The sequence below is a fragment of the Pseudomonas sp. FP215 genome, assembly GCF_030687795.1.
Taxonomy (GTDB): Bacteria; Pseudomonadota; Gammaproteobacteria; order Pseudomonadales; family Pseudomonadaceae; genus Aquipseudomonas; species Aquipseudomonas salmasensis.
Genome location: NZ_CP117447.1, coordinates 2,637,102 through 2,692,096, shown reverse-complemented (window position 1 = coordinate 2,692,096; position 54,995 = coordinate 2,637,102). Strand labels below are relative to the sequence as shown.

Sequence of the window (54,995 nt, the reverse complement as noted above, 5' to 3'; positions counted from 1 at the left end):
ACGTTGTGCTTGGCCGCGTAGTCCAGGGCCTGGAGGCTGGCTTTGTACACGCCGTCGGTGGAGAAATGCGTGCCGGTGATCAACAGCGCCTTGCTGGAGGCAATAAAGGTTTCGCTGATGTCTTCGGCGCGCAGGGCCATGTCGGCGCAGTTTTCGCGGTAGAACACCAGAGGGAAGGTTTCGCGGTCCTTGAGGCCCAGCAAGACTAGGGCGGTGAGGCGCTCCGGGTCGACCTTGATGCCGCTGACATCACAGCCTTCGCGGGCCAGGGATTCCACCAGGAAACGGCCCATATGGTCATCGCCCACCCGGCTCAGCATTGCCGACTTGAGCCCAAGCCTGGCCGTGCCGAAAGCGATATTGGCGGAGGAACCGCCGAGGTACTTGGCGAAGCTGGACACATCCTCAAGCCGCGCACCGACTTGCTGCGCATAGAGGTCGACGCCCAGGCGCCCGAGGCAAATCAGATCCAATTGACGCCCACTGGCAAAACGAGTCTGGCCCATGCTGGCTCCTGTTATTTTTATCAGCCTGCGTTGTGCCGCCGTGGCGACGGCAAACGCTCTTGGTGGGAGCAGACTAGAACGTCCGGAGGCAGCAATCAATATTTATTCCATAATTATTTTATGTGGAATATTTTTTCCAATACTTCAGGATAGAGGCACGCCAGCGCCCGTGCATCGTTTCAGCAGGCCACGCGGGCCGTGATGCCGGGGTATTTTTTTGCGCCTACCCTGTAGACTTGCGCCACCTATCAGCGCATCAGACGAACACGCCAGAAGGATTGCCCATGTCCCGCACCGATCCCGAGACCACCCTGGAAGAAACAGTCGCCAGCCCTCCGGTCAATGCCGAACGCCTGTTGCAGCTGATCACCGACGAATACGAGAGCCTGCCGCGCCAGCTCAAGCGCATCGCCAGCTACATGAGCCAGCAGAGCGACCGGATCATGGTCGACCGCATCAGCGACATCGCCCGGGAATGCGAAGTGCACCCCTCGGCCATCGTGAGGTTTTCCCAGCGTTTCGGCTTCAGTGGGTTCAGTGAGATGCAGGCGCTGTTTCGCGAGGCGTATACCCACAAGACCACACCGGTGCAGAACTACCAGCAGCGCATCCGCAGCATGATCGCCAACAAGTCGCAGAAGGCCAGCGGCGGCGACCTGGCGCGCGAGTGCGTCAACGCTACCCTCTCGGGCATCGAACGCCTGGGGTTGGAGTTGGACGACGCGGCCTTCGAGAAAGCCGTGGACCTGGTGGTCAATGCCGACAACATCTACGTGGTTGGCGTGCGCCGCTCTTTTGCGGTGGCCGACTACCTGGTCTACAACCTGCAGCACACCAACAAGCGCATCCACTTGATCTCGGGGCTAGGTGGCAGTTATCGCGAGCAGATGCGCAGCGTGCGCGCCAATGACCTGGTGATCGCGATCAGTTTTACGCCCTACGGCAAAGAGACCCAGCACTGCCTGCGCATTGCGCAGCATCACCAGGCCAAGACCCTGATCATCACCGACAGCAACCTGTCGCCCCTGGCCAAGCGGGCGAACGCGGTGTTGTTGGTCAATGAAGGTTCTTCGTTTGCTTTCCGCTCGTTGAGCGCCACCCTGTGCCTATGCCAGGCGTTGTTTATTGCGGTGGCGTATCGGTTGGAATTGAAGGTGGATGAAATCCATGAGCAGGTAGGATTCGACGACTGATAAGGCTTGCCCTATCTGCCCTCTGTAGGAGCGAGCTTGCTCGCGAAAAACCACAACGATAACGCGTACTCCCTGAGGGAACGTGGCGCCTGTGAGTTCTTCGCGAGCAAGCTCGCTCCTACAAGGGGGAGCGAGCCAGGAGTGGGTTTAGTGCATGAAAATCGCGATCAGGATGATCACCGGAATCGGCACGCCGAGGAACCACAGCAGTAATGAGCGCATCATGTTCTCCTTGATTTAACGAACGTAGTTTTCGGTTTCGACGTACACCACGGCATCCCGGCGGCGACCGCCGAAGGTGGCGGCGAAGCTGGCGAAGAACGCCCCGATGAGCAGCGCTACAAAGGTCCACAGCGAGGTGTAGGCCGCCACTTTCGCCGCGGTCTCAGCGGCCTGCTTGGCCTTGAGCTTGGCGTCTTCAACGGCTTTGCGCGCATCGCCATACACCTTGTCGATACGGGCTTCGGCATCGGCCTGGCTCAGGTTGGTACGTTGGCTGATCAGTTGGGCCAGATAGGCGCGATCTTCCGCTGCCAGTTGGCCATCGTTGTTCAATGTACGCGCAAGGATGCGACCGACCACGGCATGCGCTGCATCATCGCTGACCGCCGCGGGGCGATCATCGCGAAACAGGCTGTCGACGTAATAACCGAAGTCACCACTGTCGGCACCCTTGGCCGCACTGCCCGCCGCCTGGGTGAGGCCGCTGGCCGCGCCCGAAGCCACACTCGCACCCGCTTTCACGCCGCCGCTGACCACACTGCTGACCGAACCGACCACCAGCATCGCCGTGATCAATGTGGCCACTGCCCACGCCAGGAAACCATGGGCGGTATCGCGAAAGTACACCTCGTCGCCGTGCATATTGGCCCACTTCACTCGCAGCCGACCGGCGATGTAACCGCCCAGGCCAGAAGCGACGATCTGGGTGAACGCCAGCCAGACAATCGTGGAAATGCCAAGGCCCTTGGCGCTGATACCGCTGTCCGCCCACGGCGACACCGCCGAAAAGCCCAGGCCGAAACCCAGCAACACCAGGATCAATGACAAGGCGGCCGCCGCAGCGGCCCCGGCAAAAATCGCCCCCCAGGAAACCCCGGAGAGCGCGCTTGACTCTTGCAGCGTGGATGAGGATGTGATCATTGTTGTTTTGCTCCAGGCACGAAAAATGATGTTACAAGTCTCAAAACGGACAGTGCAGGCAGCGTGCCAGTCGCCGATAAAATTAAATTCCTTTGATTTCAATTACTTATTTAAATTGAACTTAGCCACATCATGCAGGTTGCAATAAACGGCGCTATCAGGCGGGCGTAATGCACTCCCCTGTGGGCTGGCTTGCCTACTATAGCCATAGGTCTCTACACAACTTTGTAGCCTGTAGCAGCCACCGGTAACCACGATGCGAAGCGAGCCGCTCTTGCTCTTGATCTGCTTTTGATCTCAGGCGCCCCGTCAAACCACGCTGGCCGGAATTCGACAGGGATTTGGGGGGTAAACCGGCAGGGATGCCGGTTTAGCCGCCCCGCGCCATGGATGGCGCGTGGCGGCGGCCCCCCAAATCACTGGCGGATTACGGGCACACCGAGCCTAAGCGAGGTGCCGAGTGGTGGGGCAAGAGCCCTTTGGTTACTTTGGGGCTTTTCCAAAGTGACCCGCCGTCAGGGCCATCCCTTTCAAGGTCTTCGGTAAAATCCCCTGAAATTTCATTCAGGGATCCCAAACGATGTGGGCCGATGTTCTAGCGCGTTTCGAGAAAAAAGCACCTGCCAGCGTCATGGCCAAATTGGCGCTGGAGCAAGCTATTGCCCCTGAGTGGGTCGATCAGGTCTTCGAAGAACATCGGCAACGGCAGTATTCTCGTGAACTACTGTTCTCGACCATAATCAAGCTGATGTCCCTTGTTTCATTGGGCTTGAAGCCATCCCTGCACGCCGCTGCACGGCAACTGGAAGATCTCCCTGTCAGCTTGGCGGCGCTTTACGACAAGATCAGTCGTACCGAACCCGCGCTATTGCGTGCTCTGGTCACCGGTTGTGCGCAACGACTGACTCCAACCATCAAAGAACTGGGTTGCACGACGATGCTGCCGGACTGGCAGGTTCGCGTGGTAGACGGCAATCACCTGGCATCCACTGAGAAGCGTCTGGGGGCTTTACGCCAGGAGCGAGGTGCGGCTCGTCCCGGTTTTTCGGTAGTGGTCTACGATCCTGATCTCGATCAGGTCATCGACCTTCAGGCATGTGAGGATGCCTACGCCAGCGAGCGCGTTTGCGTGTTGCCTCTGTTGGCTAATGCTGAACCGGGCCAGGTGTGGCTGGCTGACCGACTCTACTGCACGCTTCCGGTAATGGAAGCTTGTGAGCAGGTCCAGACGTCCTTTGTCATTCGCCAGCAAGCCAAACATCCACGCCTGATTCAAGAGGGTGATTGGCAAGAATCCGTGCCTGTGGAAACAGGCTCTGTGCGTGAGCAGATCATCCAGGTCAGAGGCGGTTACCAATGTCGGCGCGTCGAACTGACGCTTCATTCGCCAACAGACTCGGGTGACAGCAGCTTGATGTTCTGGAGCAACCTGCCTGAAAGCGTCAGCGCTGAGCAGATCGCGCAACTCTATCGCCGCCGCTGGAGCATTGAAGGTATGTTCCAGCGACTGGAAGCGATCCTGGAAAGTGAAATCGAAACTCTCGGCAGCCCAAAGGCCGCCTTGCTCGGGTTCACTACGGCAGTGTTGGCCTACAACGTCCTGGCTGTACTCAAGCGAAGCGTGGAGCAAGCCCATCGGGAGACCCAGCCTGATGGCTGGGAAGCCTCGATCTATCACTTGGCGGTCCAGGTCAGGAGTGGTTATGAGGGAATGCAGATTGCACTGCCCTCGGAATATCTTCCCGCCATCCCTGTGGAAAAGTTGGCCCAGCGTTTGTTGGAGCTGGCCAGAAACATCCAACCCAAACAAGTTGCGAAAAGTCCCCGCGGCCTCAAGGTGCCTAAACCCAAGACATGGGTGCAAGGCAAGGCGGTGAATGCGCATGTTTCAACGGACAGGGTAATCAAGGCTGCCAAAACGAAAAGACCTTGAAAGGGCTGGCCGTCAGGGCGGAACCCTAAGTGGCCGTTACCTAAATAACGGACATGTACCCGGTCCAACTGTGTTGACTGCCAGGCCGCCTTCGCGAGCAAGCCCGCTCCCACAGTTGGATTGGGGGTGTCAGAGGTAGGTAGATGTCGGCTGGTAGGCCGCCATCGCAGGCAAGCCAGCTCCCACAGTGTTCGATGTAGTGTCAGTTTCAGGAAGATGAAGTTTTATTTAGGAAACATTCAGCAACTTCTTGGCAAAATGTCGCCACTTCTAGTGTGAACGCTCACCAGGTAATCCTATGACCCGCATTTTGACCATCGAGGATGACGCCGTAACGGCCCGCGAGATTGTCGCCGAGCTGAGTAGCCATGGACTGGACGTAGATTGGGTGGACAACGGCCGCGAGGGCCTGGTCCGCGCCGTGAGTGGTGATTACGACCTGATCACCCTCGACCGTATGCTGCCCGAACTCGATGGCCTGGCCATCGTCACCACGTTGCGCACCATTGGGGTGTCTACGCCGATCCTGATGATCAGCGCCCTCTCCGATGTCGACGAGCGCGTGCGCGGCCTACGTGCCGGCGGCGATGACTACCTGACCAAGCCGTTCGCCTCGGATGAAATGGCCGCCCGTGTCGAAGTGCTGCTGCGGCGTAAAAGCACGGTCCAGGAGTTCGAAACCGCCCTGCGCGTGGCCGACCTGGAACTGAACCTGATCAGCCGCGAAGCCAGCCGTGCCGACCAGCCGCTGACCCTGCTGCCCACCGAATACAAATTGCTTGAATTCCTGATGCGCAATACTGGGCAGATCCTGTCACGGATGATGATTTTCGAGGAAGTCTGGGGCTATCACTTCGACCCCGGCACCAACCTGATCGACGTGCACATTGGCCGTCTGCGCAAAAAAATCGACCCACCGGGCCTCACGCCGCTGATCCGCACGGTACGAGGCTCGGGTTATGTCATTGCTGAACCCCTCTAAAGGCTGGCGCTCTTCCAGCAGCCGCTTGCTGGCGCTGTACAGTTCGTTGTTCGTGGCCTGGAGCTGCATCCTCATGGGGGTGCTGTACTACGAGGTGTCGGGCTACCTCAGCGACTTGTCGCGCCATTCCCTGCTGCAACGCCAGCACCTGTTCCAGCGTTTCGACGGCGAAGAGCTGGTGGAAGCGCTCACCACCAGCATGACCTTCGACATGAAGGGCGTGGACGCCTATGGCCTGTTCGATGAGCAATTTCGCCCCTTGAGCGGGCCGATCCGCGCCGTACCACCCGATCTGCCGCTGGACGGAAAAATCCACGCCCTGACCAATTGCGTGCAATCCGATGACCCCAAACTGCCCAAGGACAGTTGCGACGCGGTGGCGACCCACACCGAAGACGGTCGTTGGCTGGTATTGGTGCGCGCCAACGGCTCGTTGTTCGGGGTCACGCGGATCATCTGGCACGCCCTGCTGTGGGCGCTCTCTTTGACCATCATCCCCGGCGCTGCCGGCTGGCACCTGCTGCGCCGTCGCCCGTTGCGGCGCATTCGCGGGATCCAGGCCAGCGCCGAGGCCATCGTCGCCGGCGACCTCACGCACCGCCTGCCGCTGTCCGACCGACGCGACGAACTGGACATGCTCGCGGCCATCGTCAATGCCATGCTCGACCGCATCGAAAAACTGATGAACGAGGTCAAGGGCGTGTGCGACAACATCGCCCACGACCTGCGCACCCCGCTCACCCGCTTGCGCGCCCAGCTGTACCGCATCAAACAACAAGCCGAAGAAGACTCGGCCCACGCGGTAAAACTCGATGACGCCATCGCCGAAACCGACACGCTGATGGCGCGCTTTCGCGGGCTGCTGCGCATCTCGGAACTGGAAGACCACCAGCGCCGCTCGGGCTTCCTGATGCTAGACCCGCTGCCGTTGCTGCGCGAGCTGCATGACTTCTACCTGCCCCTGGCCGAAGAAGGCGAATTGGAGCTGGTGTTACAGGCGCCTGACTCACTGCCATGGATTACCGGTGACCGTGCGCTGCTATTCGAAGCCCTGGCCAACCTGCTGAGTAATTCGATCAAGTTCACCCCACCCAAGGGCAAGGTGATCCTGCGGGCAGTCAACGACCTGGGCAGTACGCGCATCGAAGTGCTCGACTCCGGGCCAGGCATTCCAGCCGCCGAGCGCGCGTCGGTGTTCCAGCGTTTCTATCGGGTCGATGAGAGTGATCAGCAAGGCGGGTTTGGTTTGGGACTGTCGATTGTGGCGGCGATCATCAACTTGCATGGCTTCAAGCTGGAAGTCGGCACCAGTGAGCTGGGCGGCGCCCGCTTGGTGCTCGAATGCCGCCAGCAACTGATGCCGGAATAGAACCCTAACGCAATGTAGGAGCGAGCTTGCTCGCGAAAAACTCACGGGCGCCGCGTTTATTCAGCAAGCGCGCGTTATCGTTGGCGTTTTTCGCGAGCAAGCTCGCTCCTACATAGGTGATGAGTATCAAGGCATCTGGCGCTATAACACGCTGCCCATGGCCTTGATCAACGCCGGGTCACGCGCATAAATATCCGGCGCGTACACCAACTCGCCCTGGCGATCCACTTCCACGGTCCAATACCCCAACAGCACCGGTACCGGCGTGGCCAGCCTGAACTCATGGGTTTCGCCGGTCGCCAGCAGCTCATCGGTGCGGGTGCGTTCGGCCGGTGTTACCAGCAGGTCGCGCAATAACAACGGTTGCTCGACCCGCACGCATCCCGAACTGAACGCCCGCGGGCCCTTGGTGAACAAGGGTTGGCTGGGGGTGTCGTGCAGGTACACCGAATACGGGTTGGGAAAGCGCATCACAATCTTGCCCAACGGGTTACGCGGGCCGGCCTGCTGGCGCAGCAGGATATTGCCCGGGCGTGCCCAGTCGACCTGGTCGGGGGTCAACGGATGCCCTTCGGCGTCGAGCACTTGCAGGTTTTGCTGGCGCAGGTATTCAGGATTGAGACGGATGGCCGGCAGTTTGTCCTCGCGCATGATGGTCGGCGGGATGGTCCAGGTGGGGTTGAGGGTCAGCCGGGTGATGCGCGACTTGAGCAACGGCGTCTGGCGTTCGGCACGGCCTACTTGCAGACGGGTTTGCCACACCGGGATGCCGCTCTGGTACACGCTCAGTTGCGCAGCGGCCACATTGACCACGACGCCTTCAGGCTCCAGGTCCTGGGCCAGCCAGCGGAAACGCTCCAGGTTGATGCGCAGCTGTTCACGACGCATCGTCGGGCTGATATTGAGTTCGGCCACGGTGCCGGCACCGATCACACCGTCGGCCTGCAACGAGTGGCTGAGCTGGAAGGCCTTCACCGCCTTGACCAGTTCGCCCTGATATTGCTTGCCGTTGCCGCTGGGCAACTGGGCCAGGTAGCCACCGCTGTGCAGGCGCCGCGCCAACTCCGGCACGCGGGGGTCGTTCATCCCCGGGCGCAACAGCGCGCCCTCGGCGATCGGGTCCCACTGGGGCAGCGGTTGCTGGCGCACGCCGGCATAGGCATTGCGCAGGCTGCGGTACAAATCGGCGCTGGGCCGCGCCTGGTCGAAGGCTTGGGCCATGTCGTGCAGGCCGGTGGCGGCGAACGCCAGTACCTCGGTATTCGGGTCGCCACTGGGTGGCTGGGAGTGCCAGAGGGGCTCAAAACGCGATTGCTGCAGGCGCCCGTAGTGCAAATCCTGCAGGGCTTGCAGGTACTGCTGGCTGTTGGCGATATCGCTGCACAGTACGTTGGCCGTTGCATCCGTCGCAGGCAAGCTATAGTGGGTGGGGTCCAGGCCATCGTCGGCAAGCATCAGCAACTGGGCATGCAAGGCTTGCCGGCGTTCGTCAGCCGCCCATAGCGGGGCATCGCCCTGCTGCTGGTAAAAGGCTTGCAGGCGCGCCAACGCGGCGGCATCGATACGCGGTGCAAGCTGCGGGCAGACACTGGTCAACTGCGCCAAGGCCTGTTGCAGCGGCGCCAGCGCGACCGGCGCGGGGGTGGTGACGGGCAAGGGTTCAACCGGCAGCGTTTGGGCTGTAGCGACCAATGGTGCAACGAGCAGGCAAATGCTCAAGTAACATGCGTGTTTTTTGAACAATTGACTTAGCTCCACTCCACAGCGGGGACTCGACTGTAGATGCTGACTTTTATACGCAGGCGCAGGCTAACCAGCCTGGGCTTGATCACCGGGTGCCTGGCTTTATTGAGCAATGTTGCGCTCGCCGCCAATGGCCCCTCTCCTTCCCTGTATAGCAGCCTGGCGCGCTCGGCTCCAGAACTCAATCCCACCGTGCTCAAAAGCGCCTTGAGCGCCGTGCAGTGCGCGGTCAATAACGGCGAGGAACGTTCCGATCGCCTAGCGGTTATTGACTACTCCCAGCCCTCGACCGCCCGTCGCCTGTGGATCTTCGACCTGCGCAAAAAGACCCTGGTTTTGCGCGACCTGGTGGCCCATGGCGCCAAGTCCGGGGAAAACTTCGCCACCCAGTTCTCCAACCTTGAAGGCAGCCATCAGTCGAGCCTGGGGTTGTTCCGCACCCAGGAAAGCTACCTGGGCGCCCATGGTTACTCGTTGCGCATGGACGGTTTGGAGCCCGGCTTCAATGACCAGGCCCGCGACCGCGCCATCGTGATTCATGCCGCCGACTACGTCAGCCCGTTGTGGAGCAAGCGCGAAGGCCGTATCGGCCGCAGCCAGGGTTGCCCAGCCGTGCGCCCGCAAGTTGCCCGTCAAGTGGTGGACAAGCTCAAGGACGGGCAGTTCATGTTTTCGTGGTACCCCGACCAGCGCTGGCTGAAGTCATCGACCTACCTCAATTGCAAACCCCAACAGGTGGCGAGTAGTCGTACAATCCGTGGCGGATAGCCTGTCCCCATAGATAAAAGAGAGCGTCGCATGCTTCTACACACCTCCACCTGGATCGAAATCGGGCAGTTCCTGGAACGCAGCCGCACGGTGGTGATTCCCATCGGCTCCAACGAGCAACATGGCCCCACCGGCCTGTTGGGCACTGACTGGATGTGCCCGGAGATCATCGCCCACCACGCCCAGAAGCACGCTGACATCCTCGTCGGCCCGACCTTCAATATCGGCATGGCCCAACACCACCTGGGCTTTCCCGGCACCATCTCCCTGCGCCCTTCCACCTTTATCGATGCGATTGGCGACTGGGTGCGCTCGCTGGCCGGGCATGGTTTCGAAAAGATCCTGTTCCTCAACGGCCACGGCGGCAATATCGCCACGATTGAAGCGGCGTTCTCAGAGCTGTACGCCGAAGCCAGCTTCGCCCGCCGCCCGGCCGGTTTCGCGCTGAAGCTGGTGAACTGGTGGGACCTGGAGGGCGTCACTGACCTGGCCCAGCGTCAATTCCCGGTCGGGCATGGCAGCCACGCCACGCCGTCGGAAATTGCCGTGACGCAGTGGGCGTATCCGGACTCGATCAAGTCTGCCGAGTACTCACCGCAAATCGCCAACACCGGCCCGATCCGCGAAGCGCTGGACTTCCGTGCGCGCTTCCCTGACGGCCGCATGGGCTCGGACCCGGCGTTGGCCACCGTGGAGAAAGGCGGTGAGTTGGTGGCGTTGGCGGCGCAAGGGCTGGTCAAGACTGTCGACAGCTTCAGCAACGAAGCCAAACCCTGATCCAAATGAGGCCAATACCCCACCCTGTAGGAGCGAGCTTGCTCGCGAAAAACTCACAGGCGCCGCGTTTATTCAGGAAGCCCGCGTTATCGTTGACGTTTTTCGCGAGCAAGCTCGCTCCTACAGGGTGGGTTTGTGTTGTATGTGCGGGTTTATTTGCAATCCTGCGCGGCCTGCTCAAGCCGCGATGGCTTGATTGCCGAAGCCAACGGCTTGCGCTCATACAGGAACACCTTGGTGCCGTCCTGGGACTTGTAGGCCTCCAGCACATCATCGGCGGCAATCTTGCTGGTCAACAGCACCTTGGCGTGACGCGAGTTCTGGGTGACGGTCGAGGTGATGCCGTGCTTTTCCAGCTTGGGCAGCACGCATTGCACATAGCCGTCGGGGGTTTTATCGGTTTGCAGGGTCAGCGATGGGGCATTGGGCGCCGTGATACAGCCGGTCAGCAATAACGAAGCACAAGCCAGGGCCGGGGCGAAGAAAGAGCGCATATACATTCCTGAAAATAACCAATAGGGTTCACAACCATTCGCGGGTCAACCTGCGCGAACCAGGGCCTTGAGCGACGCATCGAACTGCCTCAGGGCATCTTGCTGTACATCGCGTTGTTGCTCGATCAGTGCAGCAATCTCTGGCGCCGCCTTGTCGTGCACCCACACGGACGGCACGTGCTTGTCCACCGAGCCTTCGGCCTTGGCGATAAACTGCAGGTTCGCATCAAAGAAGCGTGCGACAAAGCGTGCTTCGACCCGGTCATTACGCTGGGTCAGCAATTGGTTATGGGTATCGAGCACCACCACCACATCCGGGTGCGCCTGCACCAGGGCATTCAGGCTGCTATAGACCGTCACCGAGACAAAAGTGCCCTGCAACGAGTGCATCAACCAGTCGATCGCCAGTTCCGGGTCGGAGCTGTTGACGAACGCCTCGCGTATCCGCCCATCCAGCGCGTCCTTGGCGCCGTTCAGTGCCATGGCGTGGTAGCGTTCAAGGTAGCTGAGGTTGTCGCGGGTGTTTTCACTGAACAACACCCCCACCGACTGGCCACGCTGCAGGGAGTCTACGCTACCCACCAGTGGCAGCAAATGGCCTGTACGCACTTCATCGGCCATCGCCGGGGTGGTCATGACTGCGGTGCCCAGCATCAGGGCCATCAAAGCCAACTGGATAATCGTCCTCATCGCGCATTTTCCTTGGGCTGCGTCTCGATGTGCAGATTCTGCGCGTTTGGCGAAAAAACAGAACTTGTGATCCTTGATGGTGACTATCATTTGAACCGATAGTGTCAGGCCGCCCATAAAATCTATAAGGACCCCGCCATGAAGCCCTACCAGAAAATCTTCGATCGTATCCGCGAGGCAGTACTGCCAGAGTTTCGCGAGCGAGTCGCCGACTACCTGGTCGAGTACGAAACCGTGTTGCTGGACTCAGACGCCGACGCCGCGCAAAGCAGCGCCAGCGCCCATCAACTGCGCGGCTACTTGCGCGGCTTGAACACCATGCGCGTGCTGGGCATGGCCGATTGGGAAGACCTCGACCGGCGGGTTGCCCAGCAGGCAGAGTTAAAGCGCGGGGCGTCGCAGCTCGACCCACTCGCGCACTGACGGCCGCTGCCACTGGCGCTGCGCGTAGGCCACCAACTGCGCCGGCACAGCGTCACCGTTGAGGATCAGGCGATTGAGCATCACCGCCAGGTCCACATCGGCAATCGACCACTGGCCGCACAGGTACTCGCGGTTATCCGCCAGCAAGGCTTGCGCGGCGCTGACCAACTTGGACGCGGCGGCTTGAGCCTCTGCTGACAATGGCGGCCTCTTCTGCCCGCAGAACACCACCAGGGTCGAGCGCTCCTGGCGAATCGGCAGCAAGTCGCTGCGCAGCCACGCCTGGACCTGTCGCGCCCTCGCCCGCTGCTGCACATCCGCCGGGTACAGGCTGGTTTCGGGGTAGGCCTGGTCCGGTACTCGGTGATGGCCGAAGACTCCGACAGCGCAAAGTCGCCGTCCACCAGGGTCGGCACGCGCTGGGTCATGGAGCGCTGGGCGTAATCTGCCGTCTGGTTTTGCCCGGCATCGAGGTCCAGGGTGAGGGTCTCGAACGCCAGGCCTTTTTCGCGCAAGGCGACAAACACCGACATGGCATAGGGGCTGGTAAACAGCGAATCAACGTAGAGGTGCAGCGGGCCTTGGCTCATGGGCAATCTCCTGGGGTGAGCCATCACGCTACGAGATCCGGGCCGATAAAGACCATGCAGGGTTTTTATGGGGGCATTCCTGGCGGGAATAGCGCGGGTAGTGGCAATATTATGGCTACCGCTGATTTTCAAGGAAGGAACAGCACATGAAACAAGCAGTTGTGGTTATCCACGGTATCGGCGAGCAGCGCCCAATGGACACCTTGCGCGGCTTTGTCGAAGCGATGATCCCCACGGACACCCCCGAGGGCAAACCTCTGTACTGGAGCAAGCCGGATCGGCTGTCGCGCAACTTCGACCTGCGCGTACTGAAGTCCTCGGGCCGCACCTCGACGGATTTCTATGAGTACTACTGGGCCCACAAGATGCAGGGCACCAAGCTCGGCCATCTGCTGGGCTGGCTGTGGGACATCTTCAAGCGCCCGCGGCGCGACATTCCCGACGCTATCGTGCCGATCTGGCGCAGCACGCGCTGGACGGTGCTGGTATTACTGCTATTGATTGCCAGCGGCGCACTGGCCGCAGCCTGGGGTCAGTTGCCCGTCAACGACAACCCCTTCGCGCTGATCCCCCTGCTGCTCGCGGCCATGGGACTCGGGCTGCGCTATTCGGCGCTGGCGTACCTGGGAGACGCCGCACGCTACCTCAGCCCCAACCCGCAGAACGTGATGGTGCGCGAGCAGATCCGCGCCGATGGTGTAGACCTGCTGCGCGCCCTGCACAATCAGGGTGACTACGAGCGCATCATCGTCGTGGGCCACAGTTTGGGCAGCGTGATTGCCTACGACATCGTCGGCTACCTCTGGCACGAATACCACGACCAACTGACCCAACTGAACCCCAGCAACCGTGAGCTGGCGGCCCGTTTTGCCAACCGCGAACCGCTGCAACCGGTGGTCAAGGAGGCCCTGCCCGCAGCCGGCGCCTTGCTGGACGGCAGCCTGGGCAGCCTGATGAATTTTCGTCAGCAACAGGCCGAGGCGTTTGTCGAACAGCGCGGCCTGGGCAACCTGTGGCGCATCACCGACCTGGTCACCGTCGGCAGCCCAATGGCCCACGCCAGCCTGTTGCTGGGCCGCAGCGTCAGTGACTTCCAGCAGCGCATGGAGCGCCGCGAAGCCCCAGCCTGCCCGCCTACCCCAGACGCCCAAGGCTACGGCTACAACGCCCGCCAACCGCTGATGCTCGGCCAAAAGCCCTTCACTCCGCACTACCTGCACCACGCCGCAGCCTTTGCCGTCACGCGCTGGACCAACCTGTACTTCCCCGCCCCCTTCGGCGTATTCGGCGACATCGTCGGCGGCCCGGTCAAGCCGGTGATGGGCGGCGGCGTGCTGGACTTGCCGGTGACCGTGGGCAATGGCAAAGGCTGGCTGGCCAGATCCTGGCTCAGCCACACCCATTACTGGAGCGAACGCGGCGGTACACAGGGTTACCTCAGTGCACTGGGCAAGGATGAACAGGCGATCACCCAAGGCCCGCGCCCTTCGGCCACTGAAGCGTTGCGGTGGGCGATTGACCTTAAGGGGGTGCGGCGGTTTCGACGTACGAAGGTAGAGCAGCGGGCGGCGGCGGCAGAAGCCTGAGAGTCCCCCTATCAGTCCTCTTGCACTGACAGGAGAACCGTCAACAACGCCCCCACCCCTAAACTTAAAGCGAGTAAAGCTACGCCCTGCGTGCCAAGAGGAATGAGCAATGACGCCAACGTTCCGAACAGCAGGGCTACCAGTTGTTGTAAAAAACTGAACAGCATCATTGACTCCATTCCAGGGTGTTTTTTTACTGCAAGAGACGCGACACAGGGATACATCATTGCCTGGGCATACCAGGCTGCAAAATATGCCAGAACCGTAAATTGGCGATCCAAATATCCAAAAGTTGTAAATAGAAATACTGACGTCGCTACAACCAACACACTACTACCTGTGATTGAAACTGCATAAACACTCATAAAATTCAATGCATACCTTACAGTCAGCGCCCCCGAAAAATAGGCGAGCCCTAGCCATACTCCGAGCATTCCGTATTGCACACTTCCCCACCCCAAAAGCACGCCAAAGACAAAGACGCCCACACCTTGATATACGACAAACACCCCATAGCTACATCCACCGACTATGACCGGCAAATAAAAGCTGGGCCGACTGATGATGGCTGCATACCCTGAACAGCTGACTCGACGCGTTCTATCCATGTCCAGAACCGACAAAATCCCTGCTGCCAGCAGCACAAGGACAAGGGTTATAACTGAGCCAAAAGCCATGATCACTGCCACTACTTCCCAGCGAAAAAAAGAAACTAAAAAGCCGCCTGCGAGTTGTCCTACCACCAAGGCAAAAACAAATGAATAAGATAAAAAAGACAACTGCTTCGCCAGGCGTGCTCCCGAGTAGATTTCGGTTAACAATGCGCGCCCAATTAAGGCTGCTCCACCACCAATGCCTTGGAGCAGCCTGGAAAGATAAAAACCATCATTATCATGGACCCATATAGATAAAATACTTCCGCTAAAGAAGACGCCACAAAACCCCAGCAGAACGACTGACCGGCCAAAAAATCGAATAAGTTGTACGGCAAAAACCAACGGAACTGCGGTACCGCCTAAATAGATTAGTAAGGCAGTGTAGCCTTCGGCATCACTCATACCGAAAGCATCAACAATATCAGGCGTGACGGGCAAATAAAGCGTCACGCCCAACTGAGCCATCATGGTAGTACTACAGGCTAAAGTCAGCACCCTTACATTCGACTGCACGTGCCCCCCACCAAACTTAGTTAACTTGGCAGCGATGTTTTAACACGCGAGAGCATTTTACAAGCAGACAAAGTATGGGATTAGCCCCAAAACTTTGTAGGCTATTTCCTCAGGTAACAATGACTACGGTTTAGCTCCATACTAGCCAACGCAACACATCGGGGACCCGTTAAAGGCGCTTGAGCAAGCGCCCCCTCCTGTACCTACCCCGCAAACCCACCCTCATCCAAAAAAACCTGTTCCGCAGCGGTGGTCTTCCTCCCCAACACCCCATTGCGATGCGGAAACCGCCCGAACCGCTCGATGATATCGGCATGCTCCTTGGCCCAGTGGTAAGTGCTGGCATCCAACTGCTGGTTCAGGGTAAGGGAGCGTTGCTGGTCCTGCGGGTCTTCCGAATGTTCAAAAGGCAAATAGCAGAACGCACGTAACTGAGGTTCAACCTGTTGATCCAACCCCGCGTCCACCATCTTTCGCGCATACAACCGGGCCAGCGGGTCGGTGGCGAACATGTGCGCAGTGCCGCGAAAGGCGTTGCGCGGGTACTGGTCCAGCAGGATCAGTAGCGCCAGCGCGCCATCCGCCGTGGTCAACCAGTCTTCGAGTTCACGCCGCGCCGCCTGCATATGGGTGGCGTGGAAGCTGTCACGAAAGGCTGTATCGAACGCCTCGTCCTTGGCGAACCAGCGCTTGGGCCCCGCCTGTTTCCAGAACGCGATTACGGCTTCGGCCGATTGAGGGGTCATGCTTACCTCGCTTAATGTTATAGAATAACGTCAATATTGTGCCTGCGTGTGATCCTCAACTTATGACTGACGCTATGACTTTACGCAAACGCCTGTTGTCCATCGACGCCCTGCGCGGCCTGGTGATCCTGTTTATGTTGCTGGACCACGTGCGTGAAACCTTCTTGCTGCACCGCCAGGTCAGCGACCCCATGAGCATCGACAGCACCGAGCCTGCGTTGTTTTTCAGCCGCACCCTGGCCCACTTGTGCGCGCCGGTGTTTGTGCTGCTCACCGGATTGTCGGCGTGGCTGTACGGCCAGAAATATCAGGGCCGTCGCGACGTGTCGGCATTCTTGTTCAAGCGCGGGCTGTTCCTGGTGGTGCTGGAGTTCACTCTGGTCAACTTCGCGTGGACCTTCCAACTGCCGCCCAGCGTGATCTATATGCAAGTGATCTGGGCCATCGGCATCAGCATGATCGCCCTTGCCGCGTTGGTCTGGCTGCCGCGTGCCTGGCTGATCGGATTGGCGCTGGTGATTATCGCCGGGCACAACCTGTTGGATGGACTGCACTTTGCAGCGGGTTCGATGTGGCATGTGCCGTGGACGATCTTGCATGAACGCAACTGGATTGAAGTGTCTGACAACCTGCGCCTGCGCACCACCTATCCGGTGCTGCCATGGATCGGTGTGATTGCCCTGGGTTACGGCCTCGGGCCATGGTTTGCCAATGCCGCGCTACCGGCTGTGCGTCAGCGTTATTTGCTGATTGCGGGGGTGGGCGCGTTGGTGGGTTTTGGGCTGTTGCGCGCGCTCAATGGCTACGGCGAGCAGCCTTGGCAGGTGTATGACAGCGGCGTGCTGACGCTGATGAGCTTTTTCAACATCACCAAGTACCCGCCTTCGCTGTTGTTCCTGGCGTTGACCCTGGGGATTGGCTTGCTGTTGCTGCTGGCATTTGAACGCGCCGGGCATAAGCGCTGGATCGGCGTGCTGGCAGTGTTCGGCGCGGCGCCGATGTTCTTTTATCTGTTGCACCTCTACGTATTGAAAATCCTCTATGTCGCCTGCGTAGCGCTGTTTGGCCTCAACCATGGCAATTACTTTGGCTTCGACGGTATCGGTGCGGTGTGGTTGGCAGCGCTGCTGTTGCCGATTGCCCTGTACTTGCCGGTGCGTTGGTTCGCCGGCCTGAAAGCCCGGCGACGCGACCTGGCGTGGCTCAAATACCTCTGACCTGATGCAGGGGGCAAATATTGCCCCCTTCCCTTGTAGGAGCGAGCTTGCTCGCGAAAAACTCACAGGCGCCGCGTTCATTCAGAAGATACGCGTAATCGTTGGCGTTTTTCGCGAGCAAGCTCGCTCCTACCGTTTGACTCGGCACGCAGTTGGCGAGCGGCGGTGACCATGTGGATGAGCGCCGCCTCCGTTTCCGGCCAGCCTCGCGTCTTCAAGCCGCAATCGGGGTTCACCCATAGACGCTCTGCCGGAATCCGCTTGGCGGCCTTGCGCAGCAAGTTGGCCATTTCCGAGGCATCCGGCACCCGTGGCGAGTGGATGTCGTAGACGCCCGGGCCGATCTCATTCGGGTAGGCGAAGGCTTCGAACGCGTCGAGCAGTTCCATGTCCGAGCGTGAGGTTTCGATGGTGATCACGTCGGCATCCATGGCGGCGATGGACTCGATCACATCGTTGAATTCGCTGTAGCACATGTGGGTGTGGATCTGGGTTTCATCGCCCACGCCACTGGCACACAGGCGGAACACTTCGGTGGCCCAGTCCAGGTAGTGCTGCCACTGCGCCTGGCGCAACGGCAAGCCTTCACGAAAGGCCGCTTCGTCGATCTGCACGATCTTGATGCCGGCCGCTTCCAGGTCCACCACTTCGTCACGAATCGCCAGGGCCAGTTGCCGGGCCTGCATTTCGCGGCTCAGGTCTTCCCGTGGAAACGACCACATCAGCATGGTTACCGGGCCTGTGAGCATGCCCTTCATCACTTTGTCGGTAAGGCCTTGGGCATAGCGAATCCACTCCACGGTCATGGCTTTGGGACGGCTCAGGTCACCGACAATTACCGCAGGTTTCACGCAGCGCGAACCGTAACTCTGCACCCAGCCAAAGCGGGTGAACGCGTAGCCATCCAGTTGTTCGGCAAAGTACTCGACCATGTCGTTACGCTCGGCTTCACCATGCACCAGCACATCCAGGCCAAGGTTTTCTTGCACCTCAACGGCATGCTTGATCTCACTGTGCATGGCTTCGACGTATTCGGCGTGGCTCAACTTGCCGGCCTTGTAGGACTGGCGCGCCAGACGGATCGACGCGGTCTGTGGGAACGAGCCGATGGTGGTGGTCGGGAACAACGGCAGGTTAAGCCCGGCCCGCTGTTTTTCGATGCGCTGGGCAAACGGCGACTGACGCTGGCTGTCCTGTGCGGTGATGGCCTCTACACGCGCTTGAACAGCAGGCTTGTGAATGCGTGGCGATGCAGCGCGAGCTGCCTGAACGGCGCGGCTTTCTGCCAGGGCGGCGAGTACGTCAGGTGCTGACGGTTGGTCAACCGCCTTGGCCAGCAGCGCCACTTCCGCGCACTTTTGCACGGCAAAGGCCAGCCAGCTTTTCAGTTCGGTATCCAACTGGTCTTCGCGCTCCAGGTCCACCGGGCTGTGCAGCAGCGAGCAGGACGGCGCGACCCACAGGCGATCGCCCAACTTCTCATGGGCGTGCTGCAAGGTGGCCAGGGCTTTTTCCAGGTCGCAGCGCCACACGTTTCGGCCGTTGACCACACCCAGGGACAGCACCTTGTACGCTGGCAGGCGGTCGAGGATGGTCGGGTACTGGTCCGGCGCACGCACCAGGTCGATATGCAAGCCATCCACCGGCAAGTTGGCGGCCAGGCCGAGGTTTTCTTCCAGGCCGCCGAAGTAGGTGGCCACCAGTTTTTTCAGCGGGTCGCGCTGGATCAGGTTATAGGCGCGCTCAAAAGCGTTCTTCCACGCCTGGGGCAGATCAAGCGCCAGGATCGGCTCATCGATCTGCACCCACTCCACGCCCAATTCGGCCAGGCGCTGGAAGATCTGACCATACAGCGGCAGCAGTCGCTCGAGCAGGTCGAGCTTGTCGAAGTCAGCGCCCTTGGCCTTGCCCAGCCACAAGTAGGTCAGCGGGCCGATCACCACCGGCTTGACGCGGTGCCCCAGGTCGAGCGCTTCCTGGACCTCTTCGAACAGTTGGTCCCACGCCAGGTGGAATTGCTGATCGACGCTGAACTCCGGCACCAGATAGTGATAGTTGGTATCGAACCACTTGGTCATCTCCTGGGCATGGGCACCGCCGCAGCAGCTGTCGCTGACGCCACGGGCCATGGCGAACAAGGTATGCAGAGTGGCCTGGCCATCGGCCGGGCGGAACCGCTCAGGGACCACGCCGAACATCAGCGAGTGGGTCAGCACCTGGTCGTACCAGGCAAAATCACCCACCGGCAACAGTTCGATGCCGGCTTGCTGTTGCAGCGCCCAGTGGGTGCTGCGCAAATCACGGCCAACAGCGCGCAGGCCGGCTTCGTCGAGCTCACCCTTCCAGAACGCTTCCTGCGCTTTTTTCAGTTCACGATCGCGTCCAATGCGTGGAAACCCGAGGGAATGAGCGACTGCCATGACTTACAACTCCGATGGTGTGATTGATGGCGGTCATTGTCGGCAGAGGGGTGTCTTGAGACAAACTCATTTTTTTCTAGATCATCACAAGATTTACTCATGTTTAGGTGGGCCTGATTTTAGCGGCGCTACGGTAGAGGTTGTGGTGCCAGGGCCGGCGTCATCGCGGCCTCGCTTAGGCTCGAGCGCTCCCACAGTTTGGGCGGGGTGATTCTTATGAACGGTCATACTTACGCCCTATGCTTAACGTGGCGCGCAAAATCCGCCGGCTAACCTTTCGATCTGTTCCAAGTGCGGGCACAATGCGTGTCCTTTTTTGGCAGGCACCGCCGCAGGCTCTCAAAAATGATCAAAACGCCGTACTACCTCATCGATAAACAGAAGCTTCTGGTCAACATGCAGAAGATTGCCTACGTGCGCGAACAGTCCGGCGCCAAGGCTCTGCTGGCGCTCAAGTGCTTTGCCACCTGGTCGGTATTCGACTTGATGCAGCAATACATGGACGGCACCACCTCGTCGTCGCTGTATGAACTCAAGCTCGGTCGCCAGAAGTTCGAAGGTGAAGCGCACGCCTACAGCGTGGCCTGGGCCGACGATGAAATCGAAGAGATGCTGGAGAACTGCGACAAGATCATCTTCAACTCCATCAGCCAGCTGCAGCGTTTTGCCGAACGCAGCGAAGGCAAGACCCGCGGCCTGCGTGTGAACCCGCAGGTGAGCAGCTCTGACTACCTGCTGGCCGACCCGGCGCGCCCGTTCAGCCGCCTGGGCGAGTGGGACCCGGTGAAGATCGATGGCGTGATCGACCAGATCTCCGGTTTCATGTTCCACAACAACTGCGAGAACGGCGACTTCAGCCTGTTCGACAAGATGCTCGGCACCATCGAAGAACGCTTCGGTGCGCTGTTGCATAAGGTCAAGTGGGTCAGCCTCGGCGGCGGCATCCATTTCACCGGTGAAGGCTATGCGCTGGACGCGTTCTGCGCGCGGCTCAAAGCCTTCTCCGAGAAGTACGGCGTGCAGGTCTACTTGGAACCCGGCGAAGCGGCGATCACCAACAGCGCCTCCCTGGAAGTCACCGTGCTCGACACCCTCTACAACGGCAAGAATCTCGCCGTGGTAGACAGCTCCATCGAAGCCCACCTGCTGGACCTGCTGATCTACCGCCTCAACGCCAAACTGGCGCCGAGCGAGGGTGAACACACCTACATGGTGTGCGGCAAATCCTGCCTGGCCGGGGACATCTTCGGCGAGTATCAATTTGATCGTCCGCTGGCCATCGGCGATCGGCTGTCGTTCATCGACACCGCAGGCTACACCATGGTCAAGAAAAACTGGTTCAACGGTCTGAAAATGCCGTCCATCGTAGTGAAACAACTCGACGGTACAGTCGAGGTGGTTCGTGAATTTGGTTACGACGACTACCTGTCCAGCCTGTCCTGAGCTGGCGGATAAAGGAGAGATAAAGCAATTGAAAAAGAACGTTCTTATCATTGGTGCAGGAGGTGTCGCCAAGGTGGTGGCCCACAAGTGCGCGCAGCACAACGACGAACTCGGTCGTATTGCTATCGCGTCGCGCAACATCTCCAAATGCCAGGCCATCATCGACAGCGTCAAGGCCAAGGGTAGCCTCAAGGTTCCCGCCGATATCCAAGCCTTCGCGCTGAACGCCCTGGACGTGGAAGCGACCAAGGCCCTGATCCGCGAGACCGAATCGCAGATCGTCATCAACGTTGGTTCCGCGTTCCTCAACATGTCGGTACTGCGTGCCTGCATCGACACGGGCGTGGCTTACCTGGACACCGCCATCCACGAAGAGCCGGGCAAGGTCTGCGAGACCCCGCCGTGGTACGGCAACTACGAGTGGAACCACCTGCAAGAGTGCAAACAGAAGAACATCACCGCCATCCTTGGCGTGGGCTTCGACCCAGGTGTCGTCAACGCGTACGCCGCGCTGGCGCAGCAACAGCATTTCGACCGCATTGATTCGATCGACATTCTCGACGTCAATGCCGGCTCCCATGGCAAATACTTCGCCACCAATTTCGATCCGGAAATCAACTTCCGCGAATTCACCGGGCAGGTGTGGAGCTGGCAGAACAGCCAGTGGACCAGCAACACCATGTTCGAAGTCAAACGCACCGACGACCTGCCGGTAGTCGGTTCGCAGAACCTCTACCTCACCGGCCACGATGAAGTGCACTCGCTGTCGAAAAATCTCGACGTGCCCAACGTGCGTTTCTGGATGAGCTTCGGCGAACACTACATCAATGTGTTCACCGTGCTGAAAAACCTCGGCCTGCTCTCCGAACAGCCGGTCAAGACCGCCGAAGGCCTGGAAGTGGTGCCGTTGAAAGTGGTCAAGGCCGTGCTGCCCGACCCGTCTTCGCTCGCCCCGGGCTACACCGGCAAGACCTGCATCGGTGACCTGGTCAAAGGCACCAAGGATGGCCAGCCGCGTGAGATGTTCATCTATAACGTGGCTGATCACGAAGAGGCCTATGCCGAGACCGACAGCCAGGGCATCTCCTACACCGCAGGCGTACCACCGGTAGCCGCTGCGCTGCTGGTGGCGCGTGGCGAGTGGGATGTCAAGCACATGGCCAACGTCGAGGAACTGCCGGCTGAGCCGTTCCTCAAGGCGCTGGATGTGATGGGCCTGCCGACTCGGATCAAAGACGAGCACGGTGATCGGGCCTGGGATGCGACAGCCTGATAGGCCATAGCTGACCGAGCAAAAGAATGCGCCCCTAGGGGCGCATTTTTTGTTTGGGCGTATGGCTATCTTCAGAGCGCCAAAGACTCAAATGTGGGAGCGGGCTTGCTCGCGAAGAGGGCGTGTCAGCCAGCACTTTCAGCATTGACACACCGCAAGCAGGCACACTCTCAAATTTTTGTAGCTCTCCCGCATGGTGGTGAAAACCGCCATCGCCAATCCGGTATCGCCTCTTACTTACCAGCCAGGTTTGCGTCGACGTGCTCAGGCGGCAATAACCAGTGTCTTGTGACAGTCCATCCCAGAAAAACTCTTGCACCATCGACCGTTGGCCCCTGCTGAGGCAATACTTCGCCTGCGACGGCTTTGCGCAAACCATTCATAAGCGGTAGAAATCGCTCTCGAAACGTCATCGGCTGCGTGGCGAAATGGGCCTCGAGGGAATTCACGGCATTTTTACACGCATGATCGTCGAGCATCGCGAGGTAAAAAACCATCTGACGCCAAGCATAGGCCGTATTTTTGAGCATTATCAACCGAGCCTGATAGAACTTAGTCTGCATCTGATGCCGTTTGCAGATCCATTCAAAACACGCCTGAATCATGTCCTCCAGCCGGGGTTGCAGCAAAGCCTTAATCCCAGGAACTTCAAAAAGTAGCGCGAGATTTTGCGTGGTCAAGATCTGCTGTTGCTCGATAATGGTGCCGTTGGTTGCAGGGTGCCAAGTTCTCAACTCAGCCCCTGCTCGATTTGCGCACAAGGTTGCGAACGCATCACCTTTTACTTGTGCACGACGCCGACGCCTGGTCACAAGGCTGGCCAGCTCCACGGTATCAATGGCGTAATAACGCGCATAAAGAGAACCTGCTATCACCCGCCCCGTTAACCTTGCGGCGTCAGTGAATTTACTAGAAAACTGCCCCATAAAAATATCTGCTGCGACCTCTTCAACAAAAGGAAGGTCCAGCTGAGCAGTCTCCGCCAGCGCTCGGAACTCTTGGAGCAGCTTGTTCGGAACAATAGCGTATGGAAAGGCACATAGCGTCAACGCCGATGATTCAACGAGTGATTGTTTTGCAGCTTCTGCGACTGCCGTGCTTGACTGTCGGTCGTTTTCGATTACAGCAACCCAAGGCAACTCACTTAGACCGACCTGGCGTTGTAGATTCAAAAGCAATAACGAACGTCGCCGACGGAACGCGCTGTAGGTAGAGGCGTAAACCCGCCTCAACACTTCGTCGCGCAATCCCGAACTATTGAGCTGCGCTGTCATCGCAGGTAGCACGCGTGCGACCGTGTCGCCCGAGGTAATCAGTCCATGCTCGATCAACTCGTTGATCGTTCCACTGCGGCAACGCTGAAAACGGCGCTGGATGGCAGGAGGGATAGCGAGTTTCTCAAGCAGCCCCCACTCCGATGCCTCCTCGGCAGTGATTGGGGCCGCCAAACTATCAAAGTCGCAGATTCCACTTTGCGCTGGATACTTCGAGAGACGCTTCGCCACGACTCTGGCGATCAGGTGATGCTCTGGCCCCGTCGCCTGAAGAAGTTGATTCGCTCGAAACGCCAAGTGAGAGGTTGAATCCGGAGCGCCATGTGCGAGCACGAAGTCATCGACAATTCGCCGTATGCGACCCACTTGACGCCCAGTGAGCGATTCGGCGTCGCGGGCGCACTGCCCAAGCAAAGAAAAGAGCTCCGCCACGCGATCCGAAGAGCGCCTGTCGTCCCCGAGCTTTTTGTATTGCGTTTCTAATCCCACCGCCTGCTCGTGCCATTGGCGCGGGTAATGACGGCACGGCCAGCCAGCCTGATAAGTCAGGAGGAAATGTGAAACGGCCGAGTCATAAAGGGGTAAACGAGCTTGGATCGCCTGGTTCTGCACGGCAATCCGAGGCTGAGGCGGCAAGGTCGAGAGCACCCGCTGCACTTCACCAGCATCTACAATGTGAACCTGCGCAGCTGAAATCTGAAGCCCGGTAGAGAGCGACGGGAAAAAACGCAGCCGGTCAAAAAACGGAACAATGACATCCAGCAGCGCTCGAGCCTGTTCGGTGCGCCGCTGTCCTGATAACCAAGCCACTACCAGCAATGCGGCTTCTTCAGGAACATCAATCCTGTAGTCACAATTGGCCAAACGTTTGTGCAGGGCATTCAGACCCTCGTCCGTCAAATGCCAGGCATTGATATCCATCCGCTCGAACCCGCGGCGAATACCTGGAATAGAGATAGCCAATTGACGTTCATATTCGGTCAACTCGCCGCCGGCCAACAGGTTGCCGGTAGCAAAGCCACCGGTAACGACTTCAAGCGTCACCCAGGCGGGAATCTCCGCAAACGGGCTGCGCGAACCATAGTCAGCAGTGCCCTGCAGCAGATGCTCAATCACTTGCTGCCAGCGCGAGATGCGTTCGCGAGCGTTAAAACGTGCGACCAGGCCGCAATCCAGATCATGCGCAAGCAGCGCTTTGGACAGCTGGAAGACCGCATAACCTGCGTCCATACCAGTCACTCCGTTTTGTCTGGGATCGTGCCCAGATTGCATTGATATGATGGGTCCGGAGGCTGGATTCGAACCAGCGCCCACCCGGTTAAGAGCCGAGTGTTCTACCGCTGAACTACTCCGGAACAAAGGCGCATTGTCGAGTAAGCGGTACAGAATGTGAAGATCCAACGTCCTCATTAAGCAACAGCCGACACCAGCGTACGTCTACCAAGGTAACTCCCGATTCCACGGCGAATTACTCAACGCCCTTGAGCATTGCAACAGTTACGGCGCCAGTTGCCGCTCGGCATCCGCCTGGCTCCATCGGCTGGTCGGCCCCCCCCATGCACTGCGGCCACGGGCCGGACATTGCCACCGAGCACCGGTGCGCCGATGGTCATGTCGACGAGGAACAGTTCCTCAGTGTTCACCGCATAGACCTGCGCCCTCACCTGCTTCAACGACGCCATGATCGCCTCCACCTAGGTCAGTGTGCGGTTGGTATGTACCTGGAGCGCTCCCTGGCGCTGCTGTTTTCGCAACAGGGATCGTTGGATTCGACTGCCGCTGGGCCGGACTCATCGCGATCACGCGGGAATTTATGCCCCATGTCCACGACCCTGCACCGGAACCCACATTGGCGCGGGCGTGGCCTGATATAGCCTGTTGGATCGATGGGAACGTCGGTTAAACCACCAATCGCTTCTGAAGAAACTGTCAACTTCAACAGGTTACCGACTCCGTGAATGCCGTTAGTCTGAGCGAGCCAGTCATCGATTGGCTCACCAATTCACCATGTGCGAAAGGAATCGTCCATGATACGGCAACTCACTTCAAACAACTTCGCGGCACGCTTGGCTGGCCTGGTCTATAGCACCTGCTGCTACCTCGTTTTCCTATTCACCTTGCTTTACATGATGGGCTTCGTAGGGGCTGTGGTCGTACCCAAACACATCGACTCCGGCGCACGCATCGACTGGGCGCTGGCACTCATGATCAATGCGTCACTGATCATTGTGTTTGGTGTCCAGCACAGCACCATGGCGCGTAAACGCTTCAAGCGCTGGCTGGCAGTCTTCGCCCTGGCAGCGGTGGAGCGTTCCAGCTATGTGCTGCTCTCCAGCCTGATGCTCGCGCTGCTGTTCTGGCAGTGGCGGCCCATTACGCACACCGTTTGGGAAGTTGACGCCGCCTGGGCCAAGGCACTGCTGACCGGCCTGTTCTGGCTGGGCTGGGGCATCGTGGTGCTGGCGACCTGCTTGATCAGTCACTTCGAGTTGTTCGGACTGAAACAGGCCATTGATCGCTGGCGCAACGCCCCACCGTCAGGCCTGACATTCCGGACGCCGCTGCTCTACAAAGTCGTGCGTCATCCGCTGTACCTGGGCTTCCTGATCGCCTTTTGGGCAACGCCGCATATGACCGTGGGGCATCTGCTGTTTGCGCTGGGGATGTCGGCGTATCTCTTCATCGGCGCCCGTTTCGAAGAACGGGATTTGGTGGCGCTGTTTGGTGAGCGGTATCGGCGCTATCAGCGTGAGGTGGGCATGATCGTGCCACGCCTCAACAAACCCCGCCACTAACCCACTGTAGGAGCGAGCTTGCTCGCGAAGATCGTCAACGATAACGCGGGCAACCTGGATGACCGCAGGGCCTGGGCGTTTTTCGCGAGCAAGCTCGCTCCTACAGTTCAACGAACAATGAAGATCAAAATGTGGGAGCTGGCTTGCCTGCGATGACCATAGGTATCTACACAATTTTGTAGGTTGTAGCAGCCAACGGTAACCACGATGCGAAGCGAGCCGCTCTTGATCTTGATCTGCTTGTGATCTTGATCTCAGGCGCCCCGTTAAACCACGCTGGCCGAACTCAGGCTTGAATTCGTGGGTAACCCGGCAGGACGCCGGGTTAGCCGCCCCGCGCCATGGATGGCGCGTGGCGGCGGCCCACGGATTCAAGCCTGCGTTCGGGCACACCGAGCCCAAGCGAGGTGCCGAGTGGTGGGGCAAGAGCGTTTTGCTTACTTTTGCGCTTTTCAAAAGTGAGCCGCCGTCAGGGCGGAACCCTAGGTGGCCGTTACCTAAATAACGGATATGTACTCAATCTAATCCCACATCCCTGTCGGCTGTCAGGCCGCCTTCGCGAGCAAGCCCGCACAGTTTGATCGCGGGGCGTCAGGTAGATAAGCATCGGCTGTCCGATCGCCACGGGAGCAAGCTCCCTCGCCACAGGTTCGGCGCAATACCCGAAGTTGTGTAGATACCTATGCTGCGATGACGTTGTGTCAGCCAACATACCCAGCACTGAAAAACCGCTATCGCAGGCAGCCAGCTCCCACAGAGGATTTGCGGCGCTAGGATATTTCCCACAGCTGTTTCAGGTTGTCGCTCGGAACTTCACTGACTAACCTCTGGGCCGTCGCTGCCAATTCAGCGGCCGGATTTGACCGTCCGACCTTGTTAACGAACTGCTACGCCCTGCACCTCTTCAGGCGTTTTTTTTGTGCCTGAGGTATTGTGTCGCGGCAGTTGTGCGCGGGATACCTTCGGGTATGCCGGGTTCGTTGACAACCGGTCGGTCAACCCGCGTACAGCTGCCACCCTCTTCGCTTGACCGCGAACGCTGGCGGCTCCACTTGTCGACGGAGCTTCACCATGATCAAAGACACCCCAAATCCCCCAGAAACGCTCTTCACCGTACGCCCCGAGCTAGGCACAGAAACATTGTTGGTCAATGCATCCCAGGATCTAGCCTCCATCAGTGACATCGCTGCTCATCTAGCCTTTGAAATCGACGGTACCCAACGCAACGTAGCGCTGGGCATCTGCCGCATGCTCGAAGGTGTGCAGTTGCTCGTAGACAAGGCGCAGGATGATACCCACCCAGCCACTTGACCTGATGCTCGCGCCGCGCCCTTACCCACTGTAGGAGCGAGCTTGCTCGCGAAGATCGTCAACGATGACGCGGGCAACCTGGGTGACCGCAGGGCCTGGAAGTTTTTCGCGAGCAAGCTCGCTCCTACAGTGGGGTAAGGTCTCGGACGTTTCCCACAGCTGTTTCAGGTTGTCGCTCGGAACTTCACTGACTAACCTCTGGGCCGTCGCTGCCAATTCAGCGGCCGGATTTGACCGTCCGACTCCCAACTGCATCTGTGCCACATCGAATCAGGCGTTTTCTTTACGCCTGCTGTATCGTGTCGCGGCAGCTGTACGCGGGATACCTCCGGGTATGCCGGGCTCCTTGGGACCGGTCGGTCAACCCGCGTATAGCTGCCACCCTAATTCGTTTGACCGCGAACGGTGGCAGCTCCATATCCCTTGGAGTTTCACCATGATCAAAGACAGCCCCAACCCACCAGAACAACTCTTCAACGTGCGCCCCGGCCTAGGCACCGAAACCCTGCTGATCAACGCCTCCCAGGATCTAGCCTCCATCAGTGACATCGCTGCTCATCTAGCCTTTGAAATCGACGGTACCCAACGCAACGTAGCGCTGGGCATCTGCCGCATGCTCGAAGGTGTGCAGTTGCTCGTAGACAAGGCGCTGGATGACACCCACCCAGCCACTTGACCTGATGCTCGCGCCGCGCCCTTACCCACTGTAGGAGCGAGCTTGCTCGCGAAGATCGTCAACGATGACGCGGGCAACCTGGATGACCGCAGAGCCTGGGCGTTTTTCGCGAGCAAGCTCGCTCCTACAGTGATCGATGGCACTGAAAAACCGCTATCGCAGGCAAGCCAGCTCCCACAAGAACAATCTCAAAACACCGACCACCCAATCCGCTCACTCAACAATTCCAACGCCTTCATCCCCGCCAGCGAATTGCCTGCTGCGTTCAACTCCGGCGACCACACGCACACCGTAAACTGCCCCGGCACCACCGCAACAATCCCGCCGCCGACTCCGCTCTTGCCCGGCAGGCCCACGCGGTAGGCAAAATTGCCCGCCTCGTCGTACAAGCCGCTGGTGGCCATGATCGAGTTCACTTGCTTGGTCTGGCGCGCCGTCAGCACCTGCTCGCCACTGTGGGCACTCACGCCTTCGTTGGCCAGAAAGCTGAACGCCCGGGCCAGGTCCAGGCAGCTCATCTGCAACGCGCAATAGTTGAAGTAGCTGTGCAGCACTGCGTCCACATCGTTATGAAAATTGCCGAACGACTTCATCAGGTAGGCCATGGCCGCATTGCGCGCACCGTGCTGGGCTTCCGATTCGGCCACCACGCTGTTGACCAGGATCTGCGGGTTGCCCGACAGGCGCCGTACAAAATCGCGCATCGACAGAATCGGCACAGCGAAGCGTGACTGGTTGATGTCGCAGATCACCAGCGCGCCAGCATTGATAAAGGGATTGCGCGGGCGTCCACGCTCGAACTCCAGTTGCACCATGGAGTTGAACGGCTGCCCCGAGGGCTCATGGCCCAGGCGTTCCCAGATGGTTTCGCCGCCATGGTCGATGGCTTGCACCAGGCTGAAGACCTTGGAAATGCTCTGCACCGAAAACAGCGTGTCGGCATCACCGGCGCAGTAGGCCGTGCCGTCGTTGCCGTAGACCGCAATGCCGAGTTGGTGGGCGGGCACGTCGGCCAGCGCGGGGATGTAATCGGCAACTTTGCCGAGGCCGATCAAGGGGCGCACTTCGTCGAGGATCGACTCCAGCAGCGCCTGCATAGCTTGTCCTGTCATCTTTGTTTGAATCAGTGATAAACGAGGCGCGGAGGATACTTCAGTGGGCGCGCAACACACACACAATCTCTACCACCCGCTCGGCAACCACCACGTAGATCAGGATCAACAACAGTTGCAACGCCAAGTGATAACGCAACTTGGCCAGCCGGCGAATGCCGTCGCTGACGTTCAACAACATCAGCAGCGTCGACAGCACAATCAAGCCCCACCCCGCGACGCTGGAAGCAAACAGACCGATCAGCAAATCGTGCGGCCCCACCAGCGCGTTGGTCCCCGCCGCAAACAACAGCGCGCAGACCAACAGGTTCTTGACGTTGTCGAAAATCTGCGTGCTCAAATCGTTTTCCAGCAACGCCAGATACCGTGTCCATAACGTGCGCATGCTTGATTACCGAGTGGGAAGGCTCGTCAATCAAGGTAGTTCAATTGTGGACGCTGTCGAGCTTTGGCCAGGCTTAGAAATGCGCCACATCCGACACTTCTGCGTCCAGCACATCCTGGGCCAGCGCCCAGGCGCGGTCCTCGGACTCCACCACCAGCAGCGGGTAGCCCCAGGCCTTGCCGAATGTCACGGCGAAAGGCTTGAGGGCCAGGCGCTTGGCGGCGCTGGGCTCCACCTGGATCATGCCTTTGACGTACGCGCGCAAGGCCGCTTTGTTTTTCTTCATCCAGATAGAGGCGCGCTTGCGCTCGTCGTGGGCGTGTTCGTGATTGTTTTCATCCACGGCTTTTTCGTGCAGCAGCAAGAAGGGCTGCTCACGGGCCAGCAGGCGTTCGAAGGTCAGGAAGGCGTCTTCCGGCCCGCCCTCGTTAGGCGCGTCAAAAAAGATTTTCACCACGGGGAAAGTTGAACTGTCGAGTCGCATGGCAAAGCTCCTTGGATGAGATTGGTTCTCATCATAGAGCGCAGGACGCTGGACAGCATTGCACACAATAGCCAGAATATTTCGCAATCCAGCCAAGGCAGTTATCACCATGGTTCATCACCGGCTCGACCAGTACGACCCCTGCCGGGTTCGCGACGCCGCCGCCATCCCTCGCTCGATAGTGGCCGTGGGCGCTTCGAGTACCTCCGAACGCTGGGAACATACCCCTCACCACCATCAACACGGGCAGTTGATCTACACCCTGCGCGGCGTGGTGCATTGCGTGATCGAGGCGGGTATCTGGATTGTGCCGCCGCAATGCGCGTTGTGGATTCCCGGCGGTGTGACCCACGCGGCCCGTGGCGCTGGCGAAGCAGACGTGTATTGCCTGTTGATCAACCCGGACGCTGCCAGCGCCCTGCCCCGGCAATGTTGCACGCTGTCGGTGTCGCCATTGCTGCACGAATTGATCGGCAAGGCGGTGAGTTTCCCGCAGCTCTACGACGAAAACGGCGCCCAGGGCCGGCTGGTGGCGACGTTACTCGATGAGTTGGCCCAGGCCCCCATCGAAGCCCTGCATTTGCCGATGCCCCAAGACCCTCGCTTGCATCGGCTGGCCAACAGCTTATTGGCCAACCCCGGCGACAAATCCACCCTGGGCGAATGGGCCGTGCGCATCGGCATGAGCGAACGCAGCATGACCCGCCTGCTGCTGGAAGAGATCGGCCTGAGCTTCGGTCGCTGGCGCCGGCAGTTGCATGTAATCCTTTCACTCCAGCGCCTGGCCAACGGCGAGAGTGTGCAGAGCGTGGCGCTGGACCTGGGTTATGAAAATGCCAGCGGGTTTATCACCATGTTCCGCAAGGCCATGGGCCAACCGCCGGCGCGTTACCTGGCGGACCGCACGGGCGCGCCGAGCCCGGCAGCGCAACCCAGCATTGCGATGCGCGAGGCTGTTTGATCGTTCCCACGCTCTGCGTGGTAATGCCTCGTGTGCCGCTCCGCGTCACGCTTAGGGACGCAGAGCGTCCTGGGCTGTGTTACCACGCGGAGCGTGGGAACAATCCAACTCAGTTCTTGTAGTCGGTATCTGTTCGCTCAAGCTGACGCACCAGCGCATCCCAATGCCGCGCCACGCCTGGGCCTTCACCGTTGCTGAATACCTTGGCCTGCTGCTCAACCTTGGCCACCACCTCTGCCGGTGGGAAGATCAACTCGGCATTCCCCGCCGCCTGTGCCGCGATCTGGATATTGCAGGCCCGCTCCAGGCTTTGTAGTTGCTGGAAGGCATGCTCGACGCTGACGCCGCCCGTCAACAAGCCGTGGTTACGCAGGATCATCACACTCTTGTCGCCCAGATCCGCCACCAGCCGTTCACGCTCATCCAGGTCCAGGGCCACGCCCTCATAACCGTGGTAAGCCACACGCCCCGAGAACGCGATAGCGTGCTGGGAGATGGGCAACAGCCCCTGCTTTTGCGCCGACACCGCAATACCATCGCGGGTGTGGGTGTGCAGCACCGCTTGCAAGTCATGGCGTGCGCCGTGGATGGCGCTATGGATCACGTAACCGGCGTAGTTGATCCCCAGGCCCATGGGGTCATCGACAATGGTGCCGTCCAGATCGACTTTGACCAGGTTGGAAGCGCTGATTTCGTCGAACAACAGCCCAAAAGCATTGATCAGGAAATGCGCCTCGGGCCCTGGCACCCGCGCCGAGAAATGCGTGTAGATATGATCGGTCCACTTGTACAACGCCGCCAGCCGATAGGCTGCGGCCAGCTTGACCCGCACCTCCCACTCTTGCGGTGTGACTCGCTGGCGCACATTGCTGGAGACACTGGAAATCGGCGTGACGCTGCTCATGGCAAATCTTCCTGGATGGCCTAAGGGGGCTTACAGGCAAGACTAGGGGATGGTCATAAATAATAAAAAGCACATTTTAATCTAAGCTAATTATTATATTTATTTATAAAAAAGCAGCAGTGGCAGCTTTCAGGCCGCCACGGGAGCAAGCTCCCTCGCCACCGATCAACTCAGCAGGTTCAACGCCCGTTGTTGAGCGTCTCGTTGATTGCATCCGTTTGCCGTTCAATGTCCTTGATCGAGGTCGGCGTCACGACTTTGTCGATGGTTTCGGTCTTGGGATTCGCAGGTTCAAGCGTCTGCCCTTTGGTGGCCTCGGCATTACCTTTTTGCGCGTCTTCAGAGCTGATGGGTTCGGGGGTTTTATCGGTAGTCTTATGAACGGTCACAGTGCAATCCTCCTGGCAATGGCGGGCCGCTGAGATGACGGCCCTGTGCAGCAGAACCCTGCGAATCCGGATTGGTTCAAGTCAATTGTCCTCCCTCACCACTGGGCAAAAAAGCGTAAAAAATTTTAAACCTTTTACGCCCCTCTCCATTCAACAGTCAGGTAACGGCATCCCGCCATTTCCAAGGAGAGACACCATGAAAACTCGACTGATGAAACCGATGGGCCTTACCTTCATGCTGATCGCAGGCTCGATGTCCACCGCGATGGCGGCGACCTCCAACGACTTTGTCGACAACGCCGCCGAGGGCGGTATCACCGAGGTGGAAGCAGGCAAACTGGCCCTGGAAAAAAGCAGCTCGGCGGACGTAAAAACCTTCGCCCAGCATATGGTTACCGACCACACCAAAGCCAATCAGGAACTGATGGCTCTGGCGAAAAAACTCGATATCGAAGTCCCCGATGACGCCGCGCTCACCGACCAGGCCAAGAAAGCCATTCTGGAAATGCGCGATGAATCCTTCGACAAGGCCTACGCCAACAACCAGGTAGCGGCCCATGAAAAAACCGTCGAACTGTTCAAGAAAGAAGCGGCCTCCTCGGACAATCCCGAGCTGAAAGCCTTCGCCTCCAAGACCCTGCCCACCCTTGAAGCCCACCTGAAAATGGCCAAGGAACTGCAAACCAAATACGCCCATTAATCGATCCATGACCCAAGGAGACACTCGACCATGAGCTCGCAACTCAACGGCAAGCACATCCTCGTCATCACATCCAATACAGGCATTGAGCGCGACGAGCTGCTCAAGCCGCTGGAGACACTGCGTGGCTACGGCGCGACCGTGACGCACGCCTCCAGCAAAGGCGGCACCACCCAGACATTTGTCGGCGACACGGAAAAAGACCAGACCGTGGAATCTGACGTGCAACTGTCGGATGTGGTCAGCGCCGATTTCGATGCGCTGGTCATCCCGGGCGGCACGGTGAATGCCGATACACTGCGCCAGGATGCCGCCGCGCTGCGCTTGATCAATGAATTCGTGCAGGCCGGCAAGACCATCGCGGCGATCTGCCACGGGCCATGGACGCTGATTGACGCCGGGGTGGTCAAGGGCAAAACCCTCACCGCCTATAAAAGCGTGCGCATCGACCTTGAAAACGCCGGCGCTGCCAGCGTGGTGGATGCCGAGGTTAAAGAGTGCCAGGCCAATGGCTGGACCTTGATCACCTCGCGCACGCCGGACGATCTACCGGCGTTCAATGAGGCGATTGCCAACGCCGTCGGCGGTTGATCGGTTTAGCGCAATGAAAACAGGCGCCCCATGGGCGCCTGTTTTTTATCACTCACCGCTTCAGCTTTTACGCTGCTGCGCCATCTCACGCTTGGGCCCGAACATCGCCCACGCAATCAGCCCCAGCAGCGGCACGAACACCAGCACCACCACCCACAACCCCTTGGTCTCCCATCCGCCCGTGCTGCGCAATACGATGTTGATCGCCCAGAGTTCCAAGAGCAGCAGAATCACCGCCAATACGATCCAGATATATTCTATTTGCATGATTCACCTCCTGAAGTCTAAGCGTTAGGTCAAGCAGATGCGCCAAGGGTTCCATTGGATTTTCAAGCCACGCTTTAAGGCCTGCGCCGTTGCGCTGGAGCGTCAGCGCCGGTTGGGCGTTGTGCAATGTCGCCGCAACCCGACCATGCAAGCTGCACGACAGCAAAGCGCATAAGCAAACCCAACTAATTGATTTTAAACATTTTTTTATATCCTAAAAATTGGTACGCCTGATGCAACACTCCTCACCACGAGGCGTGCGCTTCGACACGCCCGAACACCATCCGTGAGGTTTTATATGAATGCCATCGACCTTCTCAAAGCCGACCATGAACGCGTCAAGACCCTGCTGACCCAGTTGAGTGAATCCACTGAACGCGGGGTAAAAAAACGTACCGAGTTGCTGGCCAAACTCGAAATGGAAATCACCCTGCACACCCAGCTTGAAGAAGAGATCCTCTACCCCGCGTTCAGAAAAGCCGGGGGCAAGGAGCAGGACATCATGTACCACGAAGCCAAGGAGGAGCACCGTACCGTCGACTCGCTGGTACTGCCGGACTTAAAGAAAACCGACCCATCGTCCACCGAGTTTTCCGGTCGCGTCAAAGTGGTCAAGGAGCTGCTTGAACACCATATCGAAGAGGAAGAAACCGAGATGTTCCCACAAGCTAAAAAGCTCTTGGGTAAAGCCGTTCTCGAGGAACTGGGGGCTGAGATGGAAGCGATGAAGGCCGCGCACAAAAAAACCATGGCGAGAAAACCCCTGGCGGCGTGATGGCCTTCGGGTCGCTATCAGGTTCGGCGCTTCATGGCACCGGCAGCCAGCCGCTGAAGGTGCCTTGCGCATTCAATGGGCACCAGGCGAAATCCCAGGCGGGCGCCGGCAATGCCGGTTGCTGCGTGGCTATAGAAGGGTGGCCCTTCCAATCGAATAGGGTGCAATCGCGCCAGCTCAGAACAATGCCTGCCGCCGGGCTGTCGTCGGTGAGCACCCAACGCGCGGCCGCGGCGGCCATGAAGGCTTCGATCGGTTCCTCATCGATCTGCGTGCGGTACGCCGAACTCAGTAACCAGCGGCATACGTTCAGATGGTAGGTCCAGTCCAGCGGCGGCTGGTTGCGATAGGCCCAGGTCATGAAGGCGCGAAACAGATTCAAGCCCTCCGGTGGGTCGAGCTTGAGCAGCGCCGGGCAGATATCAAACAAGCTATGCCAATGAGGCAGCAGGCGTGCGTCCAGGTGCACGAAACAGCGCGAATTGCTCGGGTAATCAGGCAGCGCCGGCTGCGCACGCAGGCGCCGCGACGCCTTGCTGACCAGGCGGCTGGCGCCGGCAGGCAATTGAGGGTTCATAAAACGTACTCACCATCGTGACGAGAGAATGCCTCCTGGTGACAGGAAGCCCAAGGCACACGTCAGAATGCGGGAGAAGCGCGAGGGTTGGCCGAAGGCCAGGAATAACGCGGAGGCGCCTTGTTGCGCCGCTCATGGGCGACACATGGGGTTTGCGTGAGACCGAGCAGCCAGGCCAGGCCGATCAGGAACACCAGGGCGACGGTAACCGCGTTGCACACCGGGCAGGCAAAGTAGTTCGAGATGTTGCTGGAAGACGGGTTTGCCAACCCTTTGTCGGAAATGGGCGACTGGCCGCCGTCCACCGAACAGAACAGCCCACCGATGCCGTTGAGCTGCTGGCCCATCATCTGGCCATGCCCCAAACCGCAGGCGAACAGGTTCATCAGCACGCAGAAGTACAGGGCCCAGGCGATCAGTGAGCGGTCAGAGTGGCGCAATTTCATGGCGGCGACTCTACCACCGAAGCCACAAAAGGACGAAATGCGCCGCGCCCCTGTGGCAGAACGTCGCAGATTACGCGCACGGGCCAGGGTTGCTAGACTCTGCACCCTTCTCGTTACTCCTTTTCAAAGCCTGGTGGGGCAGCTCTACTGCCTTGCAGGCGTTTCACAGGATGCACAGTTGATGAGTACGTTATTCACCCGCCGCAAAGTGCTGACCGGCATGGGCCTGTTAGGCCTGGGCAGCCTGCTGGGCGGCTGTGACTACAGCCCCAAGCTGAACTTCAAGTACGGCAAGGACCTCAGTGACAAGATCATGGGCCGCACCTTCAAGCTCAAGAACACCGACGGCGAAACCGTCACCTTGAGCTCGTACCGCGGCCTGATGCCGGTGGTGTTCTTCGGCTTCACCCAGTGCCCGGCCGTCTGCCCGACCGCCCTGGCCCGCGCCGCCCAGGCCAAGAAACTGATGGGCCGCGATGGCAAGATCATGCAGGTGGTGTTCATCACCCTGGACCCCGAGCGCGACACCCCCGAGATTCTTAACAATTACGTCAAGGCCTTCGACCCCAGCTTCGAAGCGCTCTACGGCACCCCGGAAGAAATCGCCGTGGCCGCCAAGGAGTTCGGGATCTTTTATGAAAAGATCCCCGCCGGCGACACCTACACCCTCTCCCACACCGCCACCAGTTTCGTGTTCGACACCCGTGGCAACCTGCGCCTTGGCTTGCAGGCATCCCTTACCGCTCAAGAGTGCGCAGAAGACCTGCTCACCGTCATGGAGGTCTGCTAATGACTGCCGTTCAACACCTCAAGCGTCTCACCCTCGGCCTCACCCTGCTGGGCCTCGCCGCCCACGCCAGCGCCCAAGTACAAGTGACCGACGCCTGGGTACGCGCCTCCGTACCGGGCCAGCCATCCAGCGGTGCCTTCATGACCCTCACCGCCGACAGCGACAGCAAACTGCTGAGCGTCGCTTCGCCAGTGGCCAAGGACGTGCAGATTCACGAGATGAGCATGAAGGACGACGTGATGCGCATGGGCCCGGTGGATGCGGTGGCCCTGCCGGCAGGAAAAGCCGTCAAGCTCGACCCGAACGGCTACCACGTGATGCTGATGGGCCTGAACGCTCAGATCAAGGAAGGCGACCAGGTGCCGCTGACCCTGACGGTGCAAGATGCCAAGGGTGAAAAGCAGGCTGTCGAAGTGAAGGCAACGGCCCGTGGGTTGGATGGTATGGACCATAGCAAGATGGACCATAGCAAGATGCATTGAGTAGGCCGCTTTTTCTCCCACGTCACCACGATGCGAAGCGAGCCGCTCTTGATCTTGCTCTGCTTGTGATCTTGATCTCAGGCGCCCCGTTAAACCACGCTGGCCGGAATTCGACAGGGATTTGGGGGGTAAACCGGCAGGGATGCCGGTTTAGCCGCCCCGCGCCATGGATGGCGCGTGGCGGCGGCCCCCCAAATCACTGGCGGATTACGGGCACACCGAGCCTAGGCGAGGTGCCGAGTGGTGGGGCAAGAGCCCTTTGGTTACTTTGGGGCTCTTTTCCAAAGTGACCCGCCGTCAGGCGGAACCCTAAGTAGCCGTTACCGCAGCCATGGATATGTACACAATCCAACTGTGTTGACTGCCAGGACGCCTTCGCGAGCAAGCCCGCTCCCACAGTTGGATCGCGGGGGTGTCAGTTAGATAGGTATAGGCTGCTGTCAGGCCGCTATCGCAGGCAAGCCAGCTCCCACAATGGGATCGTGCGGTATCAGGTAGATTGGTGTCGGCTGGCAGGCCGTCATCGCAGGCCAGCTCCCACAGATGGATCGTGGGGTTGAACGCTTTCGGTACGCAATCCCTCGACCCCTTGACCGATGGCGCTGAACTGACCCAAGTGCGCGCTGCATTCAAGCGGGATTCATAACCCGCAACCGCTTCACCATCGGTACACACGCCAGCACCAACCCGGACGGGGAGCGATACACCGCCTGCTCATCGCCCACATACCCGCACGCTCTATAAAAACTCACCGCGTTCAGCGTCGCATCCAGCACCACCTGCTCAATCGCCTGCTGCTGCGCGTCGTCCGGCGTGGCACGTTTTATCTCCAGCATCGCAAGCTCCTTCCATGACCTCAAACTGCCATTAGCCCATTTGTGCTAATCGACCCTACCTCACCGCGGCGCTATATTCCGCGGCACTTCCAACGTTCTCACCAACACCGCGCATTCAGTGCGCGTGGGTTTGTTGCGCGTTGGAAAAACCAAAACAACCCCAAGGAAGAAGCACCATGAAACTCCTCTCCCCTGTCACTCGCCTTGCCCTGTTGGGCGCCCTGATCATCGGCGTCGCCGGTTGCAGCAATATCAAGCCTACCGAAGACCATCTCAAGAAGCTGTCGGAAACCAATCTGGGCGAACCCGTAAAGCGTATCTCCAATGTGCGCAGCGATTCCATGAGCACCTACTATGTAGCCAACACCGCGTCCGGCGAATACAACTGCTCCGTGCCCAGCGGGGCCAGCGGCGGCCTATTTGCGGTCGCCAGTTTTGGCCTGATGAAGCCTGCCGCCTACTGCCAGCCAAAAGGCGCGCGCGGCAATGCAATGACGCCGTTCATGCAGTAATTTTTTCCTGGCTGAGCTCACGCAGGGTGCCGCGCAGTTCCGTAGGGCGTACCGGTTTGGACAGAATAGCAATCTGACGGTCGTGCAACGCCGCTTGGATTTTCTCCACGTCGTGCCCGGTAAGGATCAGCGCTGGCACCGCCCAACCACGTTGCTCGCGTAGCTGGTCGATGCATTCGATACCGGTGGCGTGGTTGCCCAGGTCATAGTCGGCGACGATGATGTCACAGTCGCTGACCAAACCCTGCCCCGTGGACTCGGCCTGCACTTGGCACCCCCAGCGCTCCAGCAGGGCCTGGGTGGCGAGCAGCACGTTGTAGTCATCCTCTACTAGGCAGACTTTCAGCCCGGTGAGCAGGCCGGCTTGGCGTGCATCGTCGCGCAACGCCGGTTGGCGCGGCGCGGCCGCCAGGGCCAAGCCATGCAAGCTGACAGAAGTGCCATGGCCAACGCGCGAGCGCAGGCTCACCTGCAACCGCATCAATTGCCCCAGGCGCTTGACGATGGACAGCCCCAGGCCCACGCCTTCAACGTCCTTGTCACGCAGTTGACGCACGCGATAAAACTCTTCGAAGACTTTTGAAAGATGCTCCCTGGCAATCCCCCGCCCCTGGTCGTGTACCTCGATTACCAAGCCGTTATCGCGCACACGCACACCGATCAGCACCGGTCGCTGCGCGCCGTATTTGAAGCAATTGGAGAGCAGGTTCTGCACCATGGTCGCCAGCATGCCCGGATCGACCAACACCCAATGGGCGCAGGGGCGCAAGCGCAACTCCACCCCCGCCCAGCGTGCAGCCTCGGCGTTCTGGCGCACCAGGTCGGCGAGAAATTCGCCCAGGTGGATCACTTGGTACTTGGGCAACAGGCGACCGTTGTCGAGGGTGTAGAGGTCGAGAATCGAACGGAACAATTGCGAGACGTTAAGCAGAGAACGGTCGATATTGTCCACCAAGCGCTGTTCGTCCTCCCCCAAGCGGGCTTCGCGCAGGCAGGCGGTGAACAGGCCGATGGAGTGGATCGGCTGGCGCAGGTCATGGCTGGCCTGGGCGAGAAAGCGGGATTTTTCCAGGTTGGCAGCGATCGCTTGCTCGGAGGCCTTGCGCGTGCGCTCCAGCAGAATATGCGCATACACCGGGATCACCGTGCTGGTGATCATCAGCATCAGTACCATGAACGGCTGCGCCTGCCACAGCGGCGTAAGCTGATACACGATCAACAACGCCAGCAACGCCAGCGCCGTGGCAATCGCCAAATAGCGCGAACCGTAGCGCATGCCATTGCCCAGGTTCACCCAGACCATCACCGCATACAGCGGCAACGCCGCTTCACCCCCCACCACCAGGCCGAACGAAGTACCGGTGTAGTCGTGGATCATGCCGAAGATCCGCCGCGCCGGGTAATGCCCGGGCCAGCGTGCGATCACCTGGCGAAGCACGATGGACGCCAGCAGGAACACAAAGATATAGAGGATCACCGGCAGGTAGGTGTCCAGCGATTGCCCAGGTAGGAAACCCAGTAGGCTTATATACACAATGGCGATGGTGGCCACCACGATGCGCAGGTTAGCCTGATCGAGTTCAGAGTTGGTCTCAAGACTCATCGTCATATCCCTGACCTATCATCTGTAGGAGCGAGCTTGCTCGCGAAAAACGTTAACGATAACGCGTTTGACCTGCAAGTACGCGGTGCCTGAGCCTGCTTCGCGAGCAAGCTCGCTCCTACACCGACGTTAAATAAATTAGCATGCCTGGACGCAGGCCTTGCCCCAGGAAGGAGCACACAATGACCGGCCGTATCATCATCGCCGACGACCACCCCATGTTTCGCGAAGGCATGACGCGCACCGTGCAGCGCCTGCTACCGGGCGCGGTGGTGCAGGAGGCCGGCGACCTGGCCACGGTGAATGCGTTGCTGTGCGAAGCGGGCGAGGTCGATACCTTGATCCTGGATTTGCGCTTTCCCGGCCTGACCTGCATCAGCCAACTGGCCGAACTGCGCCAGCAACTGAAACGCACCACCTTGGTCCTGGTGTCGATGGTCGACGACCCCGCGCTGATCGAACAGGTCATGGCCCTGGGCGCCGACGGCTTTATCGGCAAGAACATCGCCCCGGATGAGATCGGCCAGGCCCTGCTGGCGATCCGCGAGGGCGAAGTGCTGGTCAAGTTCGCCCCTTCAGGCCTGCTGCCGCTCGACACCCACACCCTCACCCCACGTCAGCAGGAAGTGCTGCGCCTGATTGCCCAGGGCAAGACCAACAAGGAAATTGCCAAGGCCCTGAATATCTCGCCGTTTACCGTGCGTATCCATGTGTCGTCATTGTTGCGCAGCCTGAATGTCCCCTCACGCGCTGCAGCTGCGGTGAAGTATTCCGGCGAGTTCTAGGCGCCTGCGCTGCTCAACGCTGCGTGGGAATACGAATATCGCCTCCACGGCATTGGCTTTTCACACTGCGCGGGCAACCTGCAAACGCCAGGTCCTTGGTCAGGCACACCCGCACTTCCGACAGCACCTGACCCTTGCAGATCACCGCCATCCCGTGGTTGCCCATGCGTGGGTTGCTCTCGCGAAACAGCGCTTCGATCTCTTTGGCCTGCAATGACGGCGGCGTATTGAACGGCTGCAGCTGCTGCGGGATCACCACCGCACCAAGCGCCACATCGGTCTTCTCCAGATACTCCAACGGCGGCAGCCCACTGCAGGTGCCATGCTTGGCCCACTCATGCTTGAGCAGTGCACGGGTGGGAAACAACACCGCGCCCTTGTCCATTTCTGCCTCGCTCAAGTGCGTCTGCGGCGCACAGGACGCCGGCCACCCTCCCCGCACGTATTGCGGCCACAAACCGTGCAACACAAAACCGTAGCCCTTGCCCGAGCATTGCTCGTTGCCTGGGTGCGTGAGGCAAAACGTGGGTGACCACGAGAGCGACAGCACATAGAAATCAAACTCGCCCGACTGCCCTTGGCTGCGTGGCGCCGCCGTTGCCGCGGTGGCGATCAGCAGCCACAACACCATCCAGTATTTCATCCCGGTATTCCTTTAAAAGAGTGAAGCCTTACGCTATCGCCACGACTAGGGATGCTGGGAGTAACGGTGTAGCACCTTATCCAGGATGATATCGGTCTTCAGCGCCTCGATGGCCAGCGAGGGATGCTCGGCCTCGCCACGAATATGCGCGTTCATGTTCAGCACATGGTGCCATTGAATATGGGTGTGACACGGCACTTCCAACACTTCGGTGGTCTCGCCTTCAAGCCGCAGCGGTTGGTCGTCGAACACCGAAAATTGAATACGGCCGCGACTGCCGATCAGTTCGACACGGTCTTCGCGGCGGTCTGCCACGAAGTTCCAGCAGCCCATGCCCAGCGCACCGCTGGCGAATGTCCAACAGGCTGTCACTGCGTCTTCTGCCGCGTAGCGTCCCGCCTGTCGCGCCGAAAAGCCTGAGACCTCAACGATATCGCCAGCCAGGTACTGGAACAGGTCAAACCCATGGCTGGCCAGGTCGGCAAAGTAACCGCCACCGGCAATGGCCGGGTCGGTGCGCCAATTGGCGGCGTCGGTGTCTGTTGCGGCAGCTGGCTTGCACAAGGTCCAGGTCAGGTGGCGCAGCTCACCGATACGGCCGTCCTGCAGCCAAGTGCGCACTTGCTCAAAACGCGGCAATGAACGCCGGTAGTAAGAAACAAACAGGTGCAGCCCGGCGCGCTCAAAGGTGCGCTGCATCAACGCGCTCTGTTCAGCATTCAGCGACATCGGCTTTTCGACGCAACAATGCTTGCCCGCCGCGGCCACCCTCAGGGCGTACTCAAGGTGACTGTCGGGCGGGGTGGCGATGTAGACCGCCTCCACCTCGGGGTCATCGATCAAGGCCTGGGCGTCGGTATAGCTGCGGGCAATGCCATGGCGCGCTGCATAATCGCGCACCGCCTCGGCACGCCGCCCCATCACGGCCACCAATGCCGAACCTGGCGCTTTATAGAAAGCCGGTCCACTCTTTAACTCAGTGACACTGCCACAGCCGATCATGCCCCAGCGTATGGTCTGCATTAAATGCCCTCGTTCAAATTCGTCAATCGGGCAGTATCCACATACCGGCCCCGGCGCGCTATAACCACTTAGCATGACAATTGCATTACACTTTTATGACATTCATTCGGCACGGGGGCACACTCGATGAAAATTAGGGCAACCGTCATTTGCGAACATGAGGGGCACATCCTCTTCGTGCGCAAGGCCAGATCAAAATGGGCATTGCCCGGCGGGAAAGTGGAAGCAGACGAGCGCCCGGTAGGCGCGGCGGAACGCGAATTAGAAGAAGAAACCGGGTTAAACGTGGACGGCTTGCTGTACCTGCAGGAGCTCAAGGCCCGCGACACCGTCCACCATGTGTTTGAGGCATCGGTAGTCAATATCGACGAGGCACGGCCGTGCAACGAGATTGTCGATTGCCAGTGGTACGCCTACAGCGCCCTGGATGAGCTGGACACCACAGACGCCACGCGCCACATCGTCAAATCCTTCCTGCGGCGCCTCTGACGCCCTGGACAGAACCCACCGCAGCAAACCCACGGCGCCCGGCCTTTATCTCGGTACGCAACTCACCAATCAGGTTGGAAATGGCACGGATGCTGTCCAGGCCCTCGGGCGATACGCGGGTCAGCAGCAAGTCGACACGGCCGGACATGGGCTCGAACACGCTGATGCGCAGTGAGCCGTCGCTGTTAACGCAGCACTCACACGCAAGCGGCAGGAAGCCTGAGGCCATGATGCGGTTGAATTCGGTGATGGAAATCATGATCAGCCCCCCGTCCCTGGGTTCTACCCGATTGAGGTGATGCAAGCAGCATAGATAAGGTTTTGCAGGCCACCGGACAATTAATGCAAAAGTGTTAGCCAGCCCTCATTTTGTCGGGCCTGGCGGGCCATGAACTGCAAACCAGGATTAAATCGCAGGCAAAAAAAATCCCAAGTAGCTGATGGAAACTTGGGATTTAAAAATGCATAAACCGTGGGAGGTGAACGCCCGGCTATATTAACGACTGTAAAAACATGTAACAAGATTATTTTAATCCTTTCGTCGGATTGAAAGTGTCGTAAGCCCTTCAATAACCACATGTTTTTTAAGGTAGAAGGCTGTAGCCATGCCACTTTTTGGTGCAAGTAACGGCTATAAGCCCACGTATAAAAAAGGGTTATTAATCCGGTGCACTTTTAAGTAACTGTTCACTTAACTGTTTGCACGTTTCTTCAAGCGCCTCGCGGCTGGAAGCGGTGGCACCCACCACGGCCTCCAGGTGACGACACAGCGTCAGGCGTTCAGTGGCCTCTTCGCGTTGGCGGTCGACCTTGGCGTTAAGGTGAATGAAATAGAACCCCAGTAATACCGCAACAACCAGCACACCCACCGCGAAGTAGCGCAAGCTGTTGGACGATGGAGGCTCTGGGGCATTCATGGCCTTATGGCGCCCTGCTCTTTTCATAGCGCACATCATCGCCATCGACCGGCCCCACGACGGACCAGCCCAGGCGCTGATAGAACCCATTGGCACGGATTTCATCACGCCCATCAGTTACCAGGTACAGCCTGTCGTGGCGCTCAAACAGCGCCGCCTCGGCCACTGCCATCAGTTGACGGCCCAGGCCAAGCTTCTCGTGCGTGGGCAACACGAACATCGCGAATACTTCGCCTTCATCCAGATCGACCATGGAAAACCCCGCCGCCTGGCCGTCCACTTCCGCGATCCAGCCGCAAGGGGCTGCGCGCAACGTATCGCTCAATACCTGCGGGGTAATCCCCAGGCCAGCCATCTGTTCAAGGCTCAGGTGGTTTTGCACCACCGCGGTGCGAATCGCGCACAGCGTGTCGACGTCATCGGGTGTCGCCGCTCGAATCAGCACTTGCATACAGGCCTCCATGAAGAAGTGCGCCATTGTATGCAAATACTCACACAGGGTTTGTCGTGGATTTGTAAAGGCCTCACATCGGGTGCGGAGCTACGAATTACTTGCGCGCAACCTTGTAGCGCAGGCAATCCTGATAAAAGCTCTGACGAATCGCCTCCGGCTTGAGCCTTGAACGACTGTCATAAGTCTGCTCGGTGATACCCATGGCCATCATGCGCATCCACGATTTGTTGAACTTGAGGGTCTGGATCTTCTGCCGGGCGGCGTACAGCGAAACGCCGGATAACTTGAGCTCCTGTGCCCTGGCGGCTGTGCCGGCGCCCCAACTGCACATGTACTTGTCACCTTCGCGCAATTCCCTGGCCTGCGCGACAGTCGCGCCGCCGGCCAGGGAGCAGGCAATCAGCATCATTCCCATAGAGCGCATTTGCATCCTCACCTAACCACCTGAAAATAAAAGTGATTTTGGCGAGGATTTTGTTACAAAGGGGCCATTAAATTGCCTTACTGCGCAACGCAATGGCCGGATGGCTCATATCAAGGCTTGAGTTCGAACAGCGCCGGCATTGGCGGCCACTCCGAGGGCACTTTGCGGAAGCGGCTGAAACCGGCCGCTTGCGCCATCTGGCGGGCACGCTTCTCGCCCATGAACGCCCCCAGCCCCGCCCCACCATGGGACAGTGAACAGGTCATGCAATAGAGGGTGCTCTGCGGGTACATGACGCGCCCGAACAGGTTCATGTTCTCGTGCAGCTCTTCGGACAGGTTGAGCTCCACCATCAGGTAAGTGCCGTCTTCGGCCGTTGCTGCGCGTAAATCCTTGAGCATCTGCTGAGGGTCGGTGGCATCGTGGATCACCACAAAGGTGGTCACGAAGTCGAATTGCTGGCCGCGCAAGGCATCGGAGTCGTTCACCTCGAATTGCACCCGGTCAGCCACACCAGCCGCCTCGGCGTTGGCCCGCGCCAACTCGATGGAAGGCAGGTGGAAGTCGCAGCCGACAATGCGCGCCTCGGGGTAGGCCTTGGCCATGGTGATCGCTGCCAGGCCCGCGCCGCAGCCAAAATCCAGCACACTGCCGCCGGTCTTGAGCTTCTCTTCGACGCCGTCCAGGGACGGGATCCAGTGCTGGACCAGGTAGTGCTTGTACCAGGGCATGGTCATGCGCTCCATGCCTTTCCAGGTTTCCAGCGGGAACGCCTCTTCAGCACAACCACCACCATGACGGAAGGCCTCGATGACCTTGGGCGCCATGCTCACGAACGGCACGCTGAGCTGAATGATGCCGCCGGCGAAATACGGCGAGTCTTCATCGGCCAGCACTGGCACAAATTCAGCTGGCATCTGGTAGCGGCGGGTTTGCGCGTCGTAGGTTACGTAATTGCCGGTGGCCATGCTGCCCAGCCATTCGCGCAAGTAACGCGCGTTATAGCCGGTCTTGTGCGCCAACTCCTCCAGGGTCACCGCGTGGCCGTCGGCCAATGCCTTGAACAAGCCGAGCTGGTCGCCGATGTAGAGCATGGCGCCGCGCAGCGTGTTGCCGTAATCCTCCATGATGCGCGCCGAAAATTGCTGGACCTTGGTTTTATCAACTTCCATAACGTTGGACATCTGTCGCTCCTTGATGAGTTTGCAAGTCTGTTCAGAGATCAATGATCAGTGGCCGGCGAGCCTGGCCAGCACGTTGTCAACGATGCGTTCGGACATGCCCAGGTGCGTCCGGGGCTCGAACAGCCGCGCCAGGGCGCCGTCATTCATCACCGCGAGCACCCGCGCATCGGCCTCGATCGCCTCGCGGATCGACACGTGGTTGCGCTGGCTGGCCTGGGACACTTCGAAGATGATCTGGTAGGCGCTGCTCTTGCCCAGCTTGCGCGCCATTTCGAACACCACGGCTTCGGTGCAGATGGCATCACCATAGGCCTGGGCGGTGCCTTCCATCTTCTGCACATTCACGGTGAGCCCGTCGATGGTCTCGGTCAGAATCGAGAGTGCCATCAGCGCATAGTGGGAAACGTCCGCGACCGCGCACCACTCCAGCCGGGTACCGCGGTAATCGCGCTCATGCTCAAGAATCATCGCGTCCAGCGCGAGCATGACCTGGGCCTTGGCCAGCCGCGCCAACACCACCACCTGCTCGCAACCTTCAGGGTTGCGTTTGTGCGGCATGGTGCTGCTGCCGATCTGCTGGTCACTCCAGCCCACTTCCACTTCAGCGATTTCCCAGCGATTGAGCGTACGGATTTCATCGGCAACGCGGGCCAACGAGGCAGTGACCATGGCCAGAGTGCTGACGAACTCGGCAACACGGTCACGGGACACATGCCAGCCCGCCAGGGGTACTTGCAGCGACAAGCGCTGGGCAAAACGCTCCAGCATCGGCATGGCGTCCGGGCCGAACGCCGCCATGGTGCCGACCCCGCCGAACAACTGCACCACCAGCACCCGCTGGCGCGCCTCGGCCAGGCGCTGACGGTGGCGCAACAGCTCATCGATCCAGCCGGCGACCTTCAGCCCGAAGGTGGTTGGCAAGGCGGGAATCGAGTGGGTCCTGGCGACCATCAGCGAGTCACGGTGCGCATCGGCCAGGGTCGACAACTTGCCCAGCAAGGTCTCCAGGGCCTGGTCCATCGCATCAAGCACATCGCGCATTTCCAGGGACTGAGCGGTGTCCTGGATGTCCTGGGTGGTAGCGCCGTAATGCACGTATTCACGGGCAGTGGGGCTGCAGTTTTTTTGCAGGGCGCTCAGCAATGGCATCAGCGAATGCCCAGTGGCCGCCACGCCCTCGGCCAGTTGGCGCACATTGATGCCTGACAGCAATGCGGCCTTTTCGATCTCCAGGGCCGCCTCGCGCGGGATGATGTTGACGTCGGCCTGGGCCATGGCCAGCGCGGCTTCCACGTCCAGCCAGCGTTGCAGGCGACAATGACTGCAGAAGATCTTGCGGCTCTGCGGGCCGGCATAACCCGAACCGTGGGTTTTCGAGTCAAGGATATGGCTGTGTTCGTGGCGGCATTGCTCGCCGTCATGATCAAAGCCCGGGCGGTCCGACCGTGCGGTGCAAGATGCACGGGCGGTCACTTCCAATGTTTGCGCATCCATCACATACCCTCCATCGCGTACTGGGACTGACTGGTATTGCCTGGGGTTGCCTTCGTCGCTTCAAGGCCATGGCCGCAAGCGCGGGGCAGTGCTTTAGTTGCCACCAAATCGACCATCTCGGCCGCCAGCCCCGTGTAGGTCGTCGGGTCAAGCAGCTCATCGAGCTTTTGCGGGCTGAAACAACCCTGCAGCCGCGAGTCGCCAAGCAGTGCGTCGCGAAAGCAGACGCCTGTGTCTTGGGCTTGCAGGGCGATGTCGTGCACCAGGTGATGGGCCGTCTGCTTGCCGCACCGAGGCGCCAGCGCGAGCATCACCCGCTCCGACAGGATCAGCCCGCCCAGTAAATCCAGGTTGCTGCGCATGCGCGCTTCACGCACCTCCAGCCCAGCCAGCAGCAAGCCCTCCATACGGGCGAGCAAGGCGCCGGCGTAAATGAACAGCTCCGGCAAGGCCGCCCATTCGATGCGCCAGGTGGTGCCGTCACGCTCGTGCAACTGGAACGCGGCGTCGGTCAGCGCAACCATCTGCGCGCGCACCAGCCGCGACAGCGCACTGATCAGGTCCACCGTCGACGGGTTTTGCTTGTGGGGCATGGTGCTGCTCCCCACCTGCCCTGCCCGCCGGCCTTCGCGCACTTCGTCGATCTCGGTGCGCTGCAGGTGGTAGATCTCATTGGCGACACGGCCCAAGGTTGCCGACGCCTGCACCAGCAACCACGCCGCCTCCAGGATGCGGTCGCGGGCACTGTGCCAACTGCTCAACGGCGCCGCCAGGCCGAGGCTTTCCAGGGTGCGGCGCTGCACATCCAAACCCTGCGGGCCCAGCCCGGCCAGGGTGCCCACGGCGCCGGTCAGGTTACCGACCATCACCCGCGCATAGGCTTCGTCAAAGCGTTCAAGGTGCCGATCAATCTCATCGACCCACACCGCCACCTTGTAGCCAAACGTGGTGGGCAATGCCTGCTGTCCATGAGTCCTGGCGACCATCGGCGTGTGCTTGTGGCGCAGGGCGAGCGTGAGCAAATGCCCACGGATCCCGCGCAAACGCTGCACCACCAGGCCCCAGGCATCGCGGATTTGCAGGATGAGGCCGGTGTCGAGGATGTCCTGGGTGGTGACGCCGTAATGCACGTATTCACCCAGCCCATCGGCGCATAACCCCTGCAAGGCGCGCAGGGTCGGCACCAGGATGTGCCCGGTTTCCAGGCTCTCGCGCCCCAACGCGTCGAGGTCCAGCAGTTCCACGCTGGCTACCCGGGCAATTTCCCGGGCGGCCTCCTGGGGGATGATGCCCATCTGCGCCTGGGTCGCCGCCAGCGCAGTTTCAACATCGAGCCACTTCTGCACCTGATTGGCATCAGAGAAGATCGCGGCAAATTCCGGGGACGAGTAAGCGCCCCCGTGGATACGGGATTCAGTGATATGACTTGGCATGTCGAGTTACTCGCGTTGTCCTAAGGAGGGCTACTTCACGCGTTGCACTTGTTCCCAGACTGCATCGTAGTAAGCCCGCTCCAGCCGGAAGTGCTCGGCCAGGGACGTGAGAAACGCATTCTGGAACCCGAGGTCCGGAATACGCCGTGAGATCAGCGCCCATTCACGCTTGGCCCGTGGCGGCACCAGGCTGATATGCACTTCGTAGTACTCCGCGTCATCCTGGCTCAAGCCCGCATTGCGCAGGGCGTTGTACAACTTGCCGTGGTTACCCGGCACCACCAGTTCGGTGATGTAGAACACCGCCAGGCCCCAGCCGACATCGGGGTTGCGGAAACAGCGTGCGCGGTTGTTGAGGTAGGCGATTTCCTCGGGCATCGTCGAAAGAGCCTCGAAATCGGCATTCAGGCCTACGGCGGCGAGTAGCTTGGCCAACAGCTTCGGGTGGGAACGCTGCTCATCCTCTTCGCCCAACTCGCCGTAGAGATAACGCGCCAGGGCAGCCGCTTCGTCCACGTCAGTCAGGTTGACCAGCAGGTCGGCGGCGTCCCGGTAAAGGCGATAAGTACGGAACCATTGGTGGCGCAAAAACACCTGCAGCTGCTCGCGAGAGGCTTTGCCTTCAAACACATACTGCGACATCGGGTGGTTTTCCCGCGACTGCGCGGCAATCTGCTCTTCCAGGCGTTGCTGGAAACCGGCCTCGGACAAGGGCGATGCCAGGTCGGCTGACGGCATGAAGCGCTCTTGCACGCTATAGACGGCATTGGCCAGCCAGCGCCGGGTCGAGGCGGTGGCCACGTCATCGCTCAGCGACAGGATGTACAGCAACTGCTGGCACTGCGCTGCATTGGCGGCGTCCCCTCGTTGGCCGCTCTCGCACAGGGCACGCAGCATGTTGGCGGCAATTTCGATGCGATTGAACGTCGCGTCCGGCTTCAAGGCTTCCGCCAACAGACGGGCTTCGGCCGTGTGAATATTCTGCAATTGCGGCAGGGAAAAATTACGTGGGCTCATCATGTGCTCCATTATTTTTTTTCTGGGATCGCAGGTCGTTCAGGCAGACAGGCGTTGGGCCTGCATCTGTTGCCACAGGCTGTCGAAGTAGGCCTTGTTGATTTCGAAGTGGCGCTTGAGTGCACGCATAAAGGTGCGTTGAAAGCCCTCCTCGCTGGCGAACTTGGCAATCAGGGCCCACATTTCCTCGGTGTCGATCTCATCCTGGGTGCCATGCAAGCGGTGGAACTCGCTGGGCTGTTCTGGAACATCGAGGCGCTGCAACAGCTCGTAGATGCGCCGATGGTTGACGCAACTGACAGACTCGACCGCATAGAGCAGCGCAAGGCCCCAGGCGACATCCGTGTGGCGCACACAGCGAATGCGATTATTCAGGTAGGCCTTTTCCAACGGATGCAGCGCGGGGAAGTCGATGGCCAGCGGAATATCGAAATACTCCATCAGATGGGCGAGCATCGCCGGGTGCGAACGCTCCGGTGTCTCAGCCCCTGCCTCACCGTAGAGGTTGCGGTAAAACACCGAGGCATCTTCGATGGCTTCGAAGCGAAAGGCCAGTTCGGCCAGCAGGCTGTAGAAGTTGTAGGAACGGGTCCAGTGATGCTCCAGGAAGAAGCGCACATCCTGAACCGGCGGCGTCCCTTGGAACAGATGCACCGACATCGGGTGATTGACCCGGCTGCGCGCAGCGATTTCAGCGTCGACCTGCTGACGGAACTCGTCCACCGGCAACGCGGTGAAGCCCGGCACATCGGCGGCGAACTCATCTTCGACGCGGTAGACCTCGCTGGCCATCCAGCGCCGGGTCGGTTCGGTGCGCGGGTCACCGGGAATGTGCAGTTGCAGCAGGGCTGACTGATAGTGCGCGTAGGCGTCGGCGTCTCCCGACAGGCCTTGCCGAGCCTGTGCGAGCAGCGCTTCCAGCGCGCGGGTGACCTGGGTGTAATTGGCGCCAGGTTCCAAGGCATTCGCCATCAGCCGCGAGGCGTTGGTGAAGAGATCGGAATCCGAGCGTTGTTGCAGGGCAGCAGTATCCATTGATAACCCCTGAATCTTGTTTTTGTGTGGTTAGGCGTACTCGGAAAAAAGCCTAAAGGTTCCCGTAGTGGCAAGGTCAACACCTGTAGGAAAATTCTTTCAAAGGCGTGGAGATAGGCCGATAGCGCCACCGAACCACAGGTATAAACACAACCCTGCAGCCCCCAACGGTAACCACGATGCGAAGCGAGCCGCTCTTGATCTTGCTCTGCTTGTGATCTTGATCTGGCTTTTGATCTTAGGCGCCCCGTTAAACCACGCTGGCCGAACGCAGGCTTGAATTCGTGGGTAACCCGGCAGGACGCCGGGTTAGCCGCCCCGCGCCATGGATGGCGCGTGGCGGCGGCCCACGGATTCAAGCCTGCGTTCGGGCACACCGAGCCCAAGCGAGGTGCCGAGTGGTGGGGCAAGAGCGTTTTGCTTACTTTTGCGCTTTTCAAAAGTGAGCCGCCGGGCGGAACCCTAGGTGGCCGTTACCGCAGCAATGGATATGCACACAATCCAGCTGTGTTGACTGTCAGGCCGCCTTCGCGAGCAAGCCCGCTCCCACATTTGGATCGTGGGGTGTCAGGTAGATAGGCGTCGGCTGGCAGGCCGGCATCGCAGGCAAGCCAGCTCCCACATTTGGATTGTGGGGGTGTCAGGTGGATAGGCGTCTGCTGGGAGGCCACCATCGCAGGCAAGCCAGCTCCCACAGTTGGACCGCAAGGTGTCAGTTAGAGAAGCGTCGGCCATCACACCAACGCCCTGCGCTCCCGCACAAAGCGTGGCATCTGATCCCCAGGCAGTGCCTTGCTGAAATACCAACCCTGAATAAACAACTCAGGCCCATGACTCAAAAACGCCAACTGCTCAGCCGTCTCAACCCCCTCCACCACCACCCCCAGATCCAAGGCCTCGCAGAAACGCAACATACCAGTCAGCACCTGGGCGCCTTTAGGGTCACGCTGAGCCACCACAAAACTTCGGTCAATCTTGATGAAATCCACAGGAAACTGGTGCAAGTAACTCAGCGCAGAAAACCCAGTGCCAAAATCATCCAGATAGACCTTGGCCCCCATGGCCTGCAGCTTCTGGATGGTCTGGCGAGTGGCCGGGATATCACTGACCAGCGCGTCTTCGGTAATTTCCACTGACACCCGCCCTTGGGCCTGGGCCAGAATTTCCACCAGCCGATCGCCGTAGGCCGCGTCCTTGAGCGTAGTGCTGGAAATATTGATGGTCATCGGCAGTTCAAAACCCACCTTCTGCCATTTCTGATACTGGCGCACGGCCTGGGACGCCACCCACACATCCACGTCCGGCATCAGCCTGGCGTGCGCCAGCCATTGCAGGAACTCCCAGGGCGAATGCACCGTGCCCTGGCTGTCCCGGGCGCGCATCAGCGCCTCGCAGCCGGTGCACAAACCGGTGCGGGTGGAGACCTGGGGTTGAAACTCAAGGTAGAACTCGTAATCACTGATCTGCTGGATGCGGTTCAACTCAGCGGCCTGGCGGGCCAAGGTCTGGTGAGTGGCCAGCACCGGGTCGAACTCCAGCAGGCGGCCTTTCTCTTCAAGGCCGCGAAACGTCATGTCCAGGGATTTGAGGTACACCGTGCCGCCATCGCTGGACTGGCGATGAATCGCCCTGACGTAGGGCGCATACACCAGCGTACCGGCCCCCAACAGAACGATCTGCAACACCACCGCCGCCACGTCGCCGTGGGTGCTGAGGTAGGCATTGAGTAGCACCGGAGCGGTAAACGGCACGCTGGCCACCGCCGGCGACACCCAGCCCAGTTGCACCACCATCAACGCCACCATCGCATTGAACGCCGGTACCAGTAGAAACGGTATAAACAGACGCGGGTTGAGAATGATCGGCAAACCGAACAACAACACCTCGCTGACATTGAATAACGACAACGGCAAACTGGCCACCGCCAGCAAGCGCATGGACTGGCTCTTGGAAAACAGCAGGATCGCCAACAGCAGGCATAAGGTTGCGCCCGAGCCACCGATAAAGGCAAAACTGCCCAGCAAGCCGTTGTTGAGCAGGTACAGCACAGGCTCCCCCGCCGCCAACGCTGCGCCATTGAGCGCCACCGCCTGGTCCAAGGCATCGAATAACGGCTGCATGGCATACACGCCATGAATGCCGAAGAACCACAGCAGCGAATTCATCAGGGTGACAAACAACCCGCTGCTGTAAGGCGCCTGCAACGCATCAAGCACCTGCGGCGCCTGAATTTGCGCCACATGGGGGATCAACAGCAGCAACGACAACACCGCCACCAACGACAAGGCTGTGAGTGCGCCAGGCACCACCATGTTGATGGTGCCCTTGAGGTTATGGCCGACCAGGTCTTGGTTGACCAGGCGCGTCCAGCGAAAGCGGTGCAGCCAGGCAATGGCCGGCACATTGATCAAGGGCGAAGCAATGGCAATAAACAATAAAAACGTAGCCGAAGCACGCGGGTACTCACGCAGCACGAAGGTGGCGACCACCACATGGGCCAGGCACAGAAAGGCCACTGGCAGCTGTGGCAGACGGTGTTGAATCGCCAACATATAACCGATGGAAGCTGCGACCAGCAGTGGGATCACCGAACTGATCTGTTTATGCAACCCCGCCAGGAAACTCACCACCTGCGGATCGAAACCCAGCGCCTGGGCGCATTCGGACAGAATCAGGAAACCGGCGGACACCAACAGGCACGGCAGGATCCACAGCAGCCCCTCACGAATCGCACGCAACGACTCCGTGCTGGCCAGGACTGCCAGGCGCTGGGTCAGGAAAAGTTTGAACAGGGTGTGCGCCATGGGCCGTCCTCTGCCTGTCACCGTCTGCCGCTGAAGATCAGGGCCGGAAACACCCGCTAACGCTACACGCCCTGATAGCTGAAGCGAAAGCCTTTATACCCGTCCCTGCTCGGCTTTTTTGCCAGTGAATGCCGGGCTGTTAGACTAAATCCCTACAGATTTATCGAACTTTCTGACTTGAATCATCCCCTAAGGCTGTCTGAGTCGGTATCATCCGCACGTTTTGTGCGTGTTATACGATGTTACAACCTGTCTGATAATGGGTACGCACTCAGGGAATCTTGCCTGCAACGACAACAGGCCAAAGGAGAGAACCTCACTATGCAAGACAAGCGCTCAAGTAACATGCGTCCTCTATTTGTCACCATCCTGCTGTGGTTGTGCAGCGTGGTGTTGCTGTTTGTGATCAAGAACGTCATTGAATTGTTTACCGGGCCTGTGGCTGAAACCTGGGTAGACCTGGCCCTGGTGCTGGTCGCCTACCTGATGTTTTTCTTGCTCGCGCCGTTGCAGAACTGGATGCGGCGCAGGTCGCGCAAGCGTGCTCGCCATCACCTCAACGCACGCACGTCCGATAGCGGCTCCCACCCTTCTCATTAAGGTGTCTACCTATGTCGGCACCCAACGATACTCACCAGCTCGCACTGGATAGATTCCTGCGCGAACAACCCCAGGTCGCTGCCGAACTGGACAGCCTTAACCCGCTGGTAGCCCAGGCCAGGGGCGAAACCCTGGCGCAGTATCGCGCCGAACGCTTGCATGAGGCGTTCGAACTACATGCTGAACAGCAAAAGCTGTTCGCCTGGGAATTGACCCTCAAGCTCACGGCCGATTCGCCCGAAGTCTTCGAGGCCCAACGGCGCGAAGTGCATAAAGAAGTCGCGCAAATGGCCGGCATGGACTGGGCGCAGTACTGCCACTTGCACGGCTTGGCCGTTTGACCTTTACCCTACAAGCA

The 54,995-nt window shown here is 59.5% G+C and carries 57 protein-coding genes, 1 tRNA gene and 3 pseudogenes (2 of these 61 cut by a window edge); 26 read left to right on the top strand and 35 right to left on the bottom strand.

Annotated elements, in window-relative coordinates; all coding sequences use genetic code 11:
- Positions 1-506 carry the beginning of a 5-dehydro-2-deoxygluconokinase gene (iolC, locus tag PSH76_RS12335; RefSeq protein ID WP_305494175.1) on the bottom strand. 1,432 nt of this gene lie to the left of the window's left edge, so the window shows 506 of its 1,938 coding nt (coding positions 1-506); it begins with the start codon at positions 504-506; the stop codon falls past the left edge of the window.
- 284 nt (positions 507-790) lie between these two features.
- Between iolC and PSH76_RS12330 the strand changes: the two genes are divergently transcribed.
- On the top strand, positions 791-1,699 hold the full coding sequence (locus PSH76_RS12330) for a MurR/RpiR family transcriptional regulator (RefSeq protein ID WP_003191682.1): 909 nt from the start codon (positions 791-793) through the stop codon (positions 1,697-1,699).
- Between the two features lie 237 nt (positions 1,700-1,936).
- On the opposite strand, the gene PSH76_RS12325 is transcribed toward PSH76_RS12330, so the two are convergent.
- Positions 1,937-2,842: a hypothetical protein gene (locus tag PSH76_RS12325; protein ID WP_305494174.1), complete on the bottom strand. Its 906-nt coding sequence runs from the start codon at positions 2,840-2,842 to the stop codon at positions 1,937-1,939.
- Between the two features lie 631 nt (positions 2,843-3,473).
- On the opposite strand from PSH76_RS12325, the gene PSH76_RS12320 reads away from it, so the two are divergent.
- The 3 genes from PSH76_RS12320 (at position 3,474) to PSH76_RS12310 (ending at position 7,126) form a co-directional block, all read left to right on the top strand.
- Positions 3,474-4,775, top strand: a complete 1,302-nt coding sequence (locus tag PSH76_RS12320) for an IS4 family transposase (protein WP_305494456.1) — start codon at positions 3,474-3,476, stop codon at positions 4,773-4,775.
- A gap of 298 nt (positions 4,776-5,073) precedes the next feature.
- Complete coding sequence (locus PSH76_RS12315; RefSeq protein WP_003191687.1) at positions 5,074-5,757, top strand: response regulator transcription factor; 684 nt, start codon at positions 5,074-5,076, stop codon at positions 5,755-5,757.
- Entirely contained in the window at positions 5,735-7,126 is a 1,392-nt protein-coding gene (locus PSH76_RS12310; protein WP_138761476.1) for a HAMP domain-containing sensor histidine kinase, read from the top strand. The genes PSH76_RS12315 and PSH76_RS12310 overlap by 23 nt, the downstream gene beginning before the upstream one ends.
- A 141-nt stretch (positions 7,127-7,267) precedes the next feature.
- Here the strand turns inward: PSH76_RS12310 and PSH76_RS12305 are convergent, their stop codons facing one another.
- Positions 7,268-8,869 (bottom strand): murein L,D-transpeptidase, encoded by a 1,602-nt coding sequence (locus PSH76_RS12305; RefSeq protein WP_098951269.1) that lies wholly within the window; start codon positions 8,867-8,869, stop codon positions 7,268-7,270.
- A gap of 39 nt (positions 8,870-8,908) precedes the next feature.
- On the opposite strand from PSH76_RS12305, the gene PSH76_RS12300 reads away from it, so the two are divergent.
- Positions 8,909-9,637 carry a murein L,D-transpeptidase catalytic domain family protein gene (locus tag PSH76_RS12300; RefSeq protein ID WP_032896994.1) on the top strand — a complete coding sequence of 243 codons (729 nt, stop codon included), beginning with the start codon at positions 8,909-8,911 and terminating at the stop codon, positions 9,635-9,637.
- Between the two features lie 30 nt (positions 9,638-9,667).
- Complete coding sequence (locus PSH76_RS12295; protein WP_305494173.1) at positions 9,668-10,414, top strand: creatininase family protein; 747 nt, start codon at positions 9,668-9,670, stop codon at positions 10,412-10,414.
- A 152-nt stretch (positions 10,415-10,566) separates the two neighbouring features.
- Here PSH76_RS12295 and PSH76_RS12290 read toward each other — a convergent pair whose 3' ends face one another.
- Positions 10,567-10,908 carry a hypothetical protein gene (locus PSH76_RS12290; RefSeq protein ID WP_032896991.1) on the bottom strand — a complete coding sequence of 114 codons (342 nt, stop codon included), beginning with the start codon at positions 10,906-10,908 and terminating at the stop codon, positions 10,567-10,569.
- A gap of 45 nt (positions 10,909-10,953) precedes the next feature.
- The gene (locus PSH76_RS12285) at positions 10,954-11,598 is read right to left on the bottom strand and encodes an ATPase (RefSeq protein WP_305494172.1); all 645 of its coding nucleotides are present in this window, start codon (positions 11,596-11,598) and stop codon (positions 10,954-10,956) included.
- A gap of 138 nt (positions 11,599-11,736) precedes the next feature.
- Here PSH76_RS12285 and PSH76_RS12280 point away from each other — a divergent pair, with 138 nt between their 5' ends.
- A complete protein-coding gene (locus PSH76_RS12280; protein WP_098951263.1) occupies positions 11,737-12,021 on the top strand; it encodes a hypothetical protein in 285 nt (94 codons plus the stop codon).
- Here the strand turns inward: PSH76_RS12280 and yfcF are convergent.
- Positions 11,980-12,611, bottom strand: a pseudogene (yfcF, locus tag PSH76_RS12275) (glutathione transferase). The gene PSH76_RS12280 and the pseudogene yfcF overlap by 42 nt on opposite strands.
- A gap of 146 nt (positions 12,612-12,757) precedes the next feature.
- On the opposite strand from yfcF, the gene PSH76_RS12270 reads away from it, so the two are divergent.
- A complete protein-coding gene (locus tag PSH76_RS12270) occupies positions 12,758-14,197 on the top strand; it encodes a hypothetical protein (protein ID WP_305494171.1) in 1,440 nt (479 codons plus the stop codon).
- Between the two features lie 11 nt (positions 14,198-14,208).
- Here PSH76_RS12270 and PSH76_RS12265 read toward each other — a convergent pair whose 3' ends face one another.
- Both PSH76_RS12265 and PSH76_RS12260 read right to left on the bottom strand, forming a co-directional pair.
- Positions 14,209-15,321 (bottom strand): MFS transporter, encoded by a 1,113-nt coding sequence (locus PSH76_RS12265; RefSeq protein WP_305494170.1) that lies wholly within the window; start codon positions 15,319-15,321, stop codon positions 14,209-14,211.
- A gap of 248 nt (positions 15,322-15,569) precedes the next feature.
- The gene (locus tag PSH76_RS12260; RefSeq protein ID WP_138761482.1) at positions 15,570-16,112 is read right to left on the bottom strand and encodes a DUF924 family protein; all 543 of its coding nucleotides are present in this window, start codon (positions 16,110-16,112) and stop codon (positions 15,570-15,572) included.
- Positions 16,113-16,174: 62 nt separating this feature from the next.
- Here PSH76_RS12260 and PSH76_RS12255 point away from each other — a divergent pair, with 62 nt between their 5' ends.
- Positions 16,175-17,329: a DUF1624 domain-containing protein gene (locus PSH76_RS12255; RefSeq protein WP_098951256.1), complete on the top strand. Its 1,155-nt coding sequence runs from the start codon at positions 16,175-16,177 to the stop codon at positions 17,327-17,329.
- A gap of 77 nt (positions 17,330-17,406) precedes the next feature.
- Here the strand turns inward: PSH76_RS12255 and metE are convergent, their stop codons facing one another.
- Positions 17,407-19,749, bottom strand: a complete 2,343-nt coding sequence (metE, locus tag PSH76_RS12250) for a 5-methyltetrahydropteroyltriglutamate--homocysteine S-methyltransferase (protein WP_305494169.1) — start codon at positions 19,747-19,749, stop codon at positions 17,407-17,409.
- Positions 19,750-20,094: 345 nt separating this feature from the next.
- Here metE and PSH76_RS12245 point away from each other — a divergent pair, with 345 nt between their 5' ends.
- Both PSH76_RS12245 and PSH76_RS12240 read left to right on the top strand, forming a co-directional pair.
- On the top strand, positions 20,095-21,192 hold the full coding sequence (locus tag PSH76_RS12245) for a carboxynorspermidine decarboxylase (RefSeq protein WP_032896982.1): 1,098 nt from the start codon (positions 20,095-20,097) through the stop codon (positions 21,190-21,192).
- Between the two features lie 28 nt (positions 21,193-21,220).
- Complete coding sequence (locus tag PSH76_RS12240; protein WP_032896980.1) at positions 21,221-22,465, top strand: saccharopine dehydrogenase family protein; 1,245 nt, start codon at positions 21,221-21,223, stop codon at positions 22,463-22,465.
- A gap of 233 nt (positions 22,466-22,698) precedes the next feature.
- Here PSH76_RS12240 and PSH76_RS12235 read toward each other — a convergent pair whose 3' ends face one another.
- The 3 genes from PSH76_RS12235 to PSH76_RS12225 all read right to left on the bottom strand — a co-directional run bounded on the left by PSH76_RS12235 (position 22,699) and on the right by PSH76_RS12225 (position 25,421).
- On the bottom strand, positions 22,699-24,969 hold the full coding sequence (locus PSH76_RS12235; protein ID WP_305494168.1) for a hypothetical protein: 2,271 nt from the start codon (positions 24,967-24,969) through the stop codon (positions 22,699-22,701).
- A gap of 50 nt (positions 24,970-25,019) precedes the next feature.
- Positions 25,020-25,094 (bottom strand) — tRNA-Lys (locus PSH76_RS12230).
- Between the two features lie 117 nt (positions 25,095-25,211).
- A complete protein-coding gene (locus PSH76_RS12225) occupies positions 25,212-25,421 on the bottom strand; it encodes a hypothetical protein (RefSeq protein ID WP_278914902.1) in 210 nt (69 codons plus the stop codon).
- Between the two features lie 36 nt (positions 25,422-25,457).
- Here PSH76_RS12225 and PSH76_RS12220 point away from each other — a divergent pair.
- The 4 genes and pseudogenes from PSH76_RS12220 to PSH76_RS12200 form a co-directional block, all read left to right on the top strand.
- Positions 25,458-25,594 (top strand): annotated as a pseudogene (locus PSH76_RS12220) (FAD-dependent oxidoreductase); the annotation flags it as partial.
- A 172-nt stretch (positions 25,595-25,766) separates the two neighbouring features.
- On the top strand, positions 25,767-26,534 hold the full coding sequence (gene mddA / locus PSH76_RS12215) for a methanethiol S-methyltransferase (RefSeq protein ID WP_305494167.1): 768 nt from the start codon (positions 25,767-25,769) through the stop codon (positions 26,532-26,534).
- Positions 26,535-27,605: 1,071 nt separating this feature from the next.
- Positions 27,606-27,845, top strand: a complete 240-nt coding sequence (locus tag PSH76_RS12210) for a DUF6124 family protein (RefSeq protein WP_305494166.1) — start codon at positions 27,606-27,608, stop codon at positions 27,843-27,845.
- 436 nt (positions 27,846-28,281) lie between these two features.
- The gene (locus PSH76_RS12200; protein ID WP_032896976.1) at positions 28,282-28,521 is read left to right on the top strand and encodes a DUF6124 family protein; all 240 of its coding nucleotides are present in this window, start codon (positions 28,282-28,284) and stop codon (positions 28,519-28,521) included.
- A 188-nt stretch (positions 28,522-28,709) separates the two neighbouring features.
- On the opposite strand, the gene glsB is transcribed toward PSH76_RS12200, so the two are convergent.
- From glsB to PSH76_RS12180, 3 genes are all read right to left on the bottom strand, one after another.
- On the bottom strand, positions 28,710-29,618 hold the full coding sequence (gene glsB, locus PSH76_RS12190; protein WP_056787397.1) for a glutaminase B: 909 nt from the start codon (positions 29,616-29,618) through the stop codon (positions 28,710-28,712).
- Positions 29,619-29,673: 55 nt separating this feature from the next.
- Entirely contained in the window at positions 29,674-30,018 is a 345-nt protein-coding gene (locus PSH76_RS12185) for a hypothetical protein (RefSeq protein ID WP_305494165.1), read from the bottom strand.
- Positions 30,019-30,091: 73 nt separating this feature from the next.
- Positions 30,092-30,502, bottom strand: coding sequence for a hypothetical protein (locus PSH76_RS12180; protein WP_305494164.1), 411 nt, complete (start codon positions 30,500-30,502; stop codon positions 30,092-30,094).
- A 109-nt stretch (positions 30,503-30,611) separates the two neighbouring features.
- On the opposite strand from PSH76_RS12180, the gene PSH76_RS12175 reads away from it, so the two are divergent.
- Positions 30,612-31,463: a helix-turn-helix domain-containing protein gene (locus tag PSH76_RS12175; protein WP_138761488.1), complete on the top strand. Its 852-nt coding sequence runs from the start codon at positions 30,612-30,614 to the stop codon at positions 31,461-31,463.
- Between the two features lie 109 nt (positions 31,464-31,572).
- Here PSH76_RS12175 and PSH76_RS12170 read toward each other — a convergent pair whose 3' ends face one another.
- Entirely contained in the window at positions 31,573-32,367 is a 795-nt protein-coding gene (locus tag PSH76_RS12170; protein WP_305494163.1) for a class II aldolase/adducin family protein, read from the bottom strand.
- Positions 32,368-32,546: 179 nt separating this feature from the next.
- On the bottom strand, positions 32,547-32,756 hold the full coding sequence (locus PSH76_RS12165) for a hypothetical protein (protein WP_305494162.1): 210 nt from the start codon (positions 32,754-32,756) through the stop codon (positions 32,547-32,549).
- Positions 32,757-32,952: 196 nt separating this feature from the next.
- On the opposite strand from PSH76_RS12165, the gene PSH76_RS12160 reads away from it, so the two are divergent.
- Together PSH76_RS12160 and PSH76_RS12155 are read left to right on the top strand one after the other, a co-directional pair.
- Positions 32,953-33,456, top strand: coding sequence for a DUF4142 domain-containing protein (locus tag PSH76_RS12160; RefSeq protein ID WP_305494161.1), 504 nt, complete (start codon positions 32,953-32,955; stop codon positions 33,454-33,456).
- Between the two features lie 30 nt (positions 33,457-33,486).
- Complete coding sequence (locus tag PSH76_RS12155) at positions 33,487-34,047, top strand: type 1 glutamine amidotransferase domain-containing protein (protein ID WP_032896963.1); 561 nt, start codon at positions 33,487-33,489, stop codon at positions 34,045-34,047.
- A gap of 60 nt (positions 34,048-34,107) precedes the next feature.
- Here PSH76_RS12155 and PSH76_RS12150 read toward each other — a convergent pair whose 3' ends face one another.
- Positions 34,108-34,314, bottom strand: coding sequence for a hypothetical protein (locus PSH76_RS12150; protein ID WP_032896961.1), 207 nt, complete (start codon positions 34,312-34,314; stop codon positions 34,108-34,110).
- Positions 34,315-34,612: 298 nt separating this feature from the next.
- On the opposite strand from PSH76_RS12150, the gene PSH76_RS12145 reads away from it, so the two are divergent.
- Positions 34,613-35,089, top strand: a complete 477-nt coding sequence (locus tag PSH76_RS12145) for a hemerythrin domain-containing protein (RefSeq protein ID WP_305494160.1) — start codon at positions 34,613-34,615, stop codon at positions 35,087-35,089.
- A gap of 31 nt (positions 35,090-35,120) precedes the next feature.
- Here the strand turns inward: PSH76_RS12145 and PSH76_RS12140 are convergent, their stop codons facing one another.
- Together PSH76_RS12140 and PSH76_RS12135 are read right to left on the bottom strand one after the other, a co-directional pair.
- The gene (locus PSH76_RS12140) at positions 35,121-35,666 is read right to left on the bottom strand and encodes a putative natural product biosynthesis protein (protein ID WP_138761491.1); all 546 of its coding nucleotides are present in this window, start codon (positions 35,664-35,666) and stop codon (positions 35,121-35,123) included.
- Positions 35,667-35,728: 62 nt separating this feature from the next.
- Positions 35,729-36,112, bottom strand: coding sequence for a DUF2946 domain-containing protein (locus PSH76_RS12135; RefSeq protein WP_305494159.1), 384 nt, complete (start codon positions 36,110-36,112; stop codon positions 35,729-35,731).
- A gap of 181 nt (positions 36,113-36,293) precedes the next feature.
- On the opposite strand from PSH76_RS12135, the gene PSH76_RS12130 reads away from it, so the two are divergent.
- Positions 36,294-36,902 carry an SCO family protein gene (locus PSH76_RS12130; protein ID WP_003191741.1) on the top strand — a complete coding sequence of 203 codons (609 nt, stop codon included), beginning with the start codon at positions 36,294-36,296 and terminating at the stop codon, positions 36,900-36,902.
- Complete coding sequence (locus tag PSH76_RS12125) at positions 36,902-37,384, top strand: copper chaperone PCu(A)C (RefSeq protein WP_032896953.1); 483 nt, start codon at positions 36,902-36,904, stop codon at positions 37,382-37,384. Before PSH76_RS12130 ends, PSH76_RS12125 begins: the two co-directional genes overlap by 1 nt.
- A gap of 629 nt (positions 37,385-38,013) precedes the next feature.
- Here PSH76_RS12125 and PSH76_RS12120 read toward each other — a convergent pair.
- Positions 38,014-38,187: pseudogene (locus PSH76_RS12120) on the bottom strand (GNAT family N-acetyltransferase); the annotation flags it as partial.
- A gap of 209 nt (positions 38,188-38,396) precedes the next feature.
- Between PSH76_RS12120 and PSH76_RS12115 the strand changes: the two are divergent.
- Positions 38,397-38,732: a hypothetical protein gene (locus PSH76_RS12115; protein WP_032896950.1), complete on the top strand. Its 336-nt coding sequence runs from the start codon at positions 38,397-38,399 to the stop codon at positions 38,730-38,732.
- Here the strand turns inward: PSH76_RS12115 and PSH76_RS12110 are convergent.
- Entirely contained in the window at positions 38,722-40,335 is a 1,614-nt protein-coding gene (locus tag PSH76_RS12110) for a hybrid sensor histidine kinase/response regulator (RefSeq protein ID WP_305494158.1), read from the bottom strand. The two genes, PSH76_RS12115 and PSH76_RS12110, sit on opposite strands and share 11 nt — an antisense overlap.
- A 182-nt stretch (positions 40,336-40,517) precedes the next feature.
- On the opposite strand from PSH76_RS12110, the gene PSH76_RS12105 reads away from it, so the two are divergent.
- On the top strand, positions 40,518-41,120 hold the full coding sequence (locus tag PSH76_RS12105) for a response regulator transcription factor (protein ID WP_032896946.1): 603 nt from the start codon (positions 40,518-40,520) through the stop codon (positions 41,118-41,120).
- Between the two features lie 13 nt (positions 41,121-41,133).
- Here the strand turns inward: PSH76_RS12105 and PSH76_RS12100 are convergent, their stop codons facing one another.
- The gene (locus PSH76_RS12100; protein WP_032896944.1) at positions 41,134-41,763 is read right to left on the bottom strand and encodes a ribonuclease T2; all 630 of its coding nucleotides are present in this window, start codon (positions 41,761-41,763) and stop codon (positions 41,134-41,136) included.
- Positions 41,764-41,808: 45 nt separating this feature from the next.
- Positions 41,809-42,786, bottom strand: a complete 978-nt coding sequence (locus tag PSH76_RS12095) for a Gfo/Idh/MocA family protein (RefSeq protein WP_098951226.1) — start codon at positions 42,784-42,786, stop codon at positions 41,809-41,811.
- 126 nt (positions 42,787-42,912) lie between these two features.
- Between PSH76_RS12095 and PSH76_RS12090 the strand changes: the two genes are divergently transcribed.
- Positions 42,913-43,275: an NUDIX hydrolase gene (locus tag PSH76_RS12090; RefSeq protein ID WP_032896941.1), complete on the top strand. Its 363-nt coding sequence runs from the start codon at positions 42,913-42,915 to the stop codon at positions 43,273-43,275.
- Here the strand turns inward: PSH76_RS12090 and PSH76_RS12085 are convergent.
- The 10 genes from PSH76_RS12085 to PSH76_RS12040 all read right to left on the bottom strand — a co-directional run bounded on the left by PSH76_RS12085 (position 43,250) and on the right by PSH76_RS12040 (position 54,037).
- Positions 43,250-43,534 carry a DUF1652 domain-containing protein gene (locus tag PSH76_RS12085; RefSeq protein ID WP_305494157.1) on the bottom strand — a complete coding sequence of 95 codons (285 nt, stop codon included), beginning with the start codon at positions 43,532-43,534 and terminating at the stop codon, positions 43,250-43,252. The two genes, PSH76_RS12090 and PSH76_RS12085, sit on opposite strands and share 26 nt — an antisense overlap.
- A 400-nt stretch (positions 43,535-43,934) precedes the next feature.
- Positions 43,935-44,192, bottom strand: a complete 258-nt coding sequence (locus PSH76_RS12080) for a hypothetical protein (protein WP_098951224.1) — start codon at positions 44,190-44,192, stop codon at positions 43,935-43,937.
- A 4-nt stretch (positions 44,193-44,196) separates the two neighbouring features.
- Entirely contained in the window at positions 44,197-44,643 is a 447-nt protein-coding gene (locus PSH76_RS12075) for a GNAT family N-acetyltransferase (protein ID WP_305494156.1), read from the bottom strand.
- 97 nt (positions 44,644-44,740) lie between these two features.
- Positions 44,741-45,070, bottom strand: a complete 330-nt coding sequence (locus PSH76_RS12070) for a hypothetical protein (protein WP_305494155.1) — start codon at positions 45,068-45,070, stop codon at positions 44,741-44,743.
- Between the two features lie 110 nt (positions 45,071-45,180).
- Positions 45,181-46,254 carry a class I SAM-dependent methyltransferase gene (locus tag PSH76_RS12065; protein WP_305494154.1) on the bottom strand — a complete coding sequence of 358 codons (1,074 nt, stop codon included), beginning with the start codon at positions 46,252-46,254 and terminating at the stop codon, positions 45,181-45,183.
- A 45-nt stretch (positions 46,255-46,299) separates the two neighbouring features.
- Positions 46,300-47,748, bottom strand: a complete 1,449-nt coding sequence (locus PSH76_RS12060; protein ID WP_305494153.1) for an adenylosuccinate lyase family protein — start codon at positions 47,746-47,748, stop codon at positions 46,300-46,302.
- Positions 47,748-49,181 carry an adenylosuccinate lyase gene (gene purB / locus PSH76_RS12055; protein WP_305494152.1) on the bottom strand — a complete coding sequence of 478 codons (1,434 nt, stop codon included), beginning with the start codon at positions 49,179-49,181 and terminating at the stop codon, positions 47,748-47,750. Before purB ends, PSH76_RS12060 begins: the two co-directional genes overlap by 1 nt.
- 30 nt (positions 49,182-49,211) lie before the next feature.
- The gene (locus tag PSH76_RS12050) at positions 49,212-50,198 is read right to left on the bottom strand and encodes an HOASN domain-containing protein (RefSeq protein WP_032896929.1); all 987 of its coding nucleotides are present in this window, start codon (positions 50,196-50,198) and stop codon (positions 49,212-49,214) included.
- A gap of 39 nt (positions 50,199-50,237) precedes the next feature.
- On the bottom strand, positions 50,238-51,233 hold the full coding sequence (locus PSH76_RS12045; RefSeq protein ID WP_278915407.1) for an HOASN domain-containing protein: 996 nt from the start codon (positions 51,231-51,233) through the stop codon (positions 50,238-50,240).
- Between the two features lie 734 nt (positions 51,234-51,967).
- Positions 51,968-54,037 (bottom strand): EAL domain-containing protein, encoded by a 2,070-nt coding sequence (locus tag PSH76_RS12040; RefSeq protein WP_278918208.1) that lies wholly within the window; start codon positions 54,035-54,037, stop codon positions 51,968-51,970.
- 345 nt (positions 54,038-54,382) lie between these two features.
- Here PSH76_RS12040 and PSH76_RS12035 point away from each other — a divergent pair, with 345 nt between their 5' ends.
- Positions 54,383-54,637: a hypothetical protein gene (locus tag PSH76_RS12035; protein ID WP_238344537.1), complete on the top strand. Its 255-nt coding sequence runs from the start codon at positions 54,383-54,385 to the stop codon at positions 54,635-54,637.
- Between the two features lie 11 nt (positions 54,638-54,648).
- Positions 54,649-54,978 (top strand): DUF6388 family protein, encoded by a 330-nt coding sequence (locus PSH76_RS12030; protein ID WP_305494151.1) that lies wholly within the window; start codon positions 54,649-54,651, stop codon positions 54,976-54,978.
- Positions 54,979-54,986: 8 nt separating this feature from the next.
- Here the strand turns inward: PSH76_RS12030 and PSH76_RS12025 are convergent, their stop codons facing one another.
- Positions 54,987-54,995, bottom strand: the 3' end of a protein-coding gene (locus PSH76_RS12025) for a serine/threonine-protein kinase (RefSeq protein ID WP_305494150.1). The gene runs 831 nt beyond the window's last position; only the last 9 of its 840 coding nucleotides appear in the window; its start codon lies beyond the right edge, outside the window — the gene reads right to left on this strand; it ends in the stop codon at positions 54,987-54,989.

Excerpts from the sequence above, each read along its gene's own strand:
- PSH76_RS12095 (WP_098951226.1), bottom strand. The coding sequence starts at position 42,786 with ATGCAGACCATACGCTGGGGCATGATCGGCTGTGGCAGTGTCACTGAG.
- PSH76_RS12060 (WP_305494153.1), bottom strand. The coding sequence starts at position 47,748 with ATGGATGCGCAAACATTGGAAGTGACCGCCCGTGCATCTTGCACCGCA.
- PSH76_RS12110 (WP_305494158.1), bottom strand. The coding sequence starts at position 40,335 with ATGAGTCTTGAGACCAACTCTGAACTCGATCAGGCTAACCTGCGCATC.
- PSH76_RS12310 (WP_138761476.1), top strand. The coding sequence starts at position 5,735 with ATGTCATTGCTGAACCCCTCTAAAGGCTGGCGCTCTTCCAGCAGCCGC.
- PSH76_RS12115 (WP_032896950.1), top strand. The coding sequence starts at position 38,397 with ATGAAACTCCTCTCCCCTGTCACTCGCCTTGCCCTGTTGGGCGCCCTG.
- PSH76_RS12090 (WP_032896941.1), top strand. The coding sequence starts at position 42,913 with ATGAAAATTAGGGCAACCGTCATTTGCGAACATGAGGGGCACATCCTC.
- PSH76_RS12255 (WP_098951256.1), top strand. The coding sequence starts at position 16,175 with ATGACTGACGCTATGACTTTACGCAAACGCCTGTTGTCCATCGACGCC.
- PSH76_RS12280 (WP_098951263.1), top strand. The coding sequence starts at position 11,737 with ATGAAGCCCTACCAGAAAATCTTCGATCGTATCCGCGAGGCAGTACTG.
- PSH76_RS12100 (WP_032896944.1), bottom strand. The coding sequence starts at position 41,763 with ATGAAATACTGGATGGTGTTGTGGCTGCTGATCGCCACCGCGGCAACG.
- PSH76_RS12200 (WP_032896976.1), top strand. The coding sequence starts at position 28,282 with ATGATCAAAGACAGCCCCAACCCACCAGAACAACTCTTCAACGTGCGC.
- PSH76_RS12295 (WP_305494173.1), top strand. The coding sequence starts at position 9,668 with ATGCTTCTACACACCTCCACCTGGATCGAAATCGGGCAGTTCCTGGAA.
- PSH76_RS12145 (WP_305494160.1), top strand. The coding sequence starts at position 34,613 with ATGAATGCCATCGACCTTCTCAAAGCCGACCATGAACGCGTCAAGACC.
- PSH76_RS12300 (WP_032896994.1), top strand. The coding sequence starts at position 8,909 with ATGCTGACTTTTATACGCAGGCGCAGGCTAACCAGCCTGGGCTTGATC.
- PSH76_RS12140 (WP_138761491.1), bottom strand. The coding sequence starts at position 35,666 with ATGAACCCTCAATTGCCTGCCGGCGCCAGCCGCCTGGTCAGCAAGGCG.
- PSH76_RS12155 (WP_032896963.1), top strand. The coding sequence starts at position 33,487 with ATGAGCTCGCAACTCAACGGCAAGCACATCCTCGTCATCACATCCAAT.
- PSH76_RS12290 (WP_032896991.1), bottom strand. The coding sequence starts at position 10,908 with ATGCGCTCTTTCTTCGCCCCGGCCCTGGCTTGTGCTTCGTTATTGCTG.
- PSH76_RS12070 (WP_305494155.1), bottom strand. The coding sequence starts at position 45,070 with ATGCGCTCTATGGGAATGATGCTGATTGCCTGCTCCCTGGCCGGCGGC.
- PSH76_RS12180 (WP_305494164.1), bottom strand. The coding sequence starts at position 30,502 with ATGCGACTCGACAGTTCAACTTTCCCCGTGGTGAAAATCTTTTTTGAC.
- PSH76_RS12265 (WP_305494170.1), bottom strand. The coding sequence starts at position 15,321 with ATGATGGCTCAGTTGGGCGTGACGCTTTATTTGCCCGTCACGCCTGAT.
- PSH76_RS12030 (WP_305494151.1), top strand. The coding sequence starts at position 54,649 with ATGTCGGCACCCAACGATACTCACCAGCTCGCACTGGATAGATTCCTG.
- PSH76_RS12160 (WP_305494161.1), top strand. The coding sequence starts at position 32,953 with ATGAAAACTCGACTGATGAAACCGATGGGCCTTACCTTCATGCTGATC.
- PSH76_RS12320 (WP_305494456.1), top strand. The coding sequence starts at position 3,474 with ATGGCCAAATTGGCGCTGGAGCAAGCTATTGCCCCTGAGTGGGTCGAT.
- PSH76_RS12175 (WP_138761488.1), top strand. The coding sequence starts at position 30,612 with ATGGTTCATCACCGGCTCGACCAGTACGACCCCTGCCGGGTTCGCGAC.
- purB (WP_305494152.1), bottom strand. The coding sequence starts at position 49,181 with ATGCCAAGTCATATCACTGAATCCCGTATCCACGGGGGCGCTTACTCG.
- PSH76_RS12245 (WP_032896982.1), top strand. The coding sequence starts at position 20,095 with ATGATCAAAACGCCGTACTACCTCATCGATAAACAGAAGCTTCTGGTC.
- PSH76_RS12150 (WP_032896961.1), bottom strand. The coding sequence starts at position 34,314 with ATGCAAATAGAATATATCTGGATCGTATTGGCGGTGATTCTGCTGCTC.
- PSH76_RS12050 (WP_032896929.1), bottom strand. The coding sequence starts at position 50,198 with ATGAGCCCACGTAATTTTTCCCTGCCGCAATTGCAGAATATTCACACG.
- glsB (WP_056787397.1), bottom strand. The coding sequence starts at position 29,618 with ATGCAGGCGCTGCTGGAGTCGATCCTCGACGAAGTGCGCCCCTTGATC.
- PSH76_RS12330 (WP_003191682.1), top strand. The coding sequence starts at position 791 with ATGTCCCGCACCGATCCCGAGACCACCCTGGAAGAAACAGTCGCCAGC.
- PSH76_RS12135 (WP_305494159.1), bottom strand. The coding sequence starts at position 36,112 with ATGAAATTGCGCCACTCTGACCGCTCACTGATCGCCTGGGCCCTGTAC.
- PSH76_RS12080 (WP_098951224.1), bottom strand. The coding sequence starts at position 44,192 with ATGAATGCCCCAGAGCCTCCATCGTCCAACAGCTTGCGCTACTTCGCG.
- PSH76_RS12185 (WP_305494165.1), bottom strand. The coding sequence starts at position 30,018 with ATGCGCACGTTATGGACACGGTATCTGGCGTTGCTGGAAAACGATTTG.
- PSH76_RS12260 (WP_138761482.1), bottom strand. The coding sequence starts at position 16,112 with ATGACCCCTCAATCGGCCGAAGCCGTAATCGCGTTCTGGAAACAGGCG.
- PSH76_RS12315 (WP_003191687.1), top strand. The coding sequence starts at position 5,074 with ATGACCCGCATTTTGACCATCGAGGATGACGCCGTAACGGCCCGCGAG.
- PSH76_RS12210 (WP_305494166.1), top strand. The coding sequence starts at position 27,606 with ATGATCAAAGACACCCCAAATCCCCCAGAAACGCTCTTCACCGTACGC.
- PSH76_RS12045 (WP_278915407.1), bottom strand. The coding sequence starts at position 51,233 with ATGGATACTGCTGCCCTGCAACAACGCTCGGATTCCGATCTCTTCACC.
- mddA (WP_305494167.1), top strand. The coding sequence starts at position 25,767 with ATGATACGGCAACTCACTTCAAACAACTTCGCGGCACGCTTGGCTGGC.
- PSH76_RS12325 (WP_305494174.1), bottom strand. The coding sequence starts at position 2,842 with ATGATCACATCCTCATCCACGCTGCAAGAGTCAAGCGCGCTCTCCGGG.
- PSH76_RS12035 (WP_238344537.1), top strand. The coding sequence starts at position 54,383 with ATGCGTCCTCTATTTGTCACCATCCTGCTGTGGTTGTGCAGCGTGGTG.
- PSH76_RS12285 (WP_305494172.1), bottom strand. The coding sequence starts at position 11,598 with ATGAGGACGATTATCCAGTTGGCTTTGATGGCCCTGATGCTGGGCACC.
- PSH76_RS12170 (WP_305494163.1), bottom strand. The coding sequence starts at position 32,367 with ATGAGCAGCGTCACGCCGATTTCCAGTGTCTCCAGCAATGTGCGCCAG.
- PSH76_RS12130 (WP_003191741.1), top strand. The coding sequence starts at position 36,294 with ATGAGTACGTTATTCACCCGCCGCAAAGTGCTGACCGGCATGGGCCTG.
- metE (WP_305494169.1), bottom strand. The coding sequence starts at position 19,749 with ATGGCAGTCGCTCATTCCCTCGGGTTTCCACGCATTGGACGCGATCGT.
- PSH76_RS12225 (WP_278914902.1), bottom strand. The coding sequence starts at position 25,421 with ATGGCGTCGTTGAAGCAGGTGAGGGCGCAGGTCTATGCGGTGAACACT.
- PSH76_RS12125 (WP_032896953.1), top strand. The coding sequence starts at position 36,902 with ATGACTGCCGTTCAACACCTCAAGCGTCTCACCCTCGGCCTCACCCTG.
- PSH76_RS12270 (WP_305494171.1), top strand. The coding sequence starts at position 12,758 with ATGAAACAAGCAGTTGTGGTTATCCACGGTATCGGCGAGCAGCGCCCA.
- PSH76_RS12075 (WP_305494156.1), bottom strand. The coding sequence starts at position 44,643 with ATGCAAGTGCTGATTCGAGCGGCGACACCCGATGACGTCGACACGCTG.
- PSH76_RS12105 (WP_032896946.1), top strand. The coding sequence starts at position 40,518 with ATGACCGGCCGTATCATCATCGCCGACGACCACCCCATGTTTCGCGAA.
- PSH76_RS12235 (WP_305494168.1), bottom strand. The coding sequence starts at position 24,969 with ATGGACGCAGGTTATGCGGTCTTCCAGCTGTCCAAAGCGCTGCTTGCG.
- PSH76_RS12065 (WP_305494154.1), bottom strand. The coding sequence starts at position 46,254 with ATGTCCAACGTTATGGAAGTTGATAAAACCAAGGTCCAGCAATTTTCG.
- PSH76_RS12085 (WP_305494157.1), bottom strand. The coding sequence starts at position 43,534 with ATGATTTCCATCACCGAATTCAACCGCATCATGGCCTCAGGCTTCCTG.
- PSH76_RS12040 (WP_278918208.1), bottom strand. The coding sequence starts at position 54,037 with ATGGCGCACACCCTGTTCAAACTTTTCCTGACCCAGCGCCTGGCAGTC.